We start from the raw sequence: 52,364 nt of genomic DNA on the forward strand, positions 1-52,364 counted from the left end.
TCAGCACGGCGGTGAAGGGAAGGCCGACCGCAAGCGCAATCGCAAAGGCGCTCGCCAGCAGCAGCCCCGCGACGGCGATCGCGGCAAAGGGCGAGACGAGCCCGGCGGCCAGCGGGCGCAACCGCTTACGCGGATGCGCGCGATCCGACTTGAGATCCACCAAGTCGTTGATGATGTAGACGCTTGACGCGCAGAAGGAGAAGGCGACGAACGCCGCAAGCGCCAGGAGGATGAGGCCCGGATTGATCGTGTGCGATGTCAGCAAGGGTACGAAAACCAGGCCGTTCTTCGCATATTGATGGACGCGCAGCATCTTGTGCCAACGCTTCCACGAGCGGGGCGCAGGCGAAAGATGTTCCGCGTCACGATGGCGCGACGCGATCTGCCGGCGGACCCCGCCGTCGACGTTGATCGCGATGCATCGGCGTGCCACCGCCCAGACCGGCAGGTCCGCCTTGCTGTTGCCGATATAATCGAAACCGCCCTGCCCGAACATTTCGACCAGCCGTGCCGCCTTGGCGTGGCCGGCCAGATTGACGACGCCGTCCGAGGCGAGCCAGCCGGCGAATATGCCCAGATGTTCGGCGATCGCGCGGACATGGTCGGCATGACTGGCGGAGGCGAGATAGACCGGACGGCCAAGCGCGCTCTCGCGGCGGATATAGTCCAGCACCGCGTCTTCGAAGGGTAGGGTGGATGCGTCGATGCTGGCGGCGTCCGCGATGGCGGCCTTGAACTCCGCCTTGCCGCGCAGGAGCGCTGGGATCAGCCGCCATGCGTTGCGCGGATCGGCGCCGACCGCGTGGAAGAAGGTTTCGACGAGCAGGTCCGACCGGATGAGCGTGCCGTCGAGGTCGACGACCAGCGGCACCGGCCCGGCGGCGCTCCGGGCGCCCGGTTCCATCAAAACGCCGTCCTGCACTGCCGGATCATCCAATTGCCCCATATTCCCTTTGGCCTGAAGGCCGTTCCGCTTCCCCGCCGATCGTGCTTCCTCGCCGCGGAGCGCCATGCTAGCATCCCATTCGCGGGTACGAGCATCCTTTTCGTCCACCTGTCCCCATATACTGTATTCGACGGAAGGTAAGAGATGCTTAATGCCTCCCCCGCTTCGCGCAGTCATGGCGTCCGCCTTTCTTCCGGCCTGTTGATCCTGGCCGCGACCCTGATCGTCTGCCTGCTGGCGATCGACCGGCAGAGCTTCTGGATGGATGAGCTAGGCACATGGCAATATGTGGGCGTGCATGGTCTTCGCGCATGGTTCCGTGGCTTCCTTGCCATTCGCAATTCCGATGGCCAGTTGCCGCTTTATCATTTTCTGGCGTTCGGCTGGTCCCGGCTGTTCGGTTCGGCCGAGATCGCGTTGCGCAGCCTCAACGCCGCACTTCTGCTTGTAGGCATGGCGGCGATTGGCTGGACGCGGGGCCTGCCGCGCGATCTCGTCACCCGCTGGGCGCTGCTGCTGCTCTGCAATTGCTTTGTCTGGGCCTACCTCAACGAAGCGCGGCCCTATGTCATGCTGGTTTCCGGCTCCATCTTTTTGACGCTCGCGCTGCTGCGGGCCTGGACGATGCGGGGCGAAGCGGGCGTGCCGGCGATGGGGCCGGTCGCGATGCTGTTCCTGACGGGTGCCTTGCTGAGTTTCGGGGCGTCCCCCATCGCCGCGCCGTTCATCGCGGCGCACATGGCCGCGATTCTCTGGCTGCACGGATGGAGGGGCATCGCCGGTCTCCGGCGAATGGGGGCGGGACCGATTCTCTATGCGCTTGCCTGTCTGATGGCGGCTGGCGTCATCACCGCCCTCATCCTCTTCAGCATGGCGAAGGGCGCGACGCCTGAAACGCGCAACAGCACCAGCATCGCGACGATGCTGTTCGGGTTTCTGGAAGTCATGGGCGCTGGCGGCTACGTGCCGGGGCGCGATCTGCTGCGCGTTGCGGGAGTCCACGCGCTGGCCGGCTGGCAATGGGGGATGCTTGCGCTGCTGAGCGCGGCCTGGGCGGCGACTGTCTTGGCAGCGCTTGCGGGGCGGCATCGCGCGCTGGTGCTCATCCTTGCCGGACTGACCGGCTTTTCCATGCTTTGCGTGATCGGCGCGGGCTATGGCATCGGCTTCCGCATCGTGGGCCGTCACTTTGCCTTTGCCGCGCCGCCCATGATGCTGGTGATGGCGATGGGATGCGAGCGGCTGGCGCAAGGACGACGCTGGGTGGTTCCGGCGCTCGCGCTGCTGTTGCTCGGCTCGACCGCCGCGTTCCGCCTGGATAGCGCGCACCGCAAGGACGACACCGCCGCCGCCGCCGCGCTCGTCAAGGCTGCGCAGGCGCAGGGCGAGACAAGCTGGTGGGTCGGGGGCTATCTCGTGCCGCTCTACTTTGACGTGCCCACACGCTCGTTCGATAGAACGGTGCAAGCCGGGATAGGCGCGATCAAGGCGGAGGGCCAGGACGACTGGGCCGCGTCGATGGAGCGCCTGCCCTCGCCGACCCTCATCTTGGTGGAGCGACCGGAGGTGAACGATGCGCATGGCTCGTTCGCACGCTATGCGGCGCGGCACGGCTTGACATATCGGGTCGCGATGCGCGGCTATGTCGCCTATCGCGCGCCCTAGCGCCGCTTGCCACGCGCTTGCCTGCCGCTATGCTCCCAATGACGCAGGGCACTCGCCCGACAAGGAGGCATGATGGATCGCGCCGGCAATGCAAGGAAACGCAGCCTGCTGCGCCCACTGGCAGGAATGGTGACGGCGTTGCTGCTCGTGCCCTTCGTCGGTCCGGCAGAAGCGGATGACCGGCGTCCCGGTCCCGGATGGGAGGGGAATGAAAAGGCGCTGCCGGCCGGCGCTATCGTCCTGCCGGACAAGGAAAATTATTTTCAGGGCCCCTATATGGCCTTTGCCAGCCCCTGGTCGGCAATGTTCGATCCGCGTCTCAGGGCCGGGGTGGACTTCCGCGACAAGATCATCGTGCAGCCCGCGACATTCCCCGACGGCACGACGATCCGTACACGCTGGCCTGTGGCACGACCAGAGAAGTCCGGCGTCTGGGGCTATCATTTTGTCGCCTACGGCCATTATGACGGCAAGGATCCCCCGCCAGGCGCGATTCCGCCGAAGAAGGTGCGCGATATTGCCGAGTTGAAGCAGAGCTTCCGTTTTTCCTATCGCTACAGCCCAAATTTCAACCTGCTGAACGAATTTTATCTCACCCGCCTGCCCGGCGACTTGAGCGACAAGCTGTTCGAAATCGGCTTCTTCCTTCATGTGCCGCCGGTGACGCTCGATTTCATCCGCGCCGTGGGCGTCAACGAAGGCGACTATACCGACAGCCAGGGGCGACGCTGGGGCATCAGCAGGCACGAGAAGTTCATCCGCATCTACCCGCTCGATGCGCGGGACGTGTCCGAAGGCACGCTCGACGTGCGCGAGTTTCTGCATGTCCTTGTCGAACGCAAGGTGATCACAGGGGAGGAATGGTTCAACGGCATCGCCTTCGGCACCGAGCCGGTCGCGGGCGCGGGTCAGACCGAGCTCGAAATCCACCAGTGGAAGGTCGGTTACCGCTAAGAGCGGCCGCTATTCCGAAAGGCTGCCGAACAGCTTTTCGCTGCGAGGCGGGCGGACCGATATGCCTAGCTCGTCGAATAGGCTTGCCTTGCGCCGCAGCAGCTTGCGCTGGCCCAGGATCTGGACCATCGCGACGCACTGCACCACCACCATCGACTTGACGCCGAAAGCGAGCGATCCAGCGGTCACCACCAGGAACAGCAGCACCATGTAGAGGGCCGAACGGTCCATCTGCCGCGTCATGCTGTAGAAGAGCCAGGGAAGCGCGATCATCATCGGCAGGACGCAAAGCAGACCGTAGGTGATGGTGAGGGCCGCCCAGGCGAGTTCCAGACCCGCAGGCGTATTATAGAATTTCGCCATGGCCATGCGGTCATAGAAGTTCATCCCGAACAACAGGTCGTTGGTCGGCACCGAAAACAGAATGTCTACAGCGGCGTTGCGAGTCTGGGCGCTGTTGCCGTCATTGGAGAAGCGGTCGAGCGTGCTGTCGACGAAATCGATCGGCAGGAAGATCAGGCAGATGCCGATAAGGACGATCGATAGCGGCATCATCCGCTGCGACCAGGTGACGTTGGCTTCGCCTTCCTTGCGTCCGCCGATAAGGGCGCTCAGGATCATGATGGTCGGCGTGAACACCAGCGCCGCGCGGCCGCCGAAGGCGAACATCGCGGCGGCATGAAGCGCGATTTCGGGCAGCCGGTTGGAAATCTTCGATTCGCCCCGCCGCGCCGTCACCAGGTAGACGAGGAGCAGCCCTGTCAGCAGCGAGCCGTTCAAGGGATGCGCAACCAGCGCCGCGGCGCGATTGTCCGTGGTCTTGTCCAGGAAACTGGGAATGAAGCGATGGCCGACAAGCCTTTCACTCAGGGCCATCAGCGAATTGATGATGAAAAAGCCCCGGAGCGGGATTTCCCAGCGGCGCAGATCGTCGGCGCTGACGCAGCGGGCACAGACATAATAGAGCGCCGGAGTCATGAAATTGGTGATGACGGCCGTGACCTCTCCCCCGGTGATGCCGGTCAGCATGATGACGACGGCGCGCGCGAAGAGGATGAGCGTGGCCACCGCGAAGAGGATGAAGGGCAACGAGGACACGGTCTGGATGACCCGGCGGGGGAAAGCGGCGGTTCCCACGATAGTGGTCAGGATGATGATGTAGGTCGCCGGATGGATGCGGGTCAGCAGCGGCCCGCTATCGTCCGAATAGCGCCAGCCTGCGATATCGAGGAGATGCGCGCCCAGCAGGAACAGCGATACGGTCGCCAGCAGGAACAGGATGTTGAACAGGCGCGCCATGAGTCCTCGTCAATAAGGCTGGGATGCAGTGCCCGACCGATCCATTATCGTTTCGGACCTAGAGCATTGCTGATAGCCTGTGCAACCAGCTTGTTGCCATAGCCCGTCCAGTGTCGGTCGAGCGGCGCGTGATCGAACGGGCGATGGTCGCGCGCCCATGCGGCGGCGAAGACCGGCGCTGTGTCCACGACCCTGAAGCCACGCGCTTTCGCCTCGTCCTTCAGCCGCGCTAGCGCCAGGCCGTCGCGCGTCTTGCACGGCGAAGGCTTGCGGCCCATCTGCTGATAGGCCGTGCGATCGGAATCAAAAGTCAGCACGATCCGGTCGGGGCTGAGCCGCAATGCGCCCGGAAGCGCCGTCAGCCAGTCGTCGATCAGCCTGCCGTCCTGAGCGGAAAGCGTTGCACGGGGGCAGCCGGACGCGCCGCCTTCGTCTGCGAAACCGGAGGAGAAGAGCGACTGGAGCGAGAATTTGAGGTTCATGCGCACATAGCGGTAGAGCGCGGAGCGGCGGCCGATCTTTTCGGTGAGGCCATAGGATTTGCTGGGCGTGTAGGCGATCAGCGCCGGCGTCTCGCTCCAATGATACATCCCCGCCTGCGGCGCGAATCCCTCCTCGAAATCATGGGAAATGATGACGAGGGACGCCCATTGCAGGCGGTAGCGCTGGCCGACGATGCGGGCGAGGCCCAGATAATGCGGCAGGCTGGCGCCGCTCACGCCGAAATTATAGATGGCGGTGCCCGGTTGCCCAAGACTGCGCGCGATCGAGGGCGCGAGGCGTTCGTTCTCGGTGGTGCTGAGCCCCTCGACATAGCTGTCGCCGATCACCGCGCCCACCTGCGCGCCGTCGCGATAGGGGAAGGGGGCGGTAAAGCCGCTCGCATTGATCGTGCCGTGGGTGGCATGCCGCAAGTCCCAGCCGAACGACATGGTGGTGCGCGCGCCCGGCTCCAGCCGGCGCGTCTGCCATTGTGGCGAGGGGGGCGCGAGCGCGATACCGTCCGGCACCGGCAGCGCCTGTAGCAGCGCTTCGGCGGCGACGAGCGCGGCAAGCGCGCCGCCAGCGAGGAAGATCAGCTTCTTCATGGCGTTGCCGCTCTCCTCCGCCCTAGAAGTTGAAATAAATGAAGGCGGCGTTCTCGCGTGAGGCCGCGACCAGCGCCAACCACACCACCAGCATCGCCCAGACGCCGAGGCCCGCAACGATCAGCCCTGCCCGGCCGCCCGCCAGCCGGCGCTCGATCGCGGGGCGGATGCGCTCCATGATGACGGTCTGCGAATTGGGCAACGCGACGGTGAACAGCACTAGAGCGCCGAGCAGCGTCCATTGCTGCGGACTGCCCGCGAGCAGATCGGCGCCTGGCGCGGCACCCGCCATCGCCTTCAGCATGAACAGCGCGCCATCGACGCTCGTCGCACGGAAAAAGACCCAGGCGATGAGCACGCCCAGCATGGTGAGCGCCCAGCCCGCCGCACGCATCGGCCACCCGCCCCGGCCAGCGATTCCGGCCTTCTGCATGACCCAGCGCCAGCCGTGGTTGAGCACCAGATAGACGCCATGCAGCGCGCCCCAGATAACGAAGGTCCATGCCGCCCCATGCCAAAGCCCGCCCAGGATCATCGTCACGGCGAGGTTGACGTAGCGCCGCACATTGCCCTTCCGGTTACCGCCAAGGGCGATGTAGAGATAGTCGCGCAGAAAGCGCGAGAGTGTCATGTGCCAGCGCCGCCAGAATTCGATGATGCTGGTCGAACGATAGGGCGAAGCGAAGTTGTAGGGCAGTTGGATGTTGAGCAGCAGGGAGATGCCAACGGCCATGTCCGAATAGCCCGAAAAGTCGAAATAGATCTGGAGGGCATAGGCGATCGCGCCTTCCCAGGCATGCAGCATCCCCACTTGCCCGAGGCTGGCAGCGGCGAAGGCGTGATCGGCGATGATCGAGATATTGTCGGCCACCAGCACTTTCTTCATGAGGCCGAACAGCAGGAAAAGCGCGCCGAGTGTGAAGTTGTTGAGCCGGAGTCGATAGGTGTCGCGATCGGCGAACTGCGGCATCATTTCCGAATGATGCAGGATCGGGCCGGCAATCAAATGCGGAAAATAAGTGACGAACAGTCCGTAATGCACCAGCTTCGGCTCATGCGCCTTCCCCTTGTAGGCATCCACCAGATAGGCGATCTGCGTAAAGGTGAAGAAGGATATGCCGATAGGAAGGATGACGTTCAGTACCGGCATAGGCACGCCCGCTGCGCGCACATTGTCGGTCAGGAAATTATAATATTTGAAGAAAGCCAGCGCGAGCAGATCTACGACGATCGCGGCGATCAGAATATGCCGGGCGCGGCCCGTCCCGGCATGGCGCACGATCCCGAGTCCCGCGATGAAGTTGAACAGGATCGAACCGACCAGCAGCGCCAGATAGGCGGGCACCCAATAGCCGTAGAAGGCCAGCGACATGGCCGCCAGCCATGCGGCGGCTGCGCCCGGCCCCGCCTTGCGCGCGATCAGGAAGAAAAAGACGAGCGTGACGGGGAGATAGACGAACAGGAACAGCCCGGAGGTGAACAGCATCGTCGAATAGTCCCCACAGTGGAAGCGTCCACCCGCGAAGAGCAGGCCCGTTCACATTCGGCAGGGCATCAAAGCTTCTCGCGGTTCAGGCTATGCCGTGTCCTGTTCGCAGCCGCAAGGCTCAATGCTTGATTCTGTTCGCCAGTGCAGCATAGCGCCGCGCCAGACTGGGCCAGGACCGGCGTTCGAGCGTGAAAAGCCGGTAGGCCATGGCAAGTTCGGTCCACCGCTCCGCCGGCGTCGCTATGTGACGCAGGATGGCGTTGGCGACGCTGTCCGAATCGACGGGCGGCGCAATCACGGTCGAAGGCATTCCTTCTTGAATGAGCGAGGTGATGCCGCCGGCTTCGCTCGCGATGATCGGCCGCGCGTTCGAGGCGGCGAGCAGGGCGACACCGCTTTGCGAAAAGAAATCCCTGTAGGGCATCAGCAGCGCGTCGCTTTGGGCGATCAGGTTAGGGAGCGCGGCATCGTCGACATAGCCGATCTGCATCGTCACGGCGTCAGGTGCGGTGAGCGCGAGCGCCAGGCATTCGTCGGCATAGTCCGGTTCTTCACGATACACTTCGCCGGCAACGACGAGATGGACGTTAGCGCCGGCGCGCCGCGCGGCGATACATCCTTCGATCGCTTCGCGAACGCCCTTATTCCGGCGCACCGTGCCGAAGGCAAGGAGCTGACCGTTGCCGGGGATCGGCGCGGCCTGCGGAAAAGCGAAGTCGCCATGCTCGATCACATCGACGACGACGCGCAGGCGGGGAAAGGATTCGAGCAATTTCTGCCGCGACGCCTCGCTCAGCACGACGACGGCGTTTGACAGATAATAGCATGCGCCATGCGATGCCTTTTCCACGCCCCTCCAGCGAGCCGGAAAGCGCCAGCCGTGGGGAATGGGATCATGGGCGATGAAAATGACGCGCGCGCCGGTGAGGCGCAGCAGCAGCAGGATCGGCAGGAACAGCAACAGTGGGTCGGGAATGGTGATGATGAAGGTGCGCGCGTAGAGGCGGGCGTGGAAGAGCGCCACAAAGCTGCCGAAAATGCGGCGCAGCGACCGAAACGCACGGACCAGCCGCGGCGCGGGCCCAACGATCTCGCGCACGGGCCGCAGGCGACGCAGGCGCTCGCGCGGCTGTTCCATATTTGCATTGTCGACGACCGGTGAAACGAACGTCACTTCGGCACCCGACGTCAACAGGCCGTCGACCAGTTCCTGAGCGAACAGGCCGGTTCCCGACGCCCGCCATGCGCGGGTGTAGAGGCAGATCGGGTCCGGTTTCTCAACCGCCGCGGCGCTATAAGGCTCCAAGGCGATCACTCGCTTGGGAGCGACGGGATTCGTCGACATCAGCCACCCTAACAAACGTCGCCGCAACAATCATAGCCCCGGCGTACAACTGCATTGATCAGGTTGCTCCATCATCAGTTTTTCGAGGGGCGTCGGACTTATCGCACTCATTTTTTCTGAGGGGAAGCACCTTAATCCATTCATGATCAAATATTGTGCGGAAACGCAGCCGATTTGTTTCTGGGAGCAACATATTTGCCGCTGCGACCTTCGCGAAATGCCTCGACTTTCTTCCACCCTATGAATCTATGATCCTTCAAAGCTCCAGCGTCCGCCGTAGCGCATAGGCACACCGCTAGACATGGGTTATTTGCCTTATGATCCCATCATCTGCTTAACATTTCTCAAATCGGCAGTTTTTATGTGCATCGACGACGATTTTCGCGCCGACCCAGGTGCTCTCGACCTCCAAACGCGTCCGCGTCCGAAATGATCCTATCTCGTCTGGCCGATACTCTTTTTTTCTTCGCGAGTACTATGATGCCCCGGAGCAACGGGTAAGTTGGCGAGAGCGGCTTTTCGATCTGGCGCAGACCCGGCCAATCGTGTTTAACCTTGCCGCCGAAACCGGCGTACGCTTGCGCGGAAGGGGAAAGATGAAACGGCACGGGGACGCATATGGCGCTACGCATGGTTGGCGGCAGCATGCCGGACCGATCGAACTGTTGCTTTTTTCGCTGTGCGTCTACCTGACGACGACGCCGTTCCTTTTCATCCTGACCAAGCAGAATCCCAATCTCCCGGCGCTGATCAACGTCGCGACGATGCAGCAGGAAACCCAGTCCATGCTGCTGGTCTACGTTGTGCGCGGCCTGGTGGCGCTGATCGGCGCGGTCTTCGTGGCGCGGCGGTTGCGCCAGCTCAAGGCCAATGCGCGTCAGTTGCTGCCGCTCCTGCCCTTCCTCATTTGGGCAGCGCTTTCATCGCTCTGGTCGGACGATCCGGGCGTCACGGCGCGCAGTGTCACGACGCTGGCCGTGCTGTGGGCGGGCGCCTATTTCTTTGCGGTGCGGCTCGACGGCACCTCCGCGGCGCGCGCGGTCGTGGGCGGCGGCGCGCTCGTCGCCGCCACTTGCCTAGGCTATGTGGTCGTCGATCCGGCTTACGCCATCCACCAGCTGACCGACGCCACGCAGTTCGTCCATGCCGGCGCCTGGCGCGGCGTTTATCAGCACAAGAATTTCCTCGGGCATGTCGCCGGCTTCTTTGTCATGGCGATCTTCTGGGCCGACCGCAGCACCATCCCCTGGCCGCCGCTCAAATGGGCGCTGATCGGTCTGCTGCTGCTGCTGGTGATCAAGTCGACCTCCGCCAGCGCGGTGCCGATCATCCTCATCACCTGCGCGCTCGTGTGGATTCTGGTCGTTGCGGACCCCAAACAGCGGGTGAAGGCGCTGTTGGTGCTGGCGCCCGCGATAGTCGCGCTCTATTGGGGCACGACTGCGATCCTGACGGCGCTGGGTCGCGACATGACCTTCACCGGACGCACCGAAATCTGGCAGATCGCGATCGATTCCATCTTCACGCGGCCGTTGCAGGGTTATGGCTTCGTTTCGATCTCCTACGGCAATTTCTCCTACAGCCTGATGCATCAGGCTGGCGTGTTCGACCCGCACAGCGCCTATCTCGATCTGGCGCTGGGCACCGGGTTCATCGGCCTCGTGCTGTTCCTGCTCATCCTGCCCTTCGCCTGGTATGCGGCGCGCAGGCTTTACCTCATGGGAGGAGGGGAGCGGCAGGCAGGACTCATGCTCATCAGCATCACCATCGGCTGGCTGGTGTCGGGCTTCACCGAATCGAGCAGTCGGCCGCTGACGGCCATGGGAGGACTTGGCCTGTTCACGCTGGCGGTGCTGGTGTCTTTCCCGCGCAGCCGCGAACGCGCGAGCGCAACGGCCGGTGGACATAATCCCTTCGCCGAAATGCGGGCCCGCGCGACGCAAGGCTGATCTCGAAGCGATTTTCAGGCGCGCGCGAGCCTGTTCAGTGCGCGCCAGACTGGTCCTGGCAGAGCCGCACCCATGGGTGCGATCTCGCCCCGCCGGAGCGGCCTCCCGATCGCGACGAGCAGCAGGAACAGGCCACCGCCCGCGATGCCTAGCGCGAGCGCGGCAAGGGGCCGGGCATCGGTTTCGCGCACGAGCGTGGCACCCCCGCCCGCCAACAGCAGCATCAGCAGCGTGATCGCTGTCGTGACCGGTAGGTCCACCGTGCGCCGGATGCCGACCCGGCACAATGCCCGGTGCATGATCGCCAGCCGGCTGAGCGAATCGCCCACCGGGCAGGCAAGCAACGCGATCATTCCGAATCGGGGCGCGATCAGGATGGCAACGCCGATCCATAGCAGCGAGAGGATGAGCGTCTTCCCCAGCACCGCCGTCGCATTGCGCGCGACGGCCACGATCTCGAACGCGCGATAGGTCGAGGTGGTGACGAGATAGGCCAGCAGCCACGGGAGCCCGAAGGCCGCGCTGACATAACGCCCCCCCGTCATCAGACCGACGAGCGCTTCGCCCGCTACCGCCGTCCCCACGACCGCTGCACCGATGACGATGAGGTCGATCTTGATGACGAGCGCCAGTGTCGCCTCCAGCCGCGACTGGTCGCCGGTGCGGTCGAAATGGCGCATGACGGCAGGCTCTACGAAGGGGAATATGAGCATCCCCGGCGTGTAGCGCTGGAAGCTCACTGCGAGAGTCTGGATGAAGGAGAAGCCGGCGAATCCCGCCACTGACAATGTGCGGCTCGCCACCAGCCGGATGGTCGCCGGGCTGGACGCGAACCAGGCGAGGGCGCTGGCATAACCGCTCGCCGCGATGCCGAGAAACTCCCGCCGGTCGAGCGCGCGTGCTTGCGCGGGACGCGGCGGCATCGCGCCAAGTGCGACCCGGATGCGCGCCAGCAACAGCAGAACCGCCGCAACCGACGTTGCGGAACCGATCCACAGCAGGGCCGCCGCCGTCGAGGCCCAGCCCATCGCCGCCCCGATCGTAACGAGCGCCAGGCGGATCGCCGCTTCCCCCACTAGCGCCAGTCGCGAAGCCTGCTGAAGGCCAAGCGCCAGCGCCATCGCGTCCGTGTCCACCTGTGCCACGCTCACGAGGATATAGGCTGCGCTGGCTGCGATATAGGCCGGCGCAAGATCGTCCGGCGCAATCCAGCCGCAGGTGCGCGCGACCGCGAGCGCCAGCATCATGGTCAGCAGGGTGGCAACGAAACGGAACGTCATGATCGCGGCGATCAGCCGCCCGACCGTCACGGGCCGTAATGTCCAGCCGGCCTGCCCCACATATTTGGGAATGAGGCGCGGCACGCCGAAGGACAGCACGGTCTGCATCAGCACGGCGAGGGCGAAGACGATGGCGAAGCGGCCATATTCAACAGGGACCAGCAGCCGGACGACGAGAAGCTGGAACGCCATCAGCAGCGCGAGGGAGAGGAGGCGTCCGCTCAGGAAAACGACAATGCCGGAGCGTGCCATGGTCGGGTGCCTCCAAGGCCGGGCTGGCCGGCAAGCGGGCTAGCGTTTCGGTCAGGCAGGGTCAATCGGAGGCATGGAAGCGGCGGCATGACTGTCGCGGATTTTTTCCGTGGCGCAGCAATTGTTTTTCGCCAATAAAGTAGGGGATGCGTGGGTGCCCGCCTTTCCGGCTCAGGGCGCGGACAAAGGACGAATGATGGCTGACCAGGTAGACCCGCGATTTCGCAACGATATCTTCGACACCGGCTCGCTCTCCGCCTATTTCGGGGCTTATGCCGACCGGCTCTACGCAGCGATGATGGCAGTGGATCAGGACGCTGTGGATCGGGCGCGGCAGGCGATCGAGCAGGCTTCGGCGGGCGGCAACCGCATCTTCGCCATCGGCAATGGGGGATCGGCCGCCATCGCGGACCATCTGTGCTGCGACTGGACGAAGGGCACCCATGCCCACGACCATCCCGTCATCGACACCACGTCGTTGAGCGCCAACGTCCCGCTTTATACCGCACTTGCGAATGATTTCGGTTTCGAAACGGCTTTCGCTAAGCAGATCAGCTATTTTGCGAAGGCGGGCGACGTGCTGGTCGCCATTTCATCGTCAGGCAACAGCCCGAACATCTTGGCCGCTGTCGCTGCGGCCAAGGCAGCGGGCGTGACGACAATCGGCCTTTCGGGCTTTTCCGGTGGACAGTTGCGCGAGCAAGCCGACATTGCGATCCATGTCGATGTCGCCAATTACGGCATCGTCGAGGATGTGCACCAGTCGGTCATGCACATCATCGCCCAGTTCATCGCCGCGGGGCGGGATCACCGGGCCTGAGGGGGCATCGGAGCCATGACCAGCTATAGCAGCATCCAGTATCTGCGCGGTGCCGCCGCGCTGCTGGTCGTTATCTTTCACCTTGAAGCGCCACTCGAGCAGATGGGTTATGGCGGCGCGTGGCCGATTGGCCTGTCGGCAGGCGTTGATATCTTCTTCGTCATCAGCGGCTTCGTCATGTGGACATCCACGATCGGCCGTCCGGCGACGCCCGCCCAATTTTACCGCAAGCGGCTGATCCGCATCGTCCCGCTCTACTGGCTGCTGACGAGCGTGATGGTCGCGCTGCTGCTTGCGATGCCGAGCGCGTTCAATACGTCGGTGTTCAGCGCGCCGCACGTCGTTGCGTCCTACCTGTTCGTGCCAATGCCTCATCCGGTCAAACCGTCGATGGAGCCTTTGCTGTTCCCCGGATGGACGCTGAATTATGAAATGTTCTTCTATTTGATCTTCGGCCTGTTCTTGCTGGTGCGCCCGGCCGTGCGGATGGCTGGGACGGTGGCGGTTCTGACGCTGCTCGTCGTGGCCGGACTGATTCTCCGGCCGCCAGTGCTGTCGCTTGCCGGCTTCTACACCTCGCCTATCCTGCTGGAATTCGCTGCGGGCCTTGCCCTTGGTGCGCTGGTCTCCCGCCGCACCGCCGCCCATCTCCTCCCGGCACCGCTCGCGCTGGTCTGCGTCTTGGGTGGCGTCATCGTCCTGCTCACCGATCCGGTGCCCACGAACTTCTGGCTCCTGCGCTTTGGCCTTGCGGCCATCGCCATCGTGGCGGGCGCGATAGCGCTGGAAGGGCGCGGATGGGTCGGGCAATGGACCTTGCCACGGATATTGGGCGACGCGTCCTATTCCATCTACCTCACCCAGCTCATCAGCATGGCGGCGTTCCGCTTCCTCTGGTTCCGGGCGGGGATCGGCGGCTTTCCGGGGGACATGATCCTTTACGCCATGCTGGACGTGACGACTGCCATTATGGGCGGCATCGTCTGCTATCATTTGGTCGAGAAGCCGTTATTGCGGCTTTTTACCCGACGTGGCGGCCGGCTGGCGAAGGCTGTCGCCTGAATTGTGCCGAAATCGGGCATTTTCGGGCGCCTGGACCCGCCGGAAGGTCTATGCAGCAAGGAAGTCTACGCTATTTTGCTGCGTCAGCGAACGAGGTCATGAATGTCGATGTTGAATATTCTCGTGACCGGTGGTGCCGGTTTCATCGGTTGCCATATGTGCGAGCGGCTGGTCGAGCGCGGGCACCATGTCACCGCCGCCGACAATCTGGTGCTGGGTCTGCGCGATAACCTGTCGGCGCTGGCGGGCAGCAACAGCTTCGTCTTTCAGGAAATGGACGTGACGGATCGCCCAGCGCTCGGTGCCCTTTTCGAGCAAGGGCGTTTCGATGCAGTGTTCCATCTCGCGGCCAACAGCGACATCGCGCGCAGCCAAGCCGACCCCGGCGTCGATTTCGTCGCGACGCTCGACACGACCTATGCGGTGCTGGACGCGATGCGGCGGCACGGGACGAAGCAGATCATCTTCGCGTCGACATCCGCCGTCTATGGGGAAGCGCAGGGCGTGCTGCGGGAGGATCATGGCCCACTGCTGCCGATCTCCCATTATGGCGCGGCCAAGCTGGCGTCGGAGGCGTTCATATCCTCCTATGTCGCCAATTACGGGCTTCAGGCGTGGATCACCCGCTTCCCCAATGTGGTTGGAGACCGTTCGACCCATGGAGCGATCTACGACTGGGCGCGCAAGCTGGCGCGGACGCCTGATCGGCTGGAAGTGCTGGGCAACGGCGAGCAGATCAAGCCCTATCTTCACGTCGATGATCTGGTCGACGCGATCCTCGTGGCATGGGACAGAGGTGACGCGCCGGTCAACCTTTTTAACGTGGGCGGCGACACGCGTTGCAGCGTGCGGGACATGGCGGGCATCATGGTCGAGGAATGGCCGGAAGCGGCGCGAATCGACTATACCGGCGGCGATCGTGGTTGGGTGGGGGATGTGCCGAGCGTCGATTATGACGTGGCGCGCATCCGTGCGTTGGGCTGGACGCCGCGGCTGAACTCCGCCGAGGCCGTTCGTGCCGCCGCGCGCTGGGCGATCGGGCAGGTGCGCCAGGCATCCCCCGCGTGAAGGTCGTCATCCTCGCGGGGGGCAAGGGCACCCGTCTGGGGCTGACCGATCGTCCCAAGCCGATGGTGCCGGTGGCGGGGTGTCCCCTGTTGCAACGGCAGGTGGAGGCGGCGCGGGACCATGGCTTTACCGATTTCCTGTTCCTCACCGGCCATATGGCCCATGTGATCGAGGATCATTTCGGCGACGGCAGCGCCATGGGCGTCACCATCACCCATTTCCGCGAACCCGAGCCTCTTGGCACGGCGGGGGCGGTCCGCGCGGCGCGGCACCTTCTCAACGAACCCTTCGTCGTGCTGTATGGCGACACGTTGATCGACGTGGATCTGGCCCATATGGCCGACCTCCACCGGCGTTCGGGTGCGGCCGGCACAATCTTCGCGCATCCCAACGACCATCCCTATGACAGCGACGTGCTGGACGTGGACGAGGATGGCCGCGTGCTGCGGCTGATGGCCAAGCCGCATCCCGAAGGCATATTGCTGCCCAATCTGGTCAGCGCGGCGCTTTATGTCCTGTCGCCCGAAGCCATCGACCATGTGCCCGCCAACCGGGCGTCGGACTGGGCGCATGACGTATTTCCCGCCATCCTTTCGGCGGGCCAGCGGCTTCAGGCTTACCGGAGCCTGGAATATGTGAAGGACATGGGGACGCCGGAGCGCCTCGCCCGCGGGGAAGCCGACCTTGCTTCGGGGCGGGTTGCGCGCCTCAGCCTGCGGTATCCCAAGCCCGCCATATTCCTCGACCGCGACGGCGTGCTCAATGTGGAACGGAACGGCATCCACGATTCCGCTAGCCTTGAACTGCTGCCTGGTGCAGCCGATGCGGTGCGGCGGATCAATCTGGCGGGCATCCCCGCCATCTGCGTCACCAACCAGCCCGATGTCGCCAAGGGAATGCTGACGTTCGAGCGGCTGCGCGCGGTTCACGCGGCGCTCGATACCCAGCTCGCGGCGGGCAAGGCCTATCTCGACGATCTGCTCTTCTGCCCGCACCATCCCGAAATGGGGTGGCCGGGCGAAGTTCCGGCGCTCAAGGTCGCCTGCGCCTGCCGGAAACCCGAGCCGGGCATGTTGCTGGACGCGGCGGAGCGGCACCGGCTGGACCTATCCGCCTCCTGGCTGGTGGGGGACCGCTATGCCGATGTGGCGGCTGCCCATGCCGCCGGGGCACGGGCGATCCTAGTCGCGACCGGTCATGACGGCAACGATTCGGCACGCTACCCGGACATCAAGCCGGACCATGTCGCGCCCGACCTGGGGGCAGCGGTCGATTATCTTCTGGAGGTCATGGTATGATCATTTCCCGCACGCCCCTGCGCGTCAGCTTCTGCGGCGGCGGCACCGATCTGCCCAACTTCTATCGCAAGCATGGCGGCGCGGTGCTTAGCATGTCCATCGCGCGCTATGTCTATCTCTCCATGCACGCCTATTTCCACGGCGACGGCTTCATCCTCAAATATTCGCAACTCGAAACGCCCGAATCGCGCGACGCGATCCAGCACCGCATCATCCGCGAGGTCTTTTCCTCACACGGGATCGAAGGCGTCGACTTCAACTCCAGTGCGGATGTGCCATCGGGCACCGGCCTCGGCTCCTCCAGCGCCTTCACCGTGGGGCTGCTCAACCTCTGCAACGCTTATCTCGGCCGCTATGTAGGGCGCGCCGATCTGGCGGCGCAAGCGTGTGACGTGGAGATCAACCGCCTCGGCGAACCGATCGGCAAGCAGGACCAATATGGCTGCGCCATCGGTGGGCTCAATTTCATCGAATTCCATCCCGACGATTCGGTGACGTACGAGGCGGTCCCGCTGACGCATCAGCAGCGGCGCATGCTGGAGGACAATCTGGTCATGCTCTATCTGGGCGGGCAGCGTTCGGCGAGCGCGATCCTCCAGACGCAGGCCGGCGCGATCGACAATGGCGGCAGCGTGATCGACGACCTCAAAGCCATGGCGGCGCAGGCCGCGGCGCTGCGGGGCGACCTGATCCGCGATGTCGATTGTCTTGGCCCCTATCTTGATGAAGGCTGGCAGCGCAAAAGGCGGATCAGCGCGGGGATCAGCGCGCCGCACATCGACGACGCCTATGCCCGCGCACTGGCGGCGGGCGCGACCGGCGGCAAGCTGCTGGGTGCGGGCGGATCGGGCTTCCTGCTCTTCTACTGCCCCGATGGTACGCGCGATGCCGTGATCGAAGCGCTGCGCGGCTACGCGCCCTATGACGTTCGGCTCGACATGATCGGGACGACGATCATCTATTCCGACTGACCCGTCCCGGCATAGCTGTTGCGCCCGAACAGGGCGCGCAGTCTCACACGCCGTTCCTGCGGCACCGCCCAGATGAAGGCGAAGGCGAAGAGCTGCTTCGGAGTCGGCGCGCCATTCGCGAAGGCCATGCGCAGCAGGCGCAGCATGGCGCGATTGCGGCTGCCCTCCGGGCGCACCTGGCTCGCGGCGGTGAGGGCGAAGCCACTATAGGCGCGCGGCGTCAGGAGGTTCTGATTGGCGTCGAGCCAGCCCAGCGTCCGCGCCAGTCGGTAACTGTTGCTGAGCGAGGCGATGGCGACCGGCACATAGTAGATCACCAGCGGCTCGCGCACCGTCACATAATCATACCCCAGTCGCTTCACCGCGCGGAAGCACAGATGCCATTCCTCATGCGGTTCGACGAACTGCAATTCGTCGAACAGCGCGCGGGGAAAGACGAGCGCAGATGTTTGAATCATTGCCTCACTGCCGCGCAGCCAACTGTGCCGGTCGAACATCCATTCGTCGATCGGCTGCCGGCCGTCATAGGGTGTCGTGGGATTGATCCGTCCCCCATGCTGAGCCACGACACGAATCAGGCTGGTAATAATGCAGCGTTCGTGCGGCGCGGCGGCCAGCGTCTTTTCCAATTTCTCAGGCAGCCATTCGTCATCATCGTCGAGGAAGGCCACCCAGCGCCCGCGTGCCTGCGCCGCGCCCAGATTGCGTGCGCCGCCCGCGCCGCATTTCTCCTGCGGCACGATGACGCGCAGCCGCGGATCGCTGACGCCCGCCAACGCTTCCATCGTCGGTGGATCGTCCCCGTCGACCACCACGATCAGTTCGAAGTCGCCGCGCGTTTGCGCCTGCACGCTACGGATCGCGCGGAGCAGCAGCGCAGGGCGCCCGAAGGTGGGGATGACGACGCTGACGGCGGGGTCGGACGGGGAACTTGGGGTCATGCGGCGACCTCTCTTTCGGAAGGCAAGGGGACGGTGCGGCTCCAACCGTGCAGCCAGCGGCGGCCCTGTATCCACGTCATGCCAGCAAAGACAGCTTCCCCCGCGACGATGCCCAGGATCGACCAGAGCGGCCCCGCCATCACTATCAGCAGCGACACACTGATCAGCGACACGACAGCGGAGGTGACACTCGCCATGGCAAGCGGCCGGAATGAGCCAGCCGCCTGCAACAGGATGCTGTCGGGCGTTCGTACCATACGCGCAACGCCTACGATCATCCACAAGGCTCCAGCGAGCGCCAGTTCCTCCAGCGCATAATGGGCGGGAAAGAGCAGCCGCGGCTTCAGCAGCATGACGGCCGCCGCGAGCAGCAGAGTGCCCAGCCACACGGCCCCCAGCAGCAATCGGAAGAACAGGACGGATCGCTGGGTTCGCCCGATGTCCTGATCGGCAATGATACCAGCGAGGCGCGGTCGTTCAAATTCCGACAGGGCGTTCGTGCCGATCGTCAGCGGCCGGATGAGGATCATGCTCGCAGCGATAGGCGCGAACGCTGTCGGCCCACGTAAGAGGGTAATGAGATAGGCATGGGCGTTCGCGGTGGCCTCGGTCGAGACGACGCCCAGCAGCGCCCATTGGCCATGGCTGTGCCAGATGCTGCCGTAGCCACGCGCGGCGCACAGCGAAAAGCCCCGCATTTGCAGGATCAGCGACCGCGGGCTGAGCGCCGCCATGGCGAAAAGCACGGCGGCGAGCAGGGTGGCGCTGACCATCAGCATGGGTTGCTGCGGGTAAAGCCGCACCGCAATGGGGCTGAGCAGGACGATCAGCGCATAGCCTATGTCGGACCGGGTCACTGCCAGTTGCCGCCCTTCGACATAGGCTTGCGCGCGTCCATACCAGCGCAGCAGCGCGACCGCCGCATAGCCGGCGAAGAGAACGGCCGTCAGCATGGCAAAGCCCAGCGCCAGAGCGAGAATGACAAACACGATCGTGGCGGTCGCCGCGCCAATGAGATTGGCACTGAACAGGCGCTGCTGCGCCAGGCGTCGCGTCTCCAGCGAACCTTGCTTGAACAGGGAGGACAGGGGCGCGCAGAAGAGGGCGCTCCACACCCCCCAGCTTAGCTGCGTCAGCACGAGCAAAAAGGACAGGCGGCCGAAGTCGCGCGCATCCATGATGTGCAGCAACAGGATCGACAGCAAAAGCTGCAACCCGGCGCTCGCCACCGGACCCACCAGTGCCAGGATGTGACGCCGGGACGTGCGCGCAATGGCCAACAATTTCCCTAACACCCGCCTTCATCCCACCCGATCGAACCGCCAGGGCAGCGGCCACATGCTTATAGCACCACTATTTTGCGTTGCAGCAGGACTTTGCCCTTATTCTTTCGCCCCGTCATGCTAGGCTGACGGGATGACGCGGAGCAGGATGTGACCTTGGGAGAGGGAGGCGAAAGGCCCGCGCGGCCCGCCCGCCGGCGCAGCTCCCGCAGTCGGCGGGGCAAGGGGGAGCGGACCGATCAGCGGCGGACACTGGCCGCCCGCAGCAATGACATCGCTGTCGGCCTGCGCAAGGTTTTGGCCGACCCCGCATGGCGGTTCCCGCTGTCCTCGCGCCCGCTGCCCGTCTGGCTCGCGGCGGGTGGGATCAGCGCCGGCATGGCTTTCCGGGCGTTCGATGGCCTTGCCGGGCAGGCTTGCGCGGCGTTGATCAACGGGTTGCTGTTCTACACGGCGCTGCTGTGTGCGCCGGCGATGCCCGGTTTCTGGCGGCGAGCGGCCCGGCCGCTTGCCTGCGCTGGTGCCGCTGTGCTCTGGGCGCTGGTTGCGACGATCGGGGTGTCGGGCGGAATGCCCGATTATCTGCCCGGGAAGCTGCTGTCGCTCGCCGCCGCCTTTTGCGCCCTCATGACCGGGGCGATGATGGCGCGGGGACGCAGGCGCCTGCGCGCGATCCTTGACTGGCTGCTTTTGGTCAACATGGCGCTGTTCGCGCTCGCCCTGGCGGCGCGGCAGGCCGGCATCGAACAGGACACCGATCTCTGGCAGCTGACCGTCAAGGGCCGCTTTGCCGGCTTTGCGTCCAATGCCAATGTCAGTGCGGTGATCGCCGCCTGCTGCGCGCTCATCGCCTTCGTGCGGATGACGGGGCGACAGCGCACGCCGGCATGGATGAGCGCACGTCTGCGCCATTTTCCCATCCACTTGCTGTTCTTCACCCTGTCCAGCGGCGTCGTTCTCATCACCGGATCGCGCTTTACGCTCGTGCTGCTGACAGCGGTGCTGCTTGTCTATCTCGTCCACTGGATGCGTCGGAAACGCGTGACGCGCTGGCGGTTGATGCTGGCGGGCGGAGCGGTGTTCGTGCAGATCGCGCTGGCTTTCCTCTTCTCCGCGGTCGTGATGCAGCGTTATGCGCAGCTAGAGGCGGGGTGGGACGACCGTTTCGCCAGTTGGGCGCATCTGTGGGATGTTGCCTGGCAACAGCCATGGCTGGGCTATGGCCTCGGCTCCTTTCCATCCGTGAACGCGCATTTCCTGACGACGCCGCGCTACGCCCAAGCGAATTGGGCGGTGAATTCCGCGCATAACATCGGCCTGCAACTCATGCTTCAGGGTGGGATGCCCTATACCCTGCTGATGATCGCGACCTTCGGCGTTGGCGGATGGCAGGTCGCGCGGATCATGCGGCAGCGCTGGACGCGCGATACCGGTCTGGTGCTGGCGATGATGGGATTATTGCTGGCGGCCGGCATGATAGACCTGACGCTCGATATGCCGGCGCCCCTGTCGCTGTTCCTGTTCCTCGCTGGATTATTGTGGGGTCAGGCCCTCGACAGGCGAGAAATCCGCGTCGCGGCTGCGGACGGCCAGCCATTCGACCATGAAGGGACGATAGGCGTCGGTCTGCCGGATTTGCGGGATCAGGCGGTCGCGATCGGCAAACTCCCGGCGCGCCAGCCACACCATCTCGCGAATGGCAATGGGGCGGATGTCTGAGGCCAGCCTGTCCCAATTACGCAGCGCATAGGCGACGCGCCAGTCGGCGGACTGGGGGAGATAGGGCGTTTCGCGATAGCTGCGGTCGAATGCCTGAACGGTGGCGGGCGACCAGTCGCCATCGAGCTGCGCCATGACGAAGGCGCGAACCGCCCAATATTCGCCCCAGTAAGGATGCGCGCCCGCAATCATGTCGAGCTGCCCTGCGGCTTGTCTGAGGAGCGTAATGCGGTTCGGATCTTCGTCGAGCATCAACTGCGCCGCGCGGGCGCGCAGCAGGATGTCAGCCAGAATGGCGCGGGCGGATTGCGGGGGGACGTAGGGCGCATGCCGGGGCATGAGTGGTATCCCCTCCGCCAGCATCCGGTCCTGTGCAGCCAGCGCATCGATAGCGCGCGACTCGCCCTGGGCCTGATAGAGGGCGAGGCACGCGGCAAGAGCGACGCAGGCCAGCGGTACGCCCGCCGCGACCGCAGCGATGCGGCGCGACGGGGCGATGGTGGCGGGTCCGTCAGGCGGCCTGATAGTAGCCGGTATATTTCTTCGAGTAATAATAGCCTCCGACCGCTTCGGAGCCGGCGTCGACCAGCGTGAAGATCACGCCGGCGATGTTCGAGCCGTCCGTGCGCAGGCTGTTGACCGCGGACGAGGCAGCCTGCGCAGGAGTTTCGTCCCAGCGCACAACCATCGCGACCGCGTCCGCCATAGCGGCGAGGAAGCGGCCATCGGCAAGGCCCATGAGGGGCGGAAGGTCGAGCACGATCGCTTCGTAGCGTCCGCGCAGGCTTTTGAGCACTTCGAGCATCTTGCCGTCGCCGAACAGATTTTCAGAGCTGAAATAAGGCGCACGCACCAGAAGATGATCGAGATGATCGGTGTCGCCGCTGCTGATCGCGCTTTGGACCGGGGCTTCGCCGTGGAGCACTTCGACCAGACCGGGAATATCGGGCGCGTTGCGGACCAGTTGACGCACGTTGGCCCGGCGAACGTCGCAGTCGATGAGCAACGTCTTCTGTCCATTGAGTGCCAGGGTGCGCGCGAACGCCACCGCCGACGTGGTCTTGCCTTCCGCAGGCAACGCCGATGTGATCGCGATCACCCTGGGGCTCTGGTCAGCCCTCACACCCAGCAGCGAGGCACGCGCAATGCGAAAGGCTTCGGCAAACAGAGACGTCGGCTTTTCGAGCAGGATGTCGGCTGGAGCGGCGTGCTTTTCGCGCGGGATCGCAGCAAGTACGGGAACGCCCAGCAGTTCTTCCACCTCGCTCACCGAACGCAGTCCCTGCACCAGCATTTCCTGAACCGTGACGGTCGCCGTTCCGGCGGACAGCGCCACCAGCAAGGCGAGCGCCATCAGGAGCGGCTTGTTCGGCGAGGTCGGACGGAGCGGCGGCGCGGCGGTATCGACGATTTCGACCTGCGCGATCGAATTGTTCGCCGCCTGCTGCATTTCCATCAGGTTTTGCGAGAGCTTGTCGAACTGCGCGCGCTCAGTCGTGACTTCCGCGTCAAGACTCTTGGCGAGCACCGACTTGCGGGCATTGTCCGCCTGGGCACCAGCGAGGTTGCCGATCGACGATTGCAATTGCGCGACGCGCGCCTTGGCGGCGGCGTCGTTGGAGCGCAGCGAGTTCATGATACGGGCCGATTCGGCGCTGATCTGCTGATCGATGTCGGCAAGATTGGCGCGCGCGGCGATTGTGTCGGGATGCTTGTCGCCGTAGCGCGAGAGCACATTGCCAAGGTCGCGCAACGCAGTGGCGCGGGCGGTGCGCAGGTTGCCGATCACTGGCGAGGCAAGAACCTCGGCGACCGAATCCACGCCGCTGCGCGCAACCTGCGCCTGTGCCGACGCCAGCGCTGCCGAAGCCTGCGCTGCGGCCGACTGCGCCTGCGCCAGTTCGCTCGACAATGGGCCAAGCTGCTGGTCGACGATGGTGCCGGTGCTGCTGCCATAGGCGTTGGTGCCGGTCACGATGCCGGTCTGCGCCTGATAAGCGGCGAGTTGTGCTTCCTTGCCCCGGATGCTGCTCCCCAGTTGGTCGAGCTGCGCTTTCAGGAATTCAGCCTTTTTGGACGCGGTATTAGCGCCGCTGCCCACCTTCGTATTGATGTAGGCGGAAGCGAAGGCGTTGGCGATCTTGGCCGACTTCGCACGGTCGGGCGAGGTGTAGGAGATGCCGAGAATGTAACTCAGCTTGTTGCGGCTGACATCCACGCCGTCGAGCACATTGCCAACGACGATCGCGACCTTGTCTGCAGGACTGAGCACCGCGCCGGCCTTTGGCTCCGGCGCGAAATCCGGATCGTTGACCAGGTTCAGTTTCTTGACGACCTCTGTCGCCACCTCGTTCGAGGTGATGAGCGCCACTTCGGTTTCGATGGCCTCCGGCGACAGCGCCTGGCTCGGATTTTCCGCGCCCATCACCGGCGTGCGGCTCGGGTCGATGCGGACATGGGTGGTCGATGTATATTTGGGCGTCATCAGCATGATGAACACCACGCCGAGCGCGAACACACCGCCAACGACCAGCGCGAGTGTCAGCCACCGGCGGCGGATAACGTCGCGAATGCGCGTGACGATGTCGGAAAGCTGTCCATCCTCGACTTTGGCGTCGTGCGAAACTTGCATAGCCTGAACGGGTCCGTTCTATTGGAGTGAAGGAAGATCAGCGTCGGAAGGTGATGCTGAGTTCGCCGCGGAATTCGCTGAAGCGACTATTTGGATTGTCGTTAACGGTGCGCCGCTGCCAGCCCAGTTCGCCGCGCAGCACGACGAAGCGATTGGCCATGTAGGTCGCTGTGCCGCCCGCTCGGTAATAGTCGGCCCGTGTCGGTGTGCCGAGATAGACCTGGCGGCGATATTCGCCCGTTGCGCCGAGGAGCAGGTTGACCAGAAGCTCGTGGTCGACCCGGGCCGTCACGCTATTGTCGAAAAAGGCGCCGGTGTTGAGCGCGAGATTGGTGTCGCGCAGGGTCCGGGCGACCGCGACGCCGACGGTGGTGAGCGGTGTCGGGAAAAATTCGACCTGTCCTTCCACCGAAACGCCATCTGCATCCTTGTAGAGCGGCGAATCATAGTCACGCTTGATATAGCCCGCGCCCAGCTTGCCGCGCATCAGGCCTGCCAAATCGAAATTCACCCCGCCCACGACCCGTAATCCCTTGGAATCACGATTATCGACGTTGAAGAGCAGGGTGCTATATTCAACCTTCGACCCGCCCACCTGACCATAGACGGACAGGCTGGGGGACACCGCATATTGCAGTTCGGCGGTCAGCCGCTGCTGTACCTGGTCGCGCGAATCCTGGTTAATCGGAGTGCCGTTCGCCAGCACCAGATCGTCGAAGGTGAAGGCGGTGCGATCAACCCCCAGGGTGGCCTGCACCCGGCCAAAGGCGTAGCGCCCGCGCACCGCGAAATAGCTGCGGTTGAAGGCGGACAGAACTGCGGTGGACGGATCGATCGCGCCGCTGTTGGGCTGCTCGTAAATGCGCGCATATTGCGCCTCGCCCGTCACCGAATAGGCGTCACCGATGTCCTTGCGGCCAAGGAGGCGCAGATCGAAGGTGTTCTGGTTGCGGTTGTCATAGGTGAACCAGCGACCCAGCACGGCGCGCGCCGAAGCCCGAATCTCATCACGCGGCAGGTCGCTCGTCATCGTGACCGCCGGCGCGAAATAGGCGTAACCGTCACTGCGCTTGTCACCGCGGGTCAGGAACACGTTGTCCGATAAGCCGACGCCCGCCTGCATCTGCGGGAAGAAGGTAAAAGCGCCGCTTACGAAGCCGAGGGGGTCGAAATCGGGGCGGGAGCGTTCCGTCACCGACACGTTGCGATCCCGGTTGAAGCTGTCGGGGATCGCGGTGTCGACCAGCACGGATTCCTGCGCCAGGGCTACGGCCGGCCATGCCGCCGATGTCAGCGCAACAGCAATCAGCTTGTAAATCTTAACCTTCATGGTCGATGCCCCTTTTTGGCGTCCGGCTTCTATGGCCTTGCACGCCCAACGGTATCACGCAGCGCAGTCAGAATGGCAAATGCCGCTGTCCGGTCACTGCTGGTAATTGGAACCGCCACCAGGCGCAACACCAGGTGAGGTAAAGCTGCCGAAACCTCCGATGGCTGGACCGATCGTCGCGCCGGTGCCGCGACGGCCCTTCTTGAGCAGGGCCGCGCGCGCATTCTCAACCGCCGTCGAGAGTCGCTGGTCCGCACCGGCCGCGACCTGATTGAGCGCTGAATCGATCACCTCGTCGGAATAGTCGCCTTGGTTGACGACGAAGACGATGATCGCTTCGAGATCCTCCGCGGATGCCGTTCCGGGCTGCTGGGAAAGCTCCGCCCGGATCGCGGCGGCCAGTTGGGCCGCGGCGGCAGCGTCCGATGCTGCCGTTCCGGCACCGCCTCCCCCGCCTCCGCCCTGTTGTGCGAAGAAGGGACGCCAGGCAAAACCCGGCGTAGTCGCCGCTGCGGCCAGCGCGGCGCCGGCGAGCAGGATGATGCGGATGCCTTTTTGGTTCACTTTATCTAGCCCTGTTTAGCCGGCCGAAAGCGCCCCCGCCTCGCCCGGAACCGATTAGAAATAACGTTCCCCGATACGAATGGTGTCACCCGGCATCACGCGAAGATCGGGGGTCAGGCGATAAGCCTCTTCCTTCTCGCTGCCCGCCCGGCGGATATAGACCGTCGAGCGTTGCGCCCGCGGCGAAAAACCCTGCGCCAGTGCGATCGCGTTCAGCGCGGTCATGCTGTTGGCGTAGGGGAACTGGCCCGGCATCTTCACCTCGCCCAACACGAAGAAGGGCCGGTAGGCGGACACTTCGAGGCTGACCTTGGGATCGCGCAGATAACCGCTGCCGAGCGCGTTTTGCACCATGGCCGCGACTTCGGTTACGGTCTTGCCGTTGGCGGGGATCTCGCCGATCAGCGGCAGCGAAAGGTTGCCGTCGGTCGATACCGCAAATTCACCCGAAAGCGTGGGCTCGTTGAAGATGTTGAGCTTGACCTTGTCACCCGCGGCAAGCCGATATTGTTCCACACCGTCGTTCGCAGGCTGATAGCGTTCCCCCGCTTCCACCAGCCCGGTAGGCGTACCGGCGCACGCAGAGAGTCCCAACAGGAAGGCCGCTGTTAAAGCAGGCAGACGCATCAAGATTCTCCAATTCACGATCGATGGCCACAGAATATCGCTGCGCGGCCCACTTAGATCAACCGAAAACGCCTCAGTGTATCATAGTGGGCCAGCGATAAACCATCTTTTATAGCCGGATCGATCTTTTGCGCAATTGCAGCATTGTGACAATCGGCAGATTCGTGCGATGGCTGTCGATTATCACGATCGACGTGGGAAATGCTGGGTTCATTCGCGTCAGGTAGAAGATAACCGGCCCCGCGATTCGCGGCGACATTTATGTGCACTGCAAATGAGGTTTTGAGTGGTCCTTGGTTTGTTCAATCGCGGCGCTGCCAGCATGCCCCGGACAGGTAAGGGGGATCGCGTCTATTGCGTCGGGGACATTCATGGCCGCTTCGATCTGTTTCGTGCGGCGCTGAACCGGATCGAGGCGCATCACGCACAGCGGCCAAAGCCCCGCCAGATTTATGTCGTGCTACTCGGCGACCTGATTGATCGCGGACCCGACTCCGCCAAGGTTCTGAAACTGGTGCACAAGGTGCAGGCGCGGACGCAGCAGATGATCGTGCTGCGCGGGAATCATGAGGAAATGATGATCCGCGTTATCGACGGAGAGCCGGGCGTGATGCGGGCCTGGCTGAAGTCGGGCGGAAGGGACACGCTCCGGAGCCTGGGCATCGAGCCGCCCGTCGATAGTCAGGATACTGCGCGGGCGGTCGCCGAATTGCGGCAAAGCCTGCCTCAGGAGATCATCGACTGGCTGCGCGCGCTGCCGCTGACCGCCCAGTCGGGAGATTATCTGTTCTGCCACGCAGGGGTGCGGCCCGGCGTGCCCATCAAAAAGCAGGCCCGCGATGATCTGCTCTGGATTCGTGAGGAATTTCTGGGCAGCACGCGCGACCATGGGGCCGTGATCGTGCACGGACACAGCGTTTCGGCCGAGCTGGAAATGCGGCCCAACCGCATCGGAATCGACACCGGCGCCTATATGTCGGGGGTTCTCTCGGTCCTTTATCTTGAGGATGATGTGCGAGAGGTCATTTCGATCCGCGAAAGCGATTTGCCCGTCAACGACGCGGACGACGCCAGCGACATCATGTCTTCCGGCTCCACGCTGGCGGGCGGAGAGGCGGACGTGGCCTGATGCGGCGCGCAGGCTGCATTGGCGCGCTGGCGGCAGCGATGCTGGCGTATGGGCAGTTGCTTGCTGCCGCCGTGCCACCGGCCGTGGCGCCCGCCGTTCCACCGGCCGTGGCTCCCGCCCCGCCGGACAAGGATCGCAGCATCGGCTATCTGACCGCGACTCAACTCGGCGCACGTTGCACCGATGGATCGACGGCGGGCACCAGCTATTGCTTCGCCTTCATCACCGGCGTCAACGACACGATGCAGGCTTATGAACGCTGGCTGGGCCAGAGGGAATTCTGCCCGGACGACCATATCTCGCAGGGCGATTTGCGCCGCGACTTTCTCGCCTACCTCAACGCCTATCCCAAGAATGGACAGGGTCAGGCTGCCTCGGTCGTGGTCGTGGCACTCAAAACCCGCTACCCCTGCAAGCCGGGCTGAGCCGGAAGGCCGGGCAACAGGGATCGGCAAAGGGCCAGGGTCACTTATGAAAGTCGATGTCGTAAGAGCCGATGCTCCGCCGAGCGGAAGGCGACCCCGGTGGAAGGCGATCGCGGTACTCGTCGTCGCGTTCCTGATCTGCGGCGGCGCGCTGGCGGCGCTCGTCTCCTTCGCGCTCGACGACCGGCCGTCACGCGGCGAGGACCAGTTCGACCTTGCAACCTTCAATATCAAGACGCCGCAGGGCCGCGCCGCGCTTGAGGCGACAGTCAGGGACTGGACGGCCACCAATCCCGAGCAACTGAAACCGGTGTCGAGCGAGGATGCTGCGCGTCTCAATGCCGAGCTTCCCGTCTCTTCCGCCAAAAATCCGCCGGCATCGCCGCTCGCTCTTTCGCTCGGCGATCGCCTCAATCACACGGCCGGGGTCGATTGCCTGACCGAGGCTGTCTATTATGAGGCGGCGAACGAACCCATCGATGGGCAGCGCGCGGTGGCGCAGGTCATCCTCAATCGGGTGCGGCACCCCGCTTATCCCAAGACGATCTGCGGCGTCGTCTACCAGGGGGTGGAGCGGGGCAGGAGTTGCCAGTTCACCTTCGTGTGCGATGGGGCCCTGGCGCGCGCGCCGGTGCCCGCGCTATGGCGGCGCGCGCGCGAAGTGGCGCTGGCCGCGCTCTCGGGCCTCGTATACGCGCCGGCGGGCCTCGCGACCCATTATCATGCCGATTATGTCTTTCCCTATTGGGCGCCGACGCTGGTGAAGTCGCTCGTGATCGGGCGTCATCTTTTTTACCGGATGCCGGGAGGCCTCGGGTCCAAGGCGGCGTTCAACGGCCAGTATCAGGCGGCGGAATGGAGCGCGCTGAGCGGCGCGCGGGTGCGGGAACGCGCGTTGCTGATGGCGATGGCGACCGATGCTGCTCAACTTCCTGAGACCGGCAATGCCGCCGCGCCCGCCCTTCTGTCGCAGGAGCGCGGCGTGCTGATGCCCAACGGCGCGCTCGCCGGGTCGGTGCAGGGCAATGCCGCAGCGCCGGGCAAGATTGCGCCATCCCCGGCCGCACCCGCCCCCACAGCCATCGCGCCCGGGCGCTACGTTCTGGGGACCGACGGGGGCACCCTCAAATGATCAGGAGCGCCGGAAGCGCCTGAGCCGCGGCATCAGGTCTTTGGCAAACGCCAGCGCCAGCGTCGCGCAGAAGGCGAAGCCGCCCACTGCGATTCGCAGCGCCAGATGCGTCGCATCATGGGCCGGAGGCGTCAGCAGCACCGCCGCCGCCATCGCGCCGGTCGCCGCGGCAATCCGCATCCACGCTTGCCCCGCGACCTGCCGGCCCGCCGATCCCGCCCAGATATAGGTCGCGATCATGCCGATGGCCGACGTCGCCGCCAGCGCGACCGCTCCCCCGACAGGCCCGCCCCATGGCACCGCGACCGCCGCCAGCAGAACGGCAACGATCGCTTCTGCAATCGAAATAAGTGCGATGGGCCGCGTGTTGCCCTCCAACAGAAAGAACTGGTTTAGGAAATATTGGCGCAGACAGATGAAGCTGCCCGCCAGCAGCGACCAAAGCATGACGGGCTGGACCGGCCCGTCCATTCGCTGCGAAACGAGCAGGTGGATAACGTCGCCCGACACCAGCGCCAGGCCGGCGACCGACGCGGCCAGCACTGCGAAGAGCAGCGCGCCGTTGGTGGCAAGTTGCCGTCGGGCGCCCGGCAAATCGCCGGCATTGGCCATCCGCACCGCGATCGGGAAAGCGGCGGCATTCACCATCATCGCCGACACGAGGGATGCGCGATAGCCCAGCCCCATGCCCAGCGAATAGACGCCGACCGCGCTTAGCCCATAGACATAGCTGACCGCGAAGCGCGACGCGTTCTGGCTGACCCATGCGAGCACGGAGCTGACGATGATGGGCATCCCGTAGCCCAGCGCGTGGCGGATGAGGCCGATGTCCGGTCGCCCGAAGCCGATCCAGCTACGGTCACGCATGAGGCTGAACAGCACGCCGGCCAGTTGCGCAACGGCAAAGCCGGTGAAGATCAGCAGCGCGCTCCCTCCGAACCGCCACAGCAGGACCAGACCGATGAGAAAGCCAATCACCGGCCCGCTCATCACCGCGACGGAATAGCCGAGCACATCGCCCCGTGCCCGCGCACGCTCCGCCTGGAACAGGTTGAGCGCGCGACATCCCACCAGCCCGGCCAGCGCAGCCGCCATGGCCAGCGACATGGCAGGGTCAATCATCACCGCGAAACAGGCAAGCGCGATGGCGATCTGGAGCGTCACCGACAGGATCACGACCAGCGTGGATGCATGGCGCATCCGCGTCTGCCCCTCGGGCGTCTCGCCATGTTTGAGCATGTAGCGCTGGGTATACTGGTTCCAGAACCCCATGAAGGCGATGTTCAGAAATTCCTGGATCGAGGTGAACAGCGTCACCACGCCGATGACGCTGGCGGGTGCGAGATGCGACCAGGCGATCAGTTGCACGAACTGGCAGAGCGCGGGCAGAAGCTGTGCCGGGAGGAAGAGAAGCGTCTGCCTGAACAACATGCGGAACATCGCTCCGGGAAAAGGACGGCCTTGCTGCACTGCGCCAAGAAGGGTCAGTCTGTTATGGCGGAAGAAGGAAAAAAGCCACGCAAATTCTTCCACAGAGCGCTTCAGCCGGCAAATTTCAGCATATTTCACATGCCAATGCGCAGGACTTTCGGACCTCCGACCTTTTTGCTAGTGCGAACACCGCAAGGGAGGGCAGACATCATATTATGGATCAGGCGGTCGAGCGTAGGGATTTTCTGTCGCTGGCCGTGGCTGCCGTGGCGCTGACGGGCATTACATCTCTGGTGTTGGGCGAAGAAGCCGAACTGGCCGCTTTCAAGCCTGCCGACCTTAGCGGCAATCTGCGCGACAAGGCGGATCGTAAGGGGCTGCTCTGCGGCACGGCGGTGACGGCGAAGGCGCTTGGCGCAGACGAGAAGCTGCGCGACGCGCTGCGGCGGGACTGCAACATCCTGGTGCCTGAAAACGAACTTAAATGGGGCGTGGTGCAGGCCCGGCCCGGCGGTCCACTCGATTTCAGCGGTGCCGAAAAAATCTATGCCTTCGCACGGGAAAACAACATGGCGATGCGGGGCCATGCCTTGTCGTGGTGGAACAGCCAGCCCGCTTGGGCCGCCGATCATATCGGCGCGATGAGTCCCGGCAAGGCAGGCGATTATCTTCAGGACTATATCCATCAGGTCGCGACCTATTGGCGCGGGCGGCTGGTGCAGTGGGACGTGGTGAACGAACCCATCGGCGCGAAGGATGTGCTGCTGGACCGGCTGTTCGGTCCCAAGCTGGGGGAACAATATATAGACCTGGCGTTCGAGGCGGCGGCCGATGCCGACCCGGACACGCTGCGGGTGCTGAACCATGACCTGATCGCGCAGGACCATTGGTATCAGGAGGCGCAGCTCGATTCGACGGTCCGCCTCATGGACAGGCTCATGAGCCGGGGCGTGCGCATCCAGTGTTTCGGGTTCGAAGGCCATCTGCGCACCGCATACGGCTTTTCCGAAACGCGCTGGCGGGCCTTTTGCGACCATCTGACTGGCATGGGTCTGAAGCTGATGATTACCGAACTGGATGTCGATGATGGCGGCAGCATCGGCAGCGCAGCCAGGCGGGATGAAGCGGCGGCAGGCCTCGCCAGCCGGCTGCTCGGCGTCATGCTGAGCTATCCTGAGTGCCTGGGCGTGCTGACGTGGGGGAATGTAGACAGCTATAGCTGGTTGCGGCAGTCGCCCGACCGCGCCCGATCCGACGGCCAGCCGCTGCGCCCCACGCTGCGGGACGATGATTATCGCCCGAAGGACATGTGGGCCGCGCTGGCGAGCGCGATAGAGACGGCCGACCCGCGGCCGGTCTGAACGACGCCCGGCTGATATGTCAGGGCAAGGTTGCCGTGGAGGATGCCGCGATCGTCTCCGTCTGTGCATCGACCCGAATGCGGGTTTCGCTCTGCGGTTCGTCGACCGCTTCCTGTTCGTCGCCCATGCAGGCGTCGAGCGCCCGCGACAGCGCGCTGGCGCAATTGCTCCAGCTATAGTCGATCCTTACCTGATCGGCGGTTTCCTGCCGCGCCCGGCGCAATGCGGCAAGGTCGCAGGCGCGCAGCCATGCAACCGTTTCCTCGACGGCCGCAGCCGTGCTGACCACATGGCCGCGATAGGTTTCGACCATGTCGCGCGCGCCGGCCAGTTCCATAACGACTGGCACCGTCGAACAGGACATCGCTTCCAGAACGATCAGCGGATAGGAATCGATCTTCGACAGGTGGATCAGCACATCGGAATGGCGCAAATGGTCGAGCAGTTCGTCCTCGGGCACCCGGCCCAGAACCGCCAACTGATCGCCGAGATCCGCCTCCGCGATCATGCGGTGCAGCCGCTGCATCGTGTCCGCGTCGCCCGTGCCCGTGATGCGCGCAAAGAAGGGGACGCCCGCATCGCGCAAGCGGCGGCACACATCCACCACCATGAACGTGCCCTTGCCTTCGGACAGGCGGCTCGAATGGATGAGCTGGATCGGCGGGGGCAGTTCCTCGCCACCCACCAGCTTTGCCGACAATACGGTGTCGGGCAGGAAATTGCGGATCAGCGAACGCGGCACCGATCCCGGCAGCAGCAGTTCTTTTTCCTGGGTCCAGCTGATGAGCGCCAGCCGGTCGGCGAGATGCAGCAGCATCTTGCTCAGCCAGCGCATAGAGGGATTCATCTGTGATCGCCAGTTCGAGCCCAGATGGGGCGTCACCATGACGCGCAGGCCCATTGCCTTGGCGATCAGGACGTATAGGAGATCAGGCAGGTTTACATATTGAATCCACGCCACGTCGGGCCGGCGCACGAAGCCGCGATGGATGAGCTGGCCGATGCTGCGCAGGAACAGAGGCATCCGACGCACCGTCAGATAAGCGCTGCCGGCCGTCACCCTGTCGCATTTCCAGCGACCGCGCTCTTCCAGCGCGATACATCCACGCTCGCAGAACGCCTCCACCCCGCCAAGGTGATCGTGCGATCCGCCCACGACAAGCAGACGTCGGCGCTTGATTTCGCGCGAGAATTTTTGACTTGTCGTCACGTCGATGAAAATCCGATCTCCATGGAGTGTGCATTCCTTTATATGGAATGACTTTATCTTTGCTTACGATCCTTCCGGGAAATGCTTCTCAAGCTATTTTGATCCGAGTCGCGATGCGCACCATGGCATCGTAATCCCTCGGTCGCGAGAGCCTTGCTATGTTGTTCTCCAAATTGGACCGAGAAAACATCGACATCAGGACAATATCGGTCCTTTCCGGTGCCAGCGCGTAATCCGCAAGAAATGCGGAAATCATTGTTCGGGGCGGGCCTGAATAGCCGGCTTCGGCAAAAGCCACTGCCAGTTGAGGATCGTCTCCAAGCTGCGCGAGAATCGATTCGATCATGCCGGCGCTGCCAATGACGCTATGCGTGCTGACGAGAACGTCGCGCCGGCTGTCGAGCAGCGGCTGCAGTTCCTGAAGCTGGGGTTCCAAGGGATTGTTGGCGAACTGGGCGGCTGTGTAGACCGGGCTGGCTGCCAGCCCGGCCCGGATCGCTTCGGGCGACGAAGCAATGCCGACCCGCGCCACCTTGCCCGCAGCGATCAGGCTTTCGGCCGTTTCGATCACCGCGGGATCGGCAGCTTCCTCCGCGGTTGCACCATGCAGAAACAGCATGTCTATGCGCTCCGTCCGCAGCCGACGCAGACTGTCCTCGACGCTACCCGTCATCAGCGCGGGAGTCAGCGGCTGTTTCATGGCGGCGGGACGATTGCGCTTCACCGCGCCGCGAAGGCCCGGAGCCAGCGTCAGCGCGAAGCGGACGGCCGGCCGGATCAGCGTCTTGGCGAGGCTGACATGGCCCGGCAGAATGCCGACCTTGGTCGCGATGGTGATGCCCGGTCGCGCGCCGGCGCAAAATTCGCCCAGCACCTCTTCCGCCGCGCCGTCGCCATAGGATGGCGCGACATCGAACCAGCGAATGCCCGCCTCGTAAGCGCGTTCGAGCGCCGCCCTGCTTTCCGTCCGCGACTTGCGCGATCCCATGGACGCGCAGCCCAGACCCAGTCGCACGCCACCGCTCATGCAAGCTGCTCCAGCCAGCGTTTTTGCGGATGCCGCCGCAGCGCCATGCGGGTCAACAGGATGCTGGGTTCGATAAGGTAGCGGTAGCCCAGCCGCCGGGGCGAGTTCATCAGGCGATAAAGCCATTCGATTCCTATTTGTCCCATCCATCGGGGCGTCAGCTTCTGCGCCCCGACCTGATAGTCGAGATAGGCACCGGTGGGCACAAGCACGGTCGTCGGCACGCGCGACTGGATGGCGGCGATCCACGCTTCCTGGCGGGGCATCCCCATGCCCACGATCAGCACATCGTGCGAGCGAGCCTGCATCCAGTCGAGGATTTCGGCCTGCCGCGAGCCTGGCGCATCGTTCGCCACATCGAAATAGCCGTTCCGGCCGTCGATATCGAGGCCGGGGAAGCGGGCGCGCAAGGTCTCCATGCCCCGATCAAGTGTTTCGGGCGATCCCCCGACATAGCCGAAGCGCCAGCCGCGCTCGCGCCCGAGAGCGAACATCGTGTCGTAGAATTCCAACGAGGTGGTGCGCTTGGCGCGTGGCAGCTTGTGCCCCAGCAGGTTCGCGAGCCAGATGATCGGCATCCCGTCGATCATCACCTGCGCATCGCGCTGCGACAGCAGGCGGGCCATCGGCTCGCTTTCGTAGAGCAGCGCCATGCCGTGCAGATTGAGATTGGCCATGATGAGGCGGCGGCGCTCGGTGACGGCTGCGGCGATCTGCTCCACCACCTCGGCGCCCGTCATGGGATGCAGGCGAAAGCCCAGCAGGCGGATTTCCGAGGGCGGCGCGACATGGTTCGCGGCGGCCGTCATAGCGATGCAACCTTGCTCATGGGGGTATGGACTTCCGGTTTGCTCGTCATCCTCTGCGCCAGCCGGTCACCCAGCCGCAGCGCCAGCGCCACGGCCGTCAGCGTCGGATTGGCCTGACCGGACGTGGGCAGCACCGCCGTCGTCGCTAGGAACAGGTTGGGCAGGTCGAAACAGGCGAGGTCGCCGTCCACTACACCTTGGGTCCGGTCGTCCGCCATCCGGGCAAGGCCCACCTGATGCGTGCCATGCGCCGCCTGTTCCATGACCGCAGCCGCGCGCTCCTCCAACGGCATCCGGTAATGGAGCACACCCATGCCCACCTTTCGCATCCACTGGTCGAGCAGGTCATGCGTACACACGACCGAATCGACGTCTTGGTCAGTGAAGCGCAGGTCGATCTTCAGCTTCGGCAGCCCAAGCCGGTCCACCTGGTCGGTCAAGACCACGCGGCTGTCGGGATGGGGGGCCTGTTCGCTATGATAGAAGAGGCCGTAGCGGTTCGCCGCATTCTGGACGAAAAAGCCGGGCAGGCGCTCTGGCCTGAAATAGCGACGCCAGAAGAACTGGGCAGCAAAGGCGGCAGCCGAAGGCGCGCCCACGATGAGGTTGCGCACATGCGCGGCGATCCGCTGCGGCTTGTCGAGCGCATGGCGTCGGCGAATCGCTTCGGCGACGATCAGCCGGCCAAGCGGTCCGACGCTGAGCGCCAGATAGACCATGGAGAGGATAGCGCTGCGGTGACGTGGATCGGCCACGGGGGCGACAACCGGCCAGAAGGCGCAGTTGAGCAGGCGATTTTCGATCTGCGTCCGGTCCGACGCCACCAGCCGGCGGCGCACATAGGAGCCATAATCGTCGACATGAAAGTCGAAAGCGCGTCCGATGTCGGACGAGGAAAAGGTGACGTCAGCGATCTCGCCGATCAGATGCCCCATATAGTGACGGCCCAATGGCCCGTCCGGGCCGCCGAACAATCCGGGATTGACCTTCTGCGCCGCGAGCAGCAGACGCGTCGTTTCAATGCCGCCGGCAGCAAGGACCACGGTATCGACATCGATGTCCACCGTCTCGCCAGTAATCGAGTGCGCGACGGTCAGCCGCTCGACCCGCCCGCCCGCTGTCTTCAGGTCGGTGACCGTGCAGCGCGTGCGCACCTCCAGCGCCGGCATCGAGCGGATCGCGTCGGCATGAACATTCTGTGCCGCCTGTACATTGGCCCAGCGTTCCAGCCGGTCGGCGGTGAAGCCGTCGTCCGCATCCTGGCTAAGGATCGGGCTGGTATCAAAATGGTTCGCGCCCGCAGCGGTCGAGCGGATGGCGCGGTCCCAATAAGGTGCGAGGTCCGTATAGCGTATTGGCCAGCGCGCATCGACAAAGTCGCGCGGGGCGAAATCGACGGGGTCGAAAGGCAGGCAGCGCGCGCCCCAGAGGTTAGAGGTGCCACCCAGGCGACGGGCCACCGCGACGGCCATCTTGTCGTGGCGGCGCGCATCCGTCAGTTCCGCATCGGACAGTTGCTGGACGACCGGATTGGCGTTGCTCTCGCCCGATTCGAGCAGCATCACCGGAATGTCCCGCCGTGCGAGATCAACCGCCAGTCCCAGCCCTACCGGGCCGCTGCCGACGATGACGATGCGTCCGCGCTGGTCCTTCAGTCCGGCGATCCCGTCGATCAGCATGATGACCCTTCTTGCCTGCCGTGACGCGCGACCCTGATACTGGCCGGGCCGCGCAGGGCCGCTTTGCCATACCCGTCGATCATGGAACCCCCGTTTGCCACCATGCAGTGCCCGTCTCGCCGATCGTCCGGCACTCCTACCGGATTTCGCGCCGCAATATAGCAAAAAAATGCGAACGGCGGAGCGTCCCGGAATGTGACGCCCCGCCGTTGTGCAACGCAATGGAGTTCCCGGCCCGCCGCTACCCTGAGACGAGATCGGGACGAAGCAGGGTCTGGACAAGCGCTCCGGCGATGTCGCCATAGCCCCGGCGGGACGGATGAACGGATGTCGAAGCCGACAGAAGTCCCAGCGACACATTCTCGGCCATGCTGGCATCGCCCGCCCGGCCCCAGCGGTCGGCCAGCGAAAGATGGGCGACATGATCTGTGTCGGCCGCGATGCGACGCGCCGCTTCGTGATAGGCATAATAGGGTTGCCCGCCCGCGGGCACGGTAACACCGCCGGACGGCGGCAACGCCGTGTTGAGCAGCAGGCAACAGCCGCCAGCCGCGACGACGCCGGCCACCACGGACCGCAACTGGGCCTCGTAGGTTTCGACCGTGGGGTAGAGCGTGCCGATCGCCTCGCCGCCCGATCCGCCGCCCATCGCTACATTCTGGAGCGTCGCATCATTCTGCCCCAGCGCCACGATCGTCAGATGCTCGCCAAAGCCGCCGATGGCGCTCAGCAGCCGTGACCGGCTGTGGGCGCTTCCGGTCGCGGCATTGTTGCGGCTCGATTCGCCGATGCCCAGCATGTCCGGCACGGTCCATCCCGCCCTTCCCCAGCGGCTGACCACCACGCCCTGGCCATTATGGTAACGGATGCCGCTCACATGCTGGACATTGGTCGCATGCCCCCCGACCAGCCGCACGACATGGACACTGTTGGCAAGGTTGGTCAGGCTCAGCACCCGGTAGCCCGGTGTCGCGTTTGCCCCACCGGCAAGCCCGGTCGTCACCGTTCCTCCGTCGATCTGATAGGTGAAGCCGCCGATCACCGAGCCGTCCGTGGTGCCCCCGGCCCAATAGAGGATGTCGATGGCAGTGCAGGCGGGGGTGGTGAACTCCACCATGTCGGACGATTTGATGCGCGCGCCCCACTTCATCGGCCCGATGACACTGTCGCTCGTCGGCGTGCCGGACCGGGTTACGCGGCTGTCGCTGCCGCTGAAGAAGGGAGTCATCGCGCCGCCGCCCGGCAGCCCTTGCCTCGCTGCGAGGAGACTGCGGAGCTGTCCCGGCCAGCCTTGCATGTCGGCAACGCTGTTCGACACGATGCTGGTCGAATTTTCCGTGCCCACCCCTTCGGTGATGCTGTCGCCCCAGCAGGCGATATGCACCGGCGCATGAAGCGCGTCTCCCAGCGCTGCCCGAAAACGCCGCAGGCCCGCCGGGCTGGTCAGAACCGCGCCCTGGCTGAGCTGGCTCCGCATGGCGCGCGCGGCGATGGCCTTCGCCTGAATGGCCAGCGCCGCGCTCATTGCGCTACCCGATAGGCAAGAGTGCCGGTGGATAGAGTGATCTGAAGATAAAGGGTGGCCGCCGCTTCGGTTTCCAGCCAGACGATCTCGTTGATGGCGGCGGTCCAAGCCAGCGGACGACCCGCCAGTGTCGCAGGCAGCATCGACGCGCCGCCGTTCACCGACCGCATCAACGTCACCGTGCCGGAGAAACTGCCCGAAAGCGTGAGCACCACCTCACGCCCGAGATCCGGGACGAATGGGCCGGCGACGGTGCTGGCGCTTGCCGTTCCGGACAACGGCGTCGATGCCGCCGCGCGACTGGCGGGGGCGGCGACCGGCAGCGGGTTGGCGGGGTCGACGGGGGTGGGCGTCCCGTCCTGTCGGGCGAAGACGACGGCCTGCTGGGGCACAAAGCCCCCCGGCGCCAAAATCTCATTGGGCTGTGGCATGACTGCTCCTCTTTCCTGATCTGTGCCCATTGGACGTACAGGAGCGGAACCGCTGTAGGACAGCGGCAACTCCGCGCGCGCTCGATGCGCCGCCAAGGCGCAGGAAATGCCTAATTTTACGGTTACCTAATCGGGCAACCAACCCTTCTCACCTCGCATGCCAAAGCAGTTCCGGGACTGAAATCGGAAGGGCTTTACGTGCGTTCCATCTCGATTCTTCTGTCCATGTCGCTGCTCGCGGCGCTGCCTGCGACGGCGCATGCCGCCCGCCGCGATACGAACCCCTTCCTGACACTGGGGGCGGCATCGGACGCGCCGCAGGGCTATATAGATCTTTGCCGGCGCCAGCCGGGGCTGTGCGCACACCTCGAAGGGCGTAGCGAAGCCGATGTGCTGGCCTCGGTCGAGCGGAGCAGGTTGCGCGTCGCGGACGCTTCGGCGGCCAGCGCGACCGGCGGCACGTCCGCTCTGGAGCGGCAGGGACAGACTTACACGGCCGCCCCGGCGTTGCTGCGCGCGACGGACCTTGCCCGCCAGTCGCTGCTGGGTCGGGTGCGCAGCGCGCGCCGCATGAGCCATGCCGCCACGCCACTCGCCCCGATCGACGACACACCATGGACGTTCGGAATGCAGCCGCAGGCGGAACCGGCGTCGTTCTCCTTCAGCCCGAAATCTCTCGTGGTGTTCAACAACAAGGTGAATCGTTCCATCCTCCAGCTTCCCGACATCAACGTCTATGGCGTGGGCGAACGCTGGAATCTGCCGGTGGGTCAGGGCAAGCGCATGGGCGATTGCGAGGATATCGCGCTTGAAAAGCGGCTGCGTCTGGTGGATGCGGGCATGGACCCGCACGATCTTGCCATCGCGGTCGTCTATTCGCGCCGCTTCGGCCTGCATTCGGTGCTGGTCGTGCATCTTCCCGAAGGCGATTTCGTGCTCGACAGCCTGAGCTCGCGCGTCCGCCGCTGGAGCGAGGTCGATTATGTCTGGCTGCGCGTTCAGGACCGGCAGAACCCGTCGGAATGGCGCAGCGTCGTGAGCGCGCCCGCGCCTCGCATGGTGCAGCGCTATTTCGGGCGGGAAGAAATCGAGGGCTGATCCGCCGGTTCACATTGCCCTAGCGGTCGGGGTAGCCCTGCCGCCGGTTGGCCTCGCCGCATGTCCGCGCGAAGACCCGCTTCTGCGCCTCCGTCCAGTCGAGCGGTCGGCTCGTCGGATCGAAACTGCCGTCCGCCTCCACAGGTTTCCAATCGACCGCACCGCCGGTGCCGCGCGAATGGGTAGAGGAACCGTAGATCGGCAGATGCTCGATCGCGCTGTCGATCACGCCGGGCTCAATCCCCATCCAATCGAAGATATTGCGCAGCGCGCCGCCCTTGTCCCGCACCACTTCCTCGTAGCGTAGAGGCATCACGCGGTCGGCGGGCTGCTGCGCCAGGAACGCCTCGCTCTTGTCCATCGCCATGCGCGTTTCCATGCACACATCCTCGAATGTGCGGCTCATCGGCGTGCGGGCGAAGGTGCGCATGAAGCTGTCGACGATATAGCGCGCATCGCGCACGATGAAGATCATCCGGTCCTGCGGGAACAGTGTGGGGAACAGTTCTATGTTCCACACAAGGGGCGTCTTGATGAGCGTCACGCTGCCCGGTTCCGCCAGGTCGAGTAGGCGGTTGCGGAAGCCGGACACCGCGTAGCTCATCCACTCCATCCGGCCGAATGCCTCGGCGCTGGGCGGATGCACCCGTCCGATGAGGTCGGTGGCTCCGCGGAAATAATCCTCGCCCGCCAGGATCGGCATTTCGGCAAAATCGATGCGGCTGCGCGCGAAAGGCGGCACCCGCAGTAGCAGCTCGTAGAGGAAGTTCGTCCCACTCCGCGGCATCACGCCATAGATGAAGAGCAGTTGCCTGTCCTCGAACCGGCGCTGCGCCGATGCGGCCACCGCCTCCAGATGCAGGCGCTGCTCCTGCGTCAGCGCGGCGTCAGCATAGAGCGCGGAGTCGATGGTGGGCTTGCGCAGAGCGCGGCGGAGGAAGAAGTCCGCGCGCGGCAGGCGCGCATAATGGTAACGCTCGTCGTCCAGTCGCATCCGTTGGTTGTCCAATAGGCAGCGGGGGAAGCACGTTGCTTCCCCGCGTCGCCGCCTCTTGTCAAGGCAAGGGGGCGGTTAACGACCGCTGGGCTGATCGGGATTGGGACATGCGAAGAAGCCGGACCATGACGATGGCCCGGCTTCCGTTGCAATGGCAGCTCTGGATCAGAGGATGAAGGACATGTCGGAATAGAGGAATTTGCCCGTCACATCGAAATGATCGACCTTGTAGGGCGAGTCCGCGCCGGCCTGATAATGGCCGATGTCCTTGCCGCTGTCGTACATCACGGTCTTGTCCCATCCGCCGTTCGACAGGAAGGTGATCCATGTCTTCATCGACCAGGCGCTGCTGAATTCGCCCTTGCTGGTCATCTGCCCTGCGGCGCTGAAATAATCGATGATCCAGTCGCCGTCCGCTTCCTTGTAGCTGTGCTGCTTGACCGTTCCGTCGGTATAATAGCTGCTGCTGCCGGTCATCGCCCAGTTCTTGTCATATTCGGCCGACTGGCTGATGATGCCCTGCGTGTAGCTCGACTGGACGTAGCCGCTGGCGGTATAGTCCGTCGATTGGGCGATGATGCCCGCGATGCCCAGCTTCTCTGTGCGGATCACGCTGTCCGAACCGGCGGCATAGACCGTGCTTGTCCCCGAACCGTCCGTTGCGAAATGATAGGCCTTGATCGTGCCGTCGCTGTTGAGGATCGACTTTGAGGTCACATGACCGCTGATGTCATAGACAGTGCGGGACATAAGGTCGCCGTCGCTATCCAGCAGATCGCGGATCGACACCGCCTCCTTGCTGTAGCCGTGGACATCGACCTGGATCGTGCCGTCCGCCAGCACGGTCTTGGTCGCCGGGGCGTTGATGAACTTTTCCAGCACGTCCATCTGCCCGCTGTCTATCGCGCCCTTGATGGGCTGGACGGAGTAGATGTAGTTGCCCTGCCACACCGATCCGGCGGCCCAATAGGACACGCCCTGCCACACATCGTCATTGCCCTGGAGGAAGCGCATCATCGTGTCGAGCGCGGTCAACGACGGCTGGTTATCCGCCACGCCCGTCTCGCCCAGATAGAGCTTATATCCGTTGGCGCGCGCCCAGTCGGTGATCGCGGCCAGACGGTCCGCGCCGATGGTGCTGGACACGACATCGGTGCCGGTGCCCGACGTATTGGCGTCCAGATATTGATGCACCTCGAACGCGAAGTTGTGGAGCGGATCGACGATCGCGCCCTCCTTGCCCAGCACGGACGCATTGCCGTTGGTCATCCAGCGGTTACCAGCGCTCCAGTCAATGCCGGGAACCAGGATCTGCTGGGTCGCGCCGGTCTCACGGATCGCGCTGATCGCTTGGTTCACCATGCCGAGCCATGCGCTGGCGGACGCGATCTGCGGCTCGTTCATCAGGCCGAAAGACACGTTGCTGTCGTCTGCGAACGATGTCGCGATTTTCGACCACAGGTCGGCAAAGGCGCTGGTCGGCACAGCCGCACTGCCGATCAGATTGCCGTTATATTTTCCGTAGTTGTGCACGTCGATGATGACGTTCATGCCCAGCGACTTGGCATAATCCACGGTGGCGTGGATCTTCGCGAGATAGGCGGCGTCGAACGCCCCGCCCAGCGCAGGTTGCAGGCTTTCCCAAGCGATCGGCAGGCGCAGGTCGGTCATCCCCTTTGCCGCGAAATAGGTGATCTCCTCGGTCGTCGGGAAATAGTCGATGCCGGTCTTCTGCCCCTTCGGCCCGATATATTCCGCGCCGTTGATGTTGATTCCGACGTTAAGGCCGCTGGTGTTGGGGGACACCACGTCGCTGAACTTGAAATTGGCGGTGGAAAGGTCCGCCGCCTTGACGCCGGCCAGCTTCAGGCTGTCGGTGCCGTTGAGCGTGATGACCGTGTCGCTGCCGACCTGCGCGATGCGCGACGACAGTTGCTCGAATTTCCCGAAACCGTAGCGGCCAAGATCGATGATGTCGGCCTGCGCACCCGTGGCGGTAAAATCGGTGATCCTGTCGGCACCGTCACCCTTCACATGGACGAAGGTGTCGCTGCCCGCGCCGCCGCTCAGGGTGTCATTGCCCTTGCCCCCGCGCAGGATGTCATCACCCTTGCCGCCCGCCAGGACATCGGCTCCATCGGTGCCGGTCAGCGTCTTGCTGACGATCTGTTCCGGCGCCTTGAAGGTCGAAGTGCCGTTGCTGAACATGTTGGTGCGCGTATCGCTCACCATCACGCCGTTGTAAGTGACGCCGTTCACATAAAGGTTACGATCCTGCACGAAGGTCGTGTCGGCCGCGTTGCGCGCGTCGTTCACATATTTGATCGCGATGTCGTGCGCGCCGCTCCCCCAGTCGCCCTTCAGCGTAACGGTATCGCTCGCGCCGTCGCGCCGCGACGCCAGCGCCTCGAACGTGCCGCCCACCTGCTTGCCGTCGACGAACACCTGATAGCGCGCATTGCCGACATAGGCGTCCTGCGCGATCTTGAGCGTCAGCGTGTCCGGACCCGATCCCAGCGTGAAGCTGCCAGTGGTCGATGCGGCATTGGCCGCCACGGCGAAGGTCGATGCGCCGTTGCTGAACATATTGGTGCGCGTATCGCTCACCAGCGCGCCATTGTAGGCGACGCTGTGGACGTAGAGATTGCGGTCCTGGCTGTTGTCCAGCGCCACCACGTTGCGGGCATCATTGACATATTTCACTGTCACCTGATGCGCCCCCGGACCGAAATCGCCCTTGATGGTGAGGGTGTCGGTCACGCCCGAGGAGCGGAGCGCGGAGGCCTCCAATACGCCGCCGACCTGCTTGCCATCGACGAACACCAGATATTGAGCGTTGCCCAGATAGGCGTCCTGTGAGATCGTCAGAACGAACTTGTCCGGACCGTTGCCGATTTCCGTGGATTTCGGCGCGAAGCCGAGTTTCGTATCAATCATCATTGCGCGTTGCCCTACCGCTGTCAGAAGTTTGGCCCATGCTATGGTGCAGCCGCCAAAATAAGCTGAAGCCGCTTGGTTAATCGCGCGCTAAACTTAATGTTTTCATTGCGGTTCCGCAATAATGCCCATCCAGCGGCGGTCGTTGCGCACTGCGCAATGTGGCCGTGCTGTGCGCCCCGGCCCGCGGGGACATGTTTAAACGTGCAATAGCTGGGGAGGTTCCACCCTGAGCATTTTTTCGTTAACATGATTCGCGCTAGGCGGCCTGCCAGATGCCGTCAATTTGCGACGAACCGTTGAAAAACCGGGCTTCGGGCGGCCCTGGTTGATCCGTTGTTTACCTCTTCCCGCTAGCACCGCAACGGAACGGTCGCGTCCTCCGTCTGGGGATCGGATGTGGCCCTGAAGGAAGCAAATATGAGTCAGTCTGTGGCGTCGCCCATGCCCGAGGAATTACGCGCGGTCGTCCGCCGCTACCGGAAGGCGTTCATCACCGTTGCCCTTTTGAGCGCGGTGCTGAACGTCCTGGTGCTGGGCGGCTCCATCTACATGATGATGGTCTATGACTCGGTGTTGCCTAGCCATAGCCTTCCCACGCTTTTCGGCCTCCTTGCCTTGTTGGTTGGTGTCTATGCCTTCCAGGGCGTTTTCGAGAATTTCCGCAGCGGTCTGCTGAGCGATGTCGGCAATTCGCTCGACCGGACGCTTGCCCGCCGGGTCCAGCGCGCGATGACGGACGTGGCGCTGTATCGCGGCTCGCCCGCCGGCGACGGCCTCAGCCCCATGCGCGATCTGGAATCGGTGCGTGCATGGTTTGCGGGGCCGGGCCCAGCAACGCTCATCGACTTGCCGTGGATACTCTTCTTCATCGGCATCCTCATGCTGCTGCACTTCTGGACGGGCTTCACCGCGCTGGTGGGCGGTGCGATCCTCGTGTGCCTCACCATCGCTATCAACAGGATGGTCAAAGGGCCTAGCGAAACCGCAAGCCGGACGTCGGCCGACCGCTACGCCATCGCCGAAGTGGGCGTGCGCCATGCCGAAGTGCTGTCCGCGCTCGGGATGCGCGGCCGCCTGCTCGACCGCCTGCAACAGGTGAACACGGACTATCTCGCCGCGCAGCGCAACATGAACCGTTCGGTCGCGACATTGGGTGCGATGAGCCGGATCGGCCGGATGCTGCTGCAATCCCTCATCCTGACGGTCGGCGCGATCCTGGTCATCAAGGGGCAGGCTTCAGGCGGCGCGATCTTCGCTTCCTCGATCCTCGCGGGCCGCGCACTTGCGCCGGTGGATCAGGCCATCGCGAACTGGAAGTCGATGATCGCGGCCCGCGCGGGTTGGCAGCGTCTTTCCGAGCTGTTGGCCAAAGTGCCGCCCGAGCCCGCAACCACCAACATCCTGCCCCGTCCCGCCGTCGCGCTTCAGGTGCAGAATCTCTTCGTCGCGCCTCCCGGCACGCAGCAACTGACAGTGCAGGCCGCCGACTTCACCCTTAACGCGGGCGACGGGCTTGCCATCATCGGGCCGAGCGCGGCAGGCAAGTCCTCGCTGGCGCGCGCGCTCGTGGGCGTATGGCGTCCGGTCCGCGGCGCGATCCGTCTGGATGGCGCGGCGCTCGACCAATATCCCGAGGAAGTGCTTGGCCGCTATCTGGGCTATCTGCCCCAGACGGTGGAGCTGTTCGAGGGGAGCGTCGCCGACAATATCGCGCGCTTCGATCCGGAGCGCACACCGGAAGATGTCATCCACGCGGCGAGGGCGGCGGGCGTCCACGATATGATCGTCGGCCTCCCCAACGGCTATGAAACGCAGGTCGGCATGAACGGCCGCAACCTGTCGGGCGGTCAGCAGCAGCGCATCGGCCTCGCCCGAGCGCTGTACAAGGATCCCTTCTTCGTTCTGCTGGACGAACCCAACAGCAACCTCGATTCCGAAGGGGACGCCGCGCTGGAGCGGGCCATCGCCGGAATACGGGCGCGCGGCGGCATCGTCATCATCATCGCACACCGTCCGTCGGCGCTGGCCAACGCCAATCTGGTGCTGATGATGCGCGATGGCCGCATCGAAATGCTCGGGCCAAGGGTAGAGGTGCTCCAGCGGCTCGTCGCGATGCAGGCACCGCAGCCCCAGCCTGCACCCGCATCCACCCCCGCCACGGCCGCGCGCAACGTCGCCTGAGGACCATCATGACCAGCCTTTCCCTCCTCCCCATGGCTCCCGCGACGCAGGCGCTTCTCCAACCCTATGATCCCGACCAGCGGATGGCGGGCACGTTGCGCCGCTCGCTCATGCTGATGGGCGCGCTGGTCGTCGGGGTCGGCACCGCAGGCACGCTCATTCCCATCGGATCGGCGGTGATCGCTTCGGGCCAGATCGGCGTCGCGAGCCAAGTCAAACATATCGCGCATCCGACCGGCGGCACCATATCCGACATATTGGTCCGCAACGGCCAGCACGTGCGCAAGGGACAGGTGCTGATCCGCCTCGACGACAAGGTCGCAGGCACAGATGCCGCGATGGCGGCTTTGACCGTCGATCAGATGCTCGCGCAGAAGGCGCGGCTGGAGGCCGAACGGTTGGGAGCCCCCGCCGTCAGTTTCCCCGAAAGCCTCACTGCCCGCACAGACGCCTCGGCGCGCAAGGCGATGGCGGACGAGCAGCGCATGTTTGATCTTCGCCGATCGGAGCAGGCGGGAATGCGCGCCCAGCTTGTCGCTCGGATCGCGCAATATGATCGGCAGATTGCCGGTTTCCGCGCCCAGATGGCGGCGCTCAACCAACAGCAGGGCCTGATCGAGCCGGAACGCCAGAGCATGCAGCGCCTCTATGACAAGAAGCTGGTGACGCTCTCCCGCCTCAACCAGCTCGAACGCACGGCCGTGGATCTCAACGGTTCGATGGGCGCGCTCAATGCGCAGGTCGCCGCCACGCAGGCGCGCATCTCCGAAACGCGCGAGCAGATCATCCAACTGAGCGACACCCGCCGCAGCGAGGCCGGCAACGAACTCGCGCAGATCAACATGCAGCTCAACCAGCAGAAGAGCCGCAGCGTCATGGCCATCGACCAGCATGATCGCACCCTGGTGCGCGCGCCCGTCGATGGCGTGGTCGAGCAGATGAGCGTCGCGACCATCGGCGGCGTGATTCGTCCAGCCGAACCCATATTGGCCGTGGTGCCGGACAAGGACCAGATGGTGATCGAGGGGGCAATCAATCCGTCCGACATCGACCAGGTGCGCCGCGACCTTCCCGCGCGCGTGCGGCTTTCCTCGCTGAACAACACGGCAACGCCCGAGCTGAAGGGCCGCGTCATCTATGTCGGCAGCGATCCCGTGACCGAGGGCGAGGGCGCAAGCCGCCGCACATTCTTCCCCGTGCGCGTCATCATCGACAAGACAGCGCTCAAGGCCAACCGCGACATTGCCTTGAAGCCCGGCATGCCGGCCGAGCTGTTCATCGAAACGGGCAGCCGGTCGATGATCTCTTATCTCACCAAGCCGTTCCAAGATCAGTTCGCCCGCGCCTTCCGCGACTGACGCGAAGGGCGAATGATAAAAGGGGAGCGGGAAGGGTTTTAGTCCTTCCCGCTCCCCTTTTTCTGCGCCGCCTCTGGCTCAGAGCTGGAAATAGGCTGCGTTAACGCTGGCGATGCCCTTCAACACAAAGCCGATGTCAGCGATCCCGTCCCCATTGGTGTCGCCTTCGACCACCGCATCACCGTTGACCACGCTATAGCGCAGCTCGCCCGCTATCTTGTGGAAGCCCTCAGCCCCGATCCAGCGAAAGGCGTCGTCGGCCCCAGCCCCGGCATTGGCGTCGATCGCGCCCAGCATGATACGGTCGCCTTCCGCGAAGCTGAAGTCGAGAATGCTGTCCTTTGCCTGCGGCAGCGAATCCGATACGGTGTTGAAAACGAACCGGTCGGCGCCGGTTCCGCCCATCAGCCGGTCCATCCCGGCGCCGCCGGTCAGGATATCGTCGCCCGCCCCGCCATTCATCACATCGTTGCCATCGCCGCCGAACAACTGGTCCTTGCCATCGCCGCCATAGAGATTGTCGTCGCCGGCATCGCCATAGAGGTTGTCATTGCCGCCGTCGCCGAAGATCGTGTCGTCGGCATCGCCGCCCCGGACCGTGTCGTCGCCATCCTTGGCGCCGATATAGTCGTTGCCGCCCATGCCCTGGATCACGTCCTTGCCGGCGCTTCCCCAGACACGGTTGTCCTCGGCATTGCCGGTTACGGTGAGGCCAGCCTTGGCGAGCGCGACCGTCTCGATCCCGGCATGAATTGTGTAATCGACATAGGTGGTCAGGAAATCATCGCCGCTCTCGTCGATGACGACGTCGCCAGTGCTGCGGACGACATAGCGGTCGTTGCCAGCACCGCCGATCAGGACGTCGTTCCCCGATCCGCCATCCAGCAGGTCGTCGCCGTCTCCGCCATAGAGCATGTCGTCGCCATCGCCGCCGTAAAGCTGGTCATTGCCCGCATCGCCGTACAGCATGTCCTTGCCGTCGCCGCCATAGAGGATGTCGTTGCCTTCGCCACCATGGATGACGTCGTCGCCATCCTTGCCGTCGATATAGTCGTCCCCGGCCATGCCATGGACAGTGTCGCGGCCGTCGCTGCCCCAGACGCGGTTGTTTCCCGCATTGCCCGTAACCGTCAGGCCGCCTTTGCCTAGCGCGACCGTCTCGATTCCGGCATGAATACCGTAGTCGGCATAGGTCGTGACCAAGTCGTCGCCGCTCTCGTCGATGATCTTATCGTCGCTGTTCTGGATGACGTAGCGGTCGTTGCCCGCGCCGCCATCCAGGATATTATGGCCCGCCCCCCCGCGCAGCACATCGTCGCCGGCGCCACCGACCAGATGATTGTCGCCATTTCCGCCGTTCAGTTCGTCGTTGAATGCGGTGCCAATGACCGAGAAATGCTCGATCCCGACGTAGTCAACGCGGCCACTGCCGATATCGACGGAGCCGTCGGGCTTGGGCGCCTTGAAAGTGACGCCGCGAGACCGGGCTGAAAAGTCGATGCTCAAATGATCCTGATCGCTGGTCCCCGTAAGCGTCGCGCTCTGGTCGAGACCAGCCTTGACGCTGAAATCCGCCGGAAGAACCGGGGCGGGCGCAAGCACCACCTCTTCCTGAGGCGGAGCGATTTCGGGCGCGATTTCAGGCACTGCAGGCGAAGCATTGTGCGCGCCGCTGCCGTCCACGATCGTCGTGACCACCTGGCCGCTTGCATCAAGATGCTGCACCGTCATGTCGAAATTGTTGATGGTCAGGCTGCCGTTGCCAGAGGTAACCTCCGCCCCCAGTTCCAGCGAGGCGAGATAGCTGTCGGCCGACATGATGCCCTTCGCGCTCAGCGACGCGACGATGTCGGCCAGGTCGATGCTGCCCGCCGGAATATCCTTGTCCGTCACCAGCGCGACATAGGTGCCCTTCTGGTAGATGGTCGCGGTGAAGTCGCCATGGCTGTATGTGCCCACCACCGTGCCTGACGGCGTGAGCGCACCCTTATGCACCCAGATCATCAGTTCGGTCGTCACCGTTGCGGCGCCGCCGCGCGGCACGGACGTAAACCAGATGTCGAAGGCGACGTTGAACCCGCTGGTCGTGCCCGAATAGGACAGGTCGTAGTCCAGCGTCATGCCCTTGATGTCGCCGGCCTTCATCGGGAAGATCGTGCTGTTGGGATTGGCATTGGGCGCCATCGGCGACACGCCGTAGGAAAGCGCCGGATAGGCGAGAATGCGATATTCGGTCGCCAACGTCGCGGGATAGCTCCAGGTGAAGCTGGCCCCCTGGGTCAGATCGTTGCGATCCACCACGCTGCTCAGGCTATAATCCTTGCCCTCGACCAGCCCGCTCGATCCCCATGCATTGTTGAGGACATACCATCCCTTGCCGAACTGCACATTCGACACGTTGGCCAGCGTCACCGTATCGGCGGCCACGCCCTTCACCGCATCCAGCACGGCAGGCGTGAGCGCCAGTCCGAAATCCGCCGCGCTCAGGGCCGACGCTTGCGTGTCGCGCAGCACCAGCACTTCGCCACGGCCCAGCTCCACGGTCGTGTCCGCGCCGGTCTGGCTGATCCGCCCCTGAAGATCGGCCCAGCTCGCAAAGCCATAACCCCGAAGTGAGATCACGTCCCATCCGGTCTGGAAATTCTGGATGACGTCCGATCCGTTGCCCTTGGCGACGATGAAGATGTCGGCACCCGTCCCCCCTATCAGTATGTCGTCGCCCGCGCCGCCACCCAGGCGTGCGCCGGTCTTCCCTGCTCCGATTATATTGTCGAGCGCGTTGCCGGTCGCTCCGACGGCCCATGGGCCAAGCAGGAACAGGTTCTCGACATTTTCCGGCAGCGTGTAGGTGCCGCCGAACTGCACATAGACGGTGTCGATGCCATCTTTAGCGGCTTCCTGCACGGTCGCCTTGGGCTGCCAGAGATAATAGCTGTCATCGCCGGCCCCGCCGGCCAGCGTTTCTCCCCATTGGGAATAGATCGCGTCGTTCTTCGCCGTGCCATAGCGGATCGTCGTCACCGCCCCCGCGGCGGGATAAGAGTTCGCACCGGAGGAAAGCGCGAGGGCGCGACCCTTCGCGTTGATATAAGCCATATAGTTGATACCCTTTTTGGATTGACGCCATCTTAGGCATGAAGCGCTGCAACGGGATAAAGGGCGATGGTTACCGCGGTGTCAGGCTTACCCGCCGTTTAACCAGAGATGTCAGCGATTGCCGCAATCCGCGCTACCGGGCCGCCAATCGCGTCAACGGCGAAACGAACCGCAATTTCTCCCACTACTGGCGTTTGAGGCAGGGATGGCCCGCGTTTCGGGCGACACACTCGCGGTAACTTCTTGGAGCCTGTCAGAAGCGGCCAGAGCAGGGGCGTTATGCGATGATTTGAACGCATTTGGATTTTTCCGCGAATCGTCGCTGACGTGCTCGTCTAAAAAATGAGATCGATTTTTGAATAGGGGCCGACGCGAAGGAGTCGGACAGAATGAAGTGAAGCAGGTGCAGTGATGAGCAGATCATCGCGATATCGAGGCGGGGATGCTGACGGCAGATTGAATAGCCCCTAGATTTCTGAACGCCTTGGGTTCCAATTGAGGACAGGAGCGATGATGGGGAAGCCATTTTAGTGATGAGTTCAAGAGTGATGCGGTGGCGCAGATTACGGCGCGGGGTTAGCCATGCTCGCTGGCCTGAAGGACACGACAGATCAGCTCTGCCGGCAAACGATGCCGCCGGCTGTGTACAAAGGCGATGCGACCGTTCGGGCCCACCGTCATCGCGTCTTCAGCGTAGAAGCGTGTTACGATAGGCTCTGGATCGCCGGCCCAAAGGCTGCCTCCTTAAGCGCATAGAGCTCGCCGATTTCCCGCTTGAATTGCGCCAGCGCATCGGCGCGGGCTCTTGAAGCATCAAGTTCGTTAAACATGGGCACCTTTCATGGAAGAGATTTGCCTGCGCTTGATAAGATCGAGCCTCCGGACTGTGATCTGGCGGCCTGCAGCGTATTTCGGAGCAAGCAGGCAATCGTCATGGGGCCGACGCCGCCTGGCACGGGCGTAATTGCAAAGGCTCTCTGGCGCGCATCCTCAAAAGCCACATCTCCGACTAGACGTGTTTTCCCGTCAACGGTTGGAACACGGTTAATCCCGACGTCGATTACAATTGCTCCGGCTTTGATCCAGTCGCCCTGAATCATTTCCGGTCGTCCGATGGCGGCGATGAGAAAATCGGCCTGCCGGCAGATGTCGGGTAGCCGCTCTGTCTTGGAATGCGCAACGGTGACAGTACAGTCAGCCGCCAAAAGAAGCTGCGCGATTGGCTTGCCGACGATATTGGAACGACCCAGCACAACCGCGTGGGCACCCCGGAGGCCGGGGCGCACGCTTCGCAAGAGAATCATCGACCCCAGGGGCGTACAGGGGACGAGACCTCCGCCGCCGCCTGCGAGGAGCCCAGCATTCAATGGATGAAAGCCATCGACATCTTTCGCCGGGTCAATCGCTCGCAAAACGATTCTCTCGTCAATGTGACCGGGTAAGGGCAATTGAACGAGAATACCGTGCACAGCGGGATCGTTGTTCAATTGTTGAACAAGAGAGAGCAACTCGGTCTGCCGTGCTGTGGCAGGCAGTCTGTGCTCAAACGAGGCCATGCCCACCTCGCGCGTCTGTTTCGCCTTGTTACGAACATAGACCTGACTGGCAGGATCTATGCCCATCAAAATGACAGCCAGACCGGGCTGGCAGCCACTTGCAACAAGTTCAGCTACGTCCCGCGCGACATCCCTTCGCAGTTCGGCAGCAACTGCCTTTCCGTCTATGACGCGACCGAAAGGCTGGGTCATGGGAAGACGATAGTCCGATGACCGTTGATGAAGACGCGGCGTTCGACATGCAACTTCACCGCGCGCGCCAGAGTTAGAGCTGTCAAACGGCGCGCAAACGGGACCCCGTATCGGCGTCGAAGAGGGACCCCCTTTTCGAGATTAGGCGGACGGTTGTGGGGAGCGCCCTGCGCTGGGTGCGGTGGAGGTCGGGCGTAGCCCGGCC

Annotated in this window: 39 protein-coding genes (1 of these 39 only partly in view); 16 read left to right on the forward strand and 23 right to left on the reverse strand. The window is 63.9% G+C overall.

The window, feature by feature from the left end:
• Positions 1-1,012 carry the 5' portion of a UbiA family prenyltransferase gene (locus ACFQ24_RS19585; RefSeq protein WP_380914289.1) on the reverse strand. 536 nt of this gene lie to the left of the window's left edge, so only the first 1,012 of its 1,548 coding nucleotides appear in the window; its start codon is at positions 1,010-1,012; the stop codon falls past the left edge of the window.
• 78 nt (positions 1,013-1,090) lie between these two features.
• Here ACFQ24_RS19585 and ACFQ24_RS19590 point away from each other — a divergent pair, with 78 nt between their 5' ends.
• Both ACFQ24_RS19590 and ACFQ24_RS19595 read left to right on the forward strand, forming a co-directional pair.
• Positions 1,091-2,611, forward strand: a complete 1,521-nt coding sequence (locus tag ACFQ24_RS19590; RefSeq protein WP_380914291.1) for a hypothetical protein — start codon at positions 1,091-1,093, stop codon at positions 2,609-2,611.
• Positions 2,612-2,680: 69 nt separating this feature from the next.
• Positions 2,681-3,565: a hypothetical protein gene (locus ACFQ24_RS19595; protein ID WP_380914293.1), complete on the forward strand. Its 885-nt coding sequence runs from the start codon at positions 2,681-2,683 to the stop codon at positions 3,563-3,565.
• Positions 3,566-3,574: 9 nt separating this feature from the next.
• Here the strand turns inward: ACFQ24_RS19595 and ACFQ24_RS19600 are convergent, their stop codons facing one another.
• The 4 genes from ACFQ24_RS19600 to ACFQ24_RS19615 form a co-directional block, all read right to left on the reverse strand.
• Positions 3,575-4,864, reverse strand: a complete 1,290-nt coding sequence (locus tag ACFQ24_RS19600) for a VpsF family polysaccharide biosynthesis protein (protein WP_380914294.1) — start codon at positions 4,862-4,864, stop codon at positions 3,575-3,577.
• A gap of 44 nt (positions 4,865-4,908) precedes the next feature.
• Positions 4,909-5,952 (reverse strand): hypothetical protein, encoded by a 1,044-nt coding sequence (locus ACFQ24_RS19605; protein ID WP_380914296.1) that lies wholly within the window; start codon positions 5,950-5,952, stop codon positions 4,909-4,911.
• Between the two features lie 22 nt (positions 5,953-5,974).
• Positions 5,975-7,438, reverse strand: coding sequence for an MBOAT family O-acyltransferase (locus ACFQ24_RS19610; RefSeq protein ID WP_380914298.1), 1,464 nt, complete (start codon positions 7,436-7,438; stop codon positions 5,975-5,977).
• Positions 7,439-7,559: 121 nt separating this feature from the next.
• On the reverse strand, positions 7,560-8,786 hold the full coding sequence (locus tag ACFQ24_RS19615) for a glycosyltransferase family 4 protein (protein WP_380914300.1): 1,227 nt from the start codon (positions 8,784-8,786) through the stop codon (positions 7,560-7,562).
• A 596-nt stretch (positions 8,787-9,382) separates the two neighbouring features.
• On the opposite strand from ACFQ24_RS19615, the gene ACFQ24_RS19620 reads away from it, so the two are divergent.
• Complete coding sequence (locus tag ACFQ24_RS19620) at positions 9,383-10,735, forward strand: O-antigen ligase family protein (protein WP_380914302.1); 1,353 nt, start codon at positions 9,383-9,385, stop codon at positions 10,733-10,735.
• Between the two features lie 14 nt (positions 10,736-10,749).
• Here ACFQ24_RS19620 and ACFQ24_RS19625 read toward each other — a convergent pair whose 3' ends face one another.
• Positions 10,750-12,267, reverse strand: a complete 1,518-nt coding sequence (locus ACFQ24_RS19625; RefSeq protein WP_380914304.1) for a hypothetical protein — start codon at positions 12,265-12,267, stop codon at positions 10,750-10,752.
• 196 nt (positions 12,268-12,463) lie between these two features.
• Here ACFQ24_RS19625 and ACFQ24_RS19630 point away from each other — a divergent pair, with 196 nt between their 5' ends.
• The 5 genes from ACFQ24_RS19630 (at position 12,464) to ACFQ24_RS19650 (ending at position 17,486) form a co-directional block, all read left to right on the forward strand.
• Positions 12,464-13,087, forward strand: coding sequence for a D-sedoheptulose-7-phosphate isomerase (locus ACFQ24_RS19630; protein ID WP_380914306.1), 624 nt, complete (start codon positions 12,464-12,466; stop codon positions 13,085-13,087).
• Positions 13,088-13,102: 15 nt separating this feature from the next.
• Entirely contained in the window at positions 13,103-14,149 is a 1,047-nt protein-coding gene (locus tag ACFQ24_RS19635) for an acyltransferase family protein (protein ID WP_380914308.1), read from the forward strand.
• A 102-nt stretch (positions 14,150-14,251) separates the two neighbouring features.
• On the forward strand, positions 14,252-15,217 hold the full coding sequence (locus ACFQ24_RS19640) for an SDR family NAD(P)-dependent oxidoreductase (RefSeq protein ID WP_380914310.1): 966 nt from the start codon (positions 14,252-14,254) through the stop codon (positions 15,215-15,217).
• Complete coding sequence (locus tag ACFQ24_RS19645) at positions 15,214-16,515, forward strand: HAD-IIIA family hydrolase (protein ID WP_380914312.1); 1,302 nt, start codon at positions 15,214-15,216, stop codon at positions 16,513-16,515. The genes ACFQ24_RS19640 and ACFQ24_RS19645 overlap by 4 nt, the downstream gene beginning before the upstream one ends.
• Positions 16,512-17,486 (forward strand): GHMP family kinase ATP-binding protein, encoded by a 975-nt coding sequence (locus tag ACFQ24_RS19650; RefSeq protein WP_380914314.1) that lies wholly within the window; start codon positions 16,512-16,514, stop codon positions 17,484-17,486. The genes ACFQ24_RS19645 and ACFQ24_RS19650 overlap by 4 nt, the downstream gene beginning before the upstream one ends.
• Here the strand turns inward: ACFQ24_RS19650 and ACFQ24_RS19655 are convergent.
• The gene (locus ACFQ24_RS19655; protein WP_380914316.1) at positions 17,474-18,427 is read right to left on the reverse strand and encodes a glycosyltransferase family 2 protein; all 954 of its coding nucleotides are present in this window, start codon (positions 18,425-18,427) and stop codon (positions 17,474-17,476) included. The genes ACFQ24_RS19650 and ACFQ24_RS19655 overlap by 13 nt on opposite strands.
• Complete coding sequence (locus ACFQ24_RS19660; RefSeq protein ID WP_380914318.1) at positions 18,424-19,707, reverse strand: hypothetical protein; 1,284 nt, start codon at positions 19,705-19,707, stop codon at positions 18,424-18,426. Before ACFQ24_RS19660 ends, ACFQ24_RS19655 begins: the two co-directional genes overlap by 4 nt.
• Before the next feature lie 159 nt (positions 19,708-19,866).
• Here ACFQ24_RS19660 and ACFQ24_RS19665 point away from each other — a divergent pair, with 159 nt between their 5' ends.
• Positions 19,867-21,429 (forward strand): O-antigen ligase family protein, encoded by a 1,563-nt coding sequence (locus ACFQ24_RS19665; protein WP_380914320.1) that lies wholly within the window; start codon positions 19,867-19,869, stop codon positions 21,427-21,429.
• Between the two features lie 511 nt (positions 21,430-21,940).
• Here the strand turns inward: ACFQ24_RS19665 and ACFQ24_RS19670 are convergent.
• From ACFQ24_RS19670 to ACFQ24_RS19685, 4 genes are all read right to left on the reverse strand, one after another.
• A complete protein-coding gene (locus tag ACFQ24_RS19670) occupies positions 21,941-24,061 on the reverse strand; it encodes a GumC family protein (RefSeq protein ID WP_380914322.1) in 2,121 nt (706 codons plus the stop codon).
• Between the two features lie 37 nt (positions 24,062-24,098).
• Positions 24,099-25,391, reverse strand: coding sequence for an outer membrane beta-barrel protein (locus tag ACFQ24_RS19675; protein ID WP_380914324.1), 1,293 nt, complete (start codon positions 25,389-25,391; stop codon positions 24,099-24,101).
• A 93-nt stretch (positions 25,392-25,484) separates the two neighbouring features.
• The gene (locus ACFQ24_RS19680; protein WP_380914326.1) at positions 25,485-25,955 is read right to left on the reverse strand and encodes a hypothetical protein; all 471 of its coding nucleotides are present in this window, start codon (positions 25,953-25,955) and stop codon (positions 25,485-25,487) included.
• Between the two features lie 54 nt (positions 25,956-26,009).
• Positions 26,010-26,582, reverse strand: a complete 573-nt coding sequence (locus ACFQ24_RS19685; RefSeq protein WP_380914328.1) for a polysaccharide biosynthesis/export family protein — start codon at positions 26,580-26,582, stop codon at positions 26,010-26,012.
• A gap of 286 nt (positions 26,583-26,868) precedes the next feature.
• Here ACFQ24_RS19685 and ACFQ24_RS19690 point away from each other — a divergent pair, with 286 nt between their 5' ends.
• From ACFQ24_RS19690 to ACFQ24_RS19700, 3 genes are read left to right on the forward strand one after another with little or no spacing between them, the layout of a single operon-like run.
• Positions 26,869-27,711 (forward strand): metallophosphoesterase family protein, encoded by an 843-nt coding sequence (locus ACFQ24_RS19690; protein WP_380914330.1) that lies wholly within the window; start codon positions 26,869-26,871, stop codon positions 27,709-27,711.
• Entirely contained in the window at positions 27,711-28,136 is a 426-nt protein-coding gene (locus tag ACFQ24_RS19695; protein ID WP_380914332.1) for a Rap1a/Tai family immunity protein, read from the forward strand. Before ACFQ24_RS19690 ends, ACFQ24_RS19695 begins: the two co-directional genes overlap by 1 nt.
• Before the next feature lie 46 nt (positions 28,137-28,182).
• A complete protein-coding gene (locus ACFQ24_RS19700; protein ID WP_380914334.1) occupies positions 28,183-29,268 on the forward strand; it encodes a cell wall hydrolase in 1,086 nt (361 codons plus the stop codon).
• Here the strand turns inward: ACFQ24_RS19700 and ACFQ24_RS19705 are convergent, their stop codons facing one another.
• Positions 29,269-30,699 (reverse strand): lipopolysaccharide biosynthesis protein, encoded by a 1,431-nt coding sequence (locus tag ACFQ24_RS19705; protein WP_380914336.1) that lies wholly within the window; start codon positions 30,697-30,699, stop codon positions 29,269-29,271.
• Between the two features lie 215 nt (positions 30,700-30,914).
• Between ACFQ24_RS19705 and ACFQ24_RS19710 the strand changes: the two genes are divergently transcribed.
• Positions 30,915-32,060 carry an endo-1,4-beta-xylanase gene (locus ACFQ24_RS19710; protein WP_380914338.1) on the forward strand — a complete coding sequence of 382 codons (1,146 nt, stop codon included), beginning with the start codon at positions 30,915-30,917 and terminating at the stop codon, positions 32,058-32,060.
• A 19-nt stretch (positions 32,061-32,079) separates the two neighbouring features.
• Here ACFQ24_RS19710 and ACFQ24_RS19715 read toward each other — a convergent pair whose 3' ends face one another.
• The 6 genes from ACFQ24_RS19715 to ACFQ24_RS19740 all read right to left on the reverse strand — a co-directional run bounded on the left by ACFQ24_RS19715 (position 32,080) and on the right by ACFQ24_RS19740 (position 38,741).
• Positions 32,080-33,270, reverse strand: a complete 1,191-nt coding sequence (locus ACFQ24_RS19715; protein WP_380914339.1) for a glycosyltransferase family 4 protein — start codon at positions 33,268-33,270, stop codon at positions 32,080-32,082.
• An 88-nt stretch (positions 33,271-33,358) separates the two neighbouring features.
• On the reverse strand, positions 33,359-34,297 hold the full coding sequence (locus tag ACFQ24_RS19720) for an aldo/keto reductase (protein ID WP_380914341.1): 939 nt from the start codon (positions 34,295-34,297) through the stop codon (positions 33,359-33,361).
• The gene (locus ACFQ24_RS19725; RefSeq protein WP_380914343.1) at positions 34,294-35,106 is read right to left on the reverse strand and encodes a WecB/TagA/CpsF family glycosyltransferase; all 813 of its coding nucleotides are present in this window, start codon (positions 35,104-35,106) and stop codon (positions 34,294-34,296) included. Before ACFQ24_RS19725 ends, ACFQ24_RS19720 begins: the two co-directional genes overlap by 4 nt.
• Positions 35,103-36,785, reverse strand: a complete 1,683-nt coding sequence (locus tag ACFQ24_RS19730) for a GMC oxidoreductase (protein WP_380914345.1) — start codon at positions 36,783-36,785, stop codon at positions 35,103-35,105. The genes ACFQ24_RS19725 and ACFQ24_RS19730 overlap by 4 nt, the downstream gene beginning before the upstream one ends.
• A gap of 241 nt (positions 36,786-37,026) precedes the next feature.
• Positions 37,027-38,310: a hypothetical protein gene (locus ACFQ24_RS19735; RefSeq protein ID WP_380914347.1), complete on the reverse strand. Its 1,284-nt coding sequence runs from the start codon at positions 38,308-38,310 to the stop codon at positions 37,027-37,029.
• Positions 38,307-38,741 carry a hypothetical protein gene (locus tag ACFQ24_RS19740; RefSeq protein ID WP_380914349.1) on the reverse strand — a complete coding sequence of 145 codons (435 nt, stop codon included), beginning with the start codon at positions 38,739-38,741 and terminating at the stop codon, positions 38,307-38,309. Before ACFQ24_RS19740 ends, ACFQ24_RS19735 begins: the two co-directional genes overlap by 4 nt.
• Positions 38,742-38,939: 198 nt before the next feature.
• Between ACFQ24_RS19740 and ACFQ24_RS19745 the strand changes: the two genes are divergently transcribed.
• Positions 38,940-39,839, forward strand: a complete 900-nt coding sequence (locus ACFQ24_RS19745) for a transglutaminase-like cysteine peptidase (RefSeq protein ID WP_380914350.1) — start codon at positions 38,940-38,942, stop codon at positions 39,837-39,839.
• A gap of 19 nt (positions 39,840-39,858) precedes the next feature.
• Here the strand turns inward: ACFQ24_RS19745 and ACFQ24_RS19750 are convergent, their stop codons facing one another.
• Positions 39,859-40,833: a sulfotransferase family protein gene (locus ACFQ24_RS19750; protein WP_380914351.1), complete on the reverse strand. Its 975-nt coding sequence runs from the start codon at positions 40,831-40,833 to the stop codon at positions 39,859-39,861.
• A gap of 168 nt (positions 40,834-41,001) precedes the next feature.
• Positions 41,002-43,776, reverse strand: coding sequence for a cellulase family glycosylhydrolase (locus ACFQ24_RS19755; RefSeq protein WP_380914353.1), 2,775 nt, complete (start codon positions 43,774-43,776; stop codon positions 41,002-41,004).
• A gap of 417 nt (positions 43,777-44,193) precedes the next feature.
• On the opposite strand from ACFQ24_RS19755, the gene ACFQ24_RS19760 reads away from it, so the two are divergent.
• Positions 44,194-45,957 (forward strand): type I secretion system permease/ATPase, encoded by a 1,764-nt coding sequence (locus ACFQ24_RS19760; protein WP_380914355.1) that lies wholly within the window; start codon positions 44,194-44,196, stop codon positions 45,955-45,957.
• Positions 45,958-45,965: 8 nt separating this feature from the next.
• On the forward strand, positions 45,966-47,315 hold the full coding sequence (locus ACFQ24_RS19765; protein ID WP_380914357.1) for an HlyD family type I secretion periplasmic adaptor subunit: 1,350 nt from the start codon (positions 45,966-45,968) through the stop codon (positions 47,313-47,315).
• Between the two features lie 78 nt (positions 47,316-47,393).
• Here ACFQ24_RS19765 and ACFQ24_RS19770 read toward each other — a convergent pair whose 3' ends face one another.
• Together ACFQ24_RS19770 and folD are read right to left on the reverse strand one after the other, a co-directional pair.
• Positions 47,394-50,411, reverse strand: coding sequence for a GH12 family glycosyl hydrolase domain-containing protein (locus ACFQ24_RS19770; protein ID WP_380914359.1), 3,018 nt, complete (start codon positions 50,409-50,411; stop codon positions 47,394-47,396).
• A gap of 839 nt (positions 50,412-51,250) precedes the next feature.
• Positions 51,251-52,159 (reverse strand): bifunctional methylenetetrahydrofolate dehydrogenase/methenyltetrahydrofolate cyclohydrolase FolD, encoded by a 909-nt coding sequence (folD, locus tag ACFQ24_RS19775; protein WP_380914360.1) that lies wholly within the window; start codon positions 52,157-52,159, stop codon positions 51,251-51,253.
• Positions 52,160-52,364 lie beyond the last annotated feature (205 nt).

Origin of the sequence: Sphingobium olei (assembly GCF_042678845.1) — a bacterium.
Taxonomy (GTDB): domain Bacteria; phylum Pseudomonadota; class Alphaproteobacteria; order Sphingomonadales; family Sphingomonadaceae; genus Sphingobium; species Sphingobium olei.

Coding starts and splice junctions, on each gene's coding strand:
- ACFQ24_RS19630 (WP_380914306.1), top strand. CDS start 12,464: ATGGCTGACCAGGTAGACCCGCGATTTCGCAACGATATCTTCGACACC.
- ACFQ24_RS19640 (WP_380914310.1), top strand. CDS start 14,252: ATGTCGATGTTGAATATTCTCGTGACCGGTGGTGCCGGTTTCATCGGT.
- ACFQ24_RS19765 (WP_380914357.1), top strand. CDS start 45,966: ATGACCAGCCTTTCCCTCCTCCCCATGGCTCCCGCGACGCAGGCGCTT.
- ACFQ24_RS19595 (WP_380914293.1), top strand. CDS start 2,681: ATGATGGATCGCGCCGGCAATGCAAGGAAACGCAGCCTGCTGCGCCCA.
- ACFQ24_RS19770 (WP_380914359.1), bottom strand. CDS start 50,411: ATGGCTTATATCAACGCGAAGGGTCGCGCCCTCGCGCTTTCCTCCGGT.
- ACFQ24_RS19695 (WP_380914332.1), top strand. CDS start 27,711: ATGCGGCGCGCAGGCTGCATTGGCGCGCTGGCGGCAGCGATGCTGGCG.
- ACFQ24_RS19655 (WP_380914316.1), bottom strand. CDS start 18,427: ATGACCCCAAGTTCCCCGTCCGACCCCGCCGTCAGCGTCGTCATCCCC.
- folD (WP_380914360.1), bottom strand. CDS start 52,159: ATGACCCAGCCTTTCGGTCGCGTCATAGACGGAAAGGCAGTTGCTGCC.
- ACFQ24_RS19725 (WP_380914343.1), bottom strand. CDS start 35,106: ATGACGGCCGCCGCGAACCATGTCGCGCCGCCCTCGGAAATCCGCCTG.
- ACFQ24_RS19740 (WP_380914349.1), bottom strand. CDS start 38,741: ATGCCACAGCCCAATGAGATTTTGGCGCCGGGGGGCTTTGTGCCCCAG.
- ACFQ24_RS19600 (WP_380914294.1), bottom strand. CDS start 4,864: ATGGCGCGCCTGTTCAACATCCTGTTCCTGCTGGCGACCGTATCGCTG.
- ACFQ24_RS19730 (WP_380914345.1), bottom strand. CDS start 36,785: ATGCTGATCGACGGGATCGCCGGACTGAAGGACCAGCGCGGACGCATC.
- ACFQ24_RS19650 (WP_380914314.1), top strand. CDS start 16,512: ATGATCATTTCCCGCACGCCCCTGCGCGTCAGCTTCTGCGGCGGCGGC.
- ACFQ24_RS19760 (WP_380914355.1), top strand. CDS start 44,194: ATGAGTCAGTCTGTGGCGTCGCCCATGCCCGAGGAATTACGCGCGGTC.
- ACFQ24_RS19620 (WP_380914302.1), top strand. CDS start 9,383: ATGAAACGGCACGGGGACGCATATGGCGCTACGCATGGTTGGCGGCAG.
- ACFQ24_RS19635 (WP_380914308.1), top strand. CDS start 13,103: ATGACCAGCTATAGCAGCATCCAGTATCTGCGCGGTGCCGCCGCGCTG.
- ACFQ24_RS19590 (WP_380914291.1), top strand. CDS start 1,091: ATGCTTAATGCCTCCCCCGCTTCGCGCAGTCATGGCGTCCGCCTTTCT.
- ACFQ24_RS19720 (WP_380914341.1), bottom strand. CDS start 34,297: ATGAGCGGTGGCGTGCGACTGGGTCTGGGCTGCGCGTCCATGGGATCG.
- ACFQ24_RS19755 (WP_380914353.1), bottom strand. CDS start 43,776: ATGATGATTGATACGAAACTCGGCTTCGCGCCGAAATCCACGGAAATC.
- ACFQ24_RS19700 (WP_380914334.1), top strand. CDS start 28,183: ATGAAAGTCGATGTCGTAAGAGCCGATGCTCCGCCGAGCGGAAGGCGA.
- ACFQ24_RS19615 (WP_380914300.1), bottom strand. CDS start 8,786: ATGTCGACGAATCCCGTCGCTCCCAAGCGAGTGATCGCCTTGGAGCCT.
- ACFQ24_RS19610 (WP_380914298.1), bottom strand. CDS start 7,438: ATGCTGTTCACCTCCGGGCTGTTCCTGTTCGTCTATCTCCCCGTCACG.
- ACFQ24_RS19685 (WP_380914328.1), bottom strand. CDS start 26,582: ATGCGTCTGCCTGCTTTAACAGCGGCCTTCCTGTTGGGACTCTCTGCG.
- ACFQ24_RS19735 (WP_380914347.1), bottom strand. CDS start 38,310: ATGAGCGCGGCGCTGGCCATTCAGGCGAAGGCCATCGCCGCGCGCGCC.
- ACFQ24_RS19670 (WP_380914322.1), bottom strand. CDS start 24,061: ATGCAAGTTTCGCACGACGCCAAAGTCGAGGATGGACAGCTTTCCGAC.
- ACFQ24_RS19675 (WP_380914324.1), bottom strand. CDS start 25,391: ATGAAGGTTAAGATTTACAAGCTGATTGCTGTTGCGCTGACATCGGCG.
- ACFQ24_RS19705 (WP_380914336.1), bottom strand. CDS start 30,699: ATGTTGTTCAGGCAGACGCTTCTCTTCCTCCCGGCACAGCTTCTGCCC.
- ACFQ24_RS19625 (WP_380914304.1), bottom strand. CDS start 12,267: ATGGCACGCTCCGGCATTGTCGTTTTCCTGAGCGGACGCCTCCTCTCC.
- ACFQ24_RS19710 (WP_380914338.1), top strand. CDS start 30,915: ATGGATCAGGCGGTCGAGCGTAGGGATTTTCTGTCGCTGGCCGTGGCT.
- ACFQ24_RS19605 (WP_380914296.1), bottom strand. CDS start 5,952: ATGAAGAAGCTGATCTTCCTCGCTGGCGGCGCGCTTGCCGCGCTCGTC.
- ACFQ24_RS19750 (WP_380914351.1), bottom strand. CDS start 40,833: ATGCGACTGGACGACGAGCGTTACCATTATGCGCGCCTGCCGCGCGCG.